Origin of the sequence: Streptomyces sp. NPDC051907, from assembly GCF_040681075.1 — a bacterium.
Taxonomy (GTDB): domain Bacteria; phylum Actinomycetota; class Actinomycetes; order Streptomycetales; family Streptomycetaceae; genus Streptomyces.
Genome location: NZ_JBFAYB010000072.1, coordinates 1 through 46740 on the forward strand (window position 1 = coordinate 1; position 46740 = coordinate 46740).

Genomic DNA, 46740 nt, shown 5'->3' on the forward strand with positions numbered 1-46740 from the left:
CCGCAAGGGCGGGAAACCAAGCCCGCCGGCGCTTGAGGACACGGCCGAAGGCCGTACGGGGGTCTGGGGGCGCAGCCCCCAGTTACGGGAAGGGGCGGGGTGGGGAAGGAACCCCCCACCCAAGCCACCGCTACCTCGCGTTGCGCGCCAACCCCAGCGCGTACTCCGGCCACCACTCCCCCGCCTTCGGCCCGCCCTTGCAGTCGCCGTCCGACTCGCCGGGGCGCTTCACCCAGAGGTAGGCGTCGACCAGGGGGTCGTTCGTCTTCGTCGTCGGGGCCTCGCCGAGCGCGCGGCCCGGCGGGTTGCACCAGTTCTCCTTCGGGTCGCCCTCGGTGTACGGGCCGTTGCCGTTGCGGCTGGTGTCGACCACGAAGTGCTTGCCGCCCACCTTCGCCGACAGCTTCTTGCCGAAGTCCTTGCTGGCCGCCGTCGGGTAGAAGTTGGAGACGTTCACCGCGAACCCGTCCGCCTTGTCGACTCCCGCCCGCTTCAGCGGGTCGTAGAGCGCGTCGGGGTTGGACCAGCCCGCGTTGCCCGCGTCCAGGTAGACCTTGGTGTTGGGCTGCTGCTTGAGCCGGTCGACCGCGCCCTTGAGCAGGTCGTACCGCTCCTCGTGGAACTCCTGCGGGGTGCACGAGTCCACCAGGTGCAGCACCGCGTCCGGCTCCAGGATCACCGTGGCCCGCCGGTCGCCTATGCCCTTGGCGACCTGGTCGACCCAGGCGCGGTAGGCGTTGCCGTCCGCCGCGCCGCCCTTGGAGAACTGGCCGCAGTCGCGGTGCGGGATGTTGTAGAGGACCAGCAGCGCGTCCCGGTCGGCCTTCGCGGCCGCCTCGGTGAAGCCCTTCGCCTCGTCCTCGGGCTTGTCCGGGCCTATCCACTCGCCGACCGGCTGCTCGGCGATCTTCTTGATCAGCGCGGCGTTCTCGTCCTCGCCGGACTTCTCGTACGTCGCGACCTGCTTGGCCGCGTTTCCGTCCGGGTTGACCCAGTACGGGTCTTTCGCCTTGGGCTGTTGAGCCACCGACGGCTTCTTGTCCCCGCCGTCGTCCGAGGAACATCCCGCCATCAACAGCACCGCACCTGCTGCGGCTCCCACCCCAGTCCGGGTACGCCGGGTCAGCCAACTGCCGTACATCCACTCCCCCTTGGGCGCACTTGTCCCGGAGTCCGCCCCCCAGGCTTCGCTCCGGACAAGACCGGTCGAATCCATCCTGGCATACCCGCGCCGCGAGTCACGAGCCCGAGCTGATCTCCGGCGGCGGGGAGGATGGAAACACAGGGCGACGACTTCGCGACACCCGGTCATTCTCGCCTCTAGGCCGGGCCCGCCCACGCCTCTAGAGTGGCCGCAACGGCCCGGACCCTGGCCGTGGTTCGATGTGCAACCGGACTGCCCCCGAAACCTCCCGTGCCGGCGCCGGGCTTCTCCCGCAGCCCGCGCACCGCGGTAGAGGACCGGCTCGACCGGCGGCTCTGGGGGGAGCGCGTCGTCGGTCGAGCCCGGTTGCGCTCCCCCTCGAACCCGCCCCCCCCAACCCGCTCCCCCGCCGTCTCACTTCGCCTGTACGACGCCCGACTTCGCGGTGACGCCGGTCAGATACGCCGAGACCACCACGTTCGCCGTGTACGCCTTCGTCTCCGCGTCGTAGACCCCGCCGCAGGTGATCAGCCGCAGCTCGGCACGGCCCTTCTCGCGCGGCCCGTAGACCTTCTCGGCGTCGAAGCGGCCGCGGTCGAAGACCTGGACGTCGTCGACGGTGAACTCGGCGACCGAGCCGTCGGCCCTGGTCACCCGGATCTTCTCGCCGGGGCGGGCGGCGCTCAGACCGTAGAAGACGGCCGGCTTGGTCTTGGTGTCGACATGGCCGACGAGCAGGGCCGCGCCCACCGAGCCCGGCTGGGCCCCGTCCTCGTACCAGCCGACGCTCTGCGCGGAGGCGTACGGGGGCGGGTCGACCGCGCCCGTCGCGTCCAGGCCGCGCGCGACGACCGGGGCGGTGACCCCGATCGAGGGGATGTCCACGCGGTGCGGGTCCGCGGCCCTGATCGGGTCGTGGGCGGGCGGCATCGCCACGCCCAGCGGACGGCCCACGGCCGCCACGTCGCCCGTGGTGGGCGCGGAGCTGCCGCCGGGGCCCTCGGTGATCTCGCGGCCCCAGAGCCAGAGGCCGATCAGCAGGAGCGCCCAGGTCACTCCCGTGAGCAGCCGGCCGACCCCGGCCGGGCGATCGCCGGAGGGACGATCGACGGAGGGCATGTCGCTCAGCGTCCGTCCGGCCGGCGCCGCCGGGCGCTGCGCAGGGCGACGGCGACCGCCGCCACGCCCGCCAGAACCAGGCCGATCACGGTGTGCGGGGTCCCGGGCCCGGCGTCCTCGGCCGCCGGCTGGGCGGCGAGCGGGGCCGCGCCCCCGCCGCCGGCCCGCACGGGCGCGACGGGGCTGGCGTGGTGCGACTGGCTGGGCTCGCTCGACCGGTCCGGGCGCGGCGAGCGGTCCGGCCGGTCCGACTGCTCGGGCCGGCTCGACGCGTCCGCCGCGGGCGAGTGGTCGGGCGTGCTCGACGGGCCGGGGGCCGGCGTCGCCGTCGACTGCGCGCCGACGACCTGGAGCTTCCCCGTTCCGGCGTGGGCGCGGCCCTGGCACTCGACGCTGAGGCTGTACGTGCCGTCGCTCGCGTTGGACTTGACCGTCGTGTCCCCGAGCAGCTGGTAGTCGCTCCCGTCCGCGCCGGAGAGCGCCGCGTCGGCGACGAAGGCCGGGGACGTGACCGCGCCGGTGGCGCCGGTGCAGCCCGAGACGTGGACCTGCACGTCGGAGCCGGGCGCGGCGGCCGCGGGCAGGACGGTGACCGTGACGCCGTCGTCGGCCCTCGCGCCGCCGCCGTCGGCCTCGGCGGCGACGTCGGCGTGCGCGGTCGTCGCGGCGGGGGCCATGACCAGCACGGCGGCCACCCCTGCGACACGGAGAGCAATCAAGCCTGAACGCATCGTGAACCTCCTGACAGACACAGATTCACGCGCGGCGGCCGATTCCGCATCCGCAGGAGGCCGTCTGTGCTCCGTATGGACCCCCTGACGTGCCCGAACGCGGGCCGATCAGCCGATGCCGGTCAGATCCGGTCGACGAGGTCCGCGATCGAGTCGACGACCTTGGAGGGACGGAAGGGGTAGCGGTCGACCTGGTCCGGGCCGGTGAGCCCGGTCAGCACCAGGAAGGTCTCCATACCAGCTTCGAGCCCGGCCAGCACGTCCGTGTCCATCCGGTCGCCGATCATGGCGCTGGTCTCGGAGTGCGCCCCGATGGCGTTCAGCCCGGTCCGCATCATCAGCGGGTTCGGCTTGCCCGCGAAGTACGGGTCCTTGCCGGTCGCCTTGGTGATCAGCGCGGCGACCGAGCCGGTGGCGGGCAGCGGGCCCTCGGCGGAGGGGCCGGTCTCGTCGGGGTTGGTGCAGATGAACCGGGCGCCGGCGTTGATCAGCCGGATCGCCTTGGTGAGGGACTCGAAGCTGTAGGTGCGCGTCTCGCCGAGGACCACGTAGTCCGGGTCGTGGTCGGTCAGCACATAGCCGATGTCGTGCAGGGCGGTGGTGAGCCCGGCCTCGCCGATGACGTACGCCGTGCCGCCGGGGCGCTGGTCGTCCAGGAACTGCGCGGTGGCCAGCGCCGACGTCCAGATGTTCTGCACGGGCACGTCCAGGCCCATCCGGGCCAGCCGGGCGTGCAGATCGCGCGCGGTGTAGATGGAGTTGTTGGTCAGCACCAGAAAGGGCTTCTCGCTCTCCCGGAGCTTCTTGATGAAGGAGTCGGCGCCCGGGATCGGCACGCCCTCGTGGATCAGGACACCGTCCATGTCGGTGAGCCAGGATTCGATCGGCTTGCGCTCTGCCATCAGACGGACTCCTGCCGTACGCAGTGTGCTGGGGACGCGGGGAGCACGGCGCTGTGTCGCCCCGGCGTCCCCAGCCTAATCAGGAAGCCGAGACCTTGACCCCGTCGATCACCCAGTACCAGTCGTTGGACCCGGTGTAGCGGAAGCGGAAGCTGACGCTGGACGCCCCGGCGGGCACGTTCACGGTCAGCGACTGGGGCTGGGAGATCACGTCGGAGGTGTAGCTCTTGACGAGCGCGGGGGCGCCGCCGTTGAAGGAGGCGAGCACCTGGGCGCTCTGGCTGCCCTCCTGGCGGTAGAAGGTCGTGAAGTCGAGCTTCACGGTCGCCTTGCCGCCGACGCTGTACGCGGGGGTGACCAGGGTCGTGTCGTACGCCCCCGAGAAGGCCTTGTCGGACCACTCGTCGGAGTCGGCGACGGCGAAGACGCCGCGGGAGCGGACGTTGAGCTCGCGGGACTGGTCGCGCTGGGTCCGGGACCAGAACTCGTCGGTGGCGAAGGACCAGCCGCGCCACTCGGTCACGCCGCCCGTGCCCATCGCGCTGTTGATCACGGACCAGCCGCTGGGCGGGGTGCGGGTGAAGCCGAGGACGCCGGCGGGGATGCCGGTCTCGTCGACGCGGGCGGACAGCGAGGACTGGAGGGTGTCGAAGGGGTCGGTCGAGCGCTCCTGGACGGGCTTGCCGTCCAGGCGCCACGCCGGGTCGGGGACGATGCCCAGCTGTCGGTAGACGGTGGCGGCCACGTCCACGAGCCGGGTGTCGGCGGGGCGCGCGCCGGCCGCGATGCCGGGGCCCTGGGCGAGGACGAAGGTGCGCCGCTCCTCGATGGAGTTGCCGCCGTGGCCGCCCGCGTTCGCGTGTCCGTGGTCGGTGGTGACGATGATCGTCCAGCGTTCGGCGGCGTAGGAGGGGCGGGCCTTGATCGCGGCGAGGAAGCGGCCGAGGTAGCCGTCCTGGACGGCGATGGCGTCGAGGTAGCGCTGTCCGGTGCCGGAGCTGTGCGCGACGGCGTCGGTGTTGCCGAGGTAGACGAAGAGCACGTCCGGGTTCTGGGCGCGCAGGACGGACTCGGTCTCGTTGGCGATGGTCGCGTCGTGGCCGGGGTATCCGTCCCGGTCGCCGTGGAGGACGAGCTTGGCGTCGGCGCCGGCGATGGTCCCCTGGTCGTCGAGGGGCTTCCAGTCGACGGCGGCGTAGGTGGAGAGCTCGGGGCGCACCTGGGCGAGGCGGGCGAGGAAGCCGGGGTACGCCGTGTAGTCCTTGCCGGCGAAGGAGTTGTCCTTGACGCCGTGCTTGTCGGGCCAGACGCCGGTGGCGACGGTCGACCAGCCGGGCCCGGACGAGGTGGCGGCCATCGGCTGCCCGTAGAGCAGGGAGAGGCCGTACGTCCCGTTCGCCATCAGGGACTTGAGGTGCGGGGCGTTCGCCGCGTCGATCCTGTCGTGGCGCAGGCCGTCCATGCCGACGACCAGGACCTTGTCCTGGCTGACGCCGTCGGGAAGGGCGGGGGCGGCCAGGGCCTTCTGGGCGGCCTGGGCGGCTGGAGCGGCGACGGCGGCGGTCGCGGTGACCGCGGCGGTCACGGCGCCGGCGGCGAGCACGGAGCGTCGGGATATGCCGTCGATCGGCATCGGGGTCCTCCGTCGGAAGTTTGCGGGCTGGGGGATGGTGACGGTGGGGCGGGCAGCCCAACGCCCCTGATCTCTCAGGGGCGCTGACCTGTGGTCCGTACCCGTTACCCTTCCGCGATGCATCCGCCGACGACAGTCCGCAGACGGTGAACTCTTGGCTGACAGTCAGCTGCCAGTCAGCTGCCGGTCGCGGACTTCCACGCGTCGATGTAGGACGGGAGGTTCTCCTCGATGTCCTTCCAGTCCGGCTCGAAGACGTCCACGCCGTCGATCAGCTTGGTCAGCTCGATGGCGTTCGCGTCGGTCGCCTTGACGTCGGTGCGGGCGGAGAAGCCGCCGCCGATCTCGCTGACCTGCTTCTGGGCCTTCTCGCTGAGCATGTAGTCGAGCAGCTTCCTGCCGTTCTCGCTGTGCGGGGCCTTGGCGAGCAGCCCGGCGGCGTACGGCAGGGCGAAGGTGGTGGGCTTGCCGCCGTCCTTGGCCGGGAACCAGATGCCGAGGTTGGGCATGGACTTGGACTGCGCGAAGTTCATCTGCACATCGCCGTTGGCGACGAGGATCTCGCCCTTGTCGACCTTGGGGGCGAGCTTGGAGGTGGAGGAGGACGGGCCGACGTTGTTGGCCTGGAGCTTCTTCAGGTACTCCATCGCCGGCTCCTTGCCGCCGAAGTCGTGCATGGCCTTGATGACGACGGCGGTGCCGTCGCCGGCGACGCCGGGCGTGGAGTACTGGAGCTTGTCCTTGTACGACGAGTCCAGCAGCTGCTCCCAGGTGGTGGGGGCCTGGGCCAGCTCCTTCTTGTTGTAGACGAAGCCGAAGTAATTGTTGACGACGGAGGTCCACTTGCCTTCGCCGGACTTGTCGGCGCCGTTGACCTTGTCGGCGTCCTTGGGCTCGTACTTCTGGAGCAGGCCCTTGGAGTCGGCCTGCTGGATGAACGGCGGGAGGGTGACGAGGACGTCGGCCTGGGTGTTCGACTTCTCGCGGACGGCCCGCTGGACCATCTCGCCGGAGCCGCCCTCGACGTACTTCACCTTGATGCCGGTCTCCTTCTCGAAGTCCTTGAAGACCTGGTCGTACCAGCCGTCGCCCTTCTCGCCCTTGAGGCCGTCGGCGCTGTAGACGGTGACGACCTTCTCGTCGGAGGCGGCGGAGGTCCCGCCGCAGGCGGTGAGGGAGGCGGCGAGGAGGAGTCCGCCGCAGACGGCGGCGATCGGGATAAGGGGCTTGCGCATGACGTTTCGTATCTCCTGTCGGATGTGGTGCGGGCTACCGGAACGACGCCTTGGTGCGGATCCGGGAGACGGCGAGAAGCACGAGCAGCGTCGTGCCCATCAGGACGACCGCGACGGCTGAGCCGGTGAAGAGGGATCCGCGGTCGGTGGCAGTGAAGATCCGTACCGGCAGCGGCGTCCAGTCCGGCGGGTAGAGCATCATCGTGGCGCTCAGCTCGCCCATGGACAGGGCGAAGCAGAGTCCGGCGGCCGCGTTCAGGGACGGCAGCAGGAGGGGGAGCCTCACCCGCCACAGGACGTACGAGGGCCGGGCGCCGAGGCTGGCGGCCGCCTGCTCGTACATCGGGTCGAGACGGACGATGGCGGACGCGACCGACTGGTAGGCGAACGCCGTGACAAGAACAGCGTGCGCGAGGATCACGATCCAGCGCGTGCCGTTGAGCAGCACCGGCGGCTGGGAGAACGCGACCAGGACCGCGAGGCCGACGACGACGGAGGGGACGGCGACGGGCAGCATGAACAGCGCGTCCAGCACCCGGCGTCCGCGCCGCCCCAACGCGGCGGCGGCCAGCGCCGCCCACGTCCCGACGGCCAGCGCCAGCAGGCTGGCGGTCACGGCCGTGACCAGGCTGGTGGTCAGGGCCTGGAGGGACTCGCCGCGCACGGCCGCGCTGTAGTGCTCGGCGGTCGGCCCGGAGGGGAAGGCCCCGGACCAGTTCGTGGCGAAGGACGCCGCGACGACGACGAGCAGCGGCAGCGCGAAGAGCGGCAGGAACAGGACGAGGAAGAGCGCCCAGGCGGCCCATCTCCCCTTGCGGCTATGCACCAACACGGCGGCTGACCATTCGGTAGAGGCTGTACAGGCCCACGGAGATCGCGATGTTGACGACGGCGACGACGCAGGCGGCCGGGTAGTCGGACTCGAGGATCGCCTTGCCGTAGACGAGCATCGGCAGGGTCGTGACGCCCTTGGCGCCGGTGAACAGGACGATGCCGAACTCGTTGAGGCACATGACCAGCACGAGGCTGCCGCCGGCGGCGAGGGCGGGCAGCGCCTCGGGCAGGATCACCTGCCGCACGATCCGCGCGGGCCGGGCGCCGAGCGAGGAGGCGACCTCCAGCTGCGCGGTGTCCAGCTGCGAGAAGGCGGCGAGCAGCGGGCGCATCACGAAGGGCGTGAAGTACGTGATCTCCGCGAGGAGCACGCCCCAGGGCGTGGCGAGGAAGTGGAAGGGGCCGCTCTCGGCGCCCGTGACGTCGGTCCACAGGCCGTTGGCCATGCCGACCGTGCCGTAGACGAACAGCAGGGCGAGGGTGATCAGGAACGACGGGAAGGAGAGGAAGACGTCGATGGACTTGGCGACCGCCCTGCTGCCGGGGAACGGCACGAAGGCGACGATCACGGCGAGCACGAACCCGAGGACCAGACACCCGGCGGTCGCGGCGAGCGCCAGCCACACGGTCGTGGTGAGCGCGTCCCGGAAGGCCGTGGAGGCGAAGACGTCGGCGTACGCGCCGGGGGCGAGGGACTCCTGCACCACGAGCCCGAGCGGATAGAGGAACACCAGCCCGAGCACGGCCACGGGCGCCGCAGCCCAGAGGGCAGGCCCCGTTGTGCGCATTCGTTTCGCTGGGGCGATGGGGGTCCCCCCGGACGAAGTCTGGGGGAGGGTGGGCACGACGGAACGGCGCCAGAGCGGGCGCCTCCGCCCCGTGCTCGAACCCGCACCGCGAGCGCGGTCCGCTTGCACGACCGCCGGCGACGAGTCACCCATCGGTCACTCCCGCCGCCAGCAACACCCCGTCCTCCGGCGCGAAGTGCACCGTGACCTCGTCCCCGAGCGCCGGCGTCTCCCGAAGCTCCCCCACGTCCGCCTTGAGGCGACGGCCGGCCGCGCCGACCTCCACGTGCAGCCGGTGCGTGGAGCCCCGCCACTGCACCTCGGCGATCCGCCCCCGCAGCGCGTTGGGCCCGTCGCCGAGCCCGACGAGGTGGGGCCGTACGCACAGGGTGGCGGCGGCGCCGGGAAGCACGCCGTCCGTGGCGAGGGTGAGCGCGACGCCGTCGAGGGTGACCCCGCCCTCCCCCACCGTCACCGGCAGCAGATTCGCGTTGCCGACGAACGACGCCGTGAACTCGGTGCGCGGCCGCCGGTACAGGTCCTGCGGGGTCCCGCAGTCCTGGAGCCGCGCCCTGTCCATGACCGCGATCCGGTCGGCCAGCGTCAGCGCCTCCACCTGGTCGTGGGTGACGTACAGGATCGAGACGTCCGGCAGCTCCCGGTGCAGCCGCGCCAGCTCCGCGAGCATGTCCGAGCGCAGCTGCGCGTCGAGCGCGGACAGCGGCTCGTCGAGGAGCAGGACGCCCGGGCGGATCGCGAGCGCCCGCGCGATGGCGACGCGCTGCTGCTGGCCGCCGGAGAGCTCGCGGGGATGGCGCCGGGCGTAGGCGGCCATGCCCGTCATCTCCAGGGCTTCGGCGACCCGCCCGGGTATCTCGGCCTTGGGCGCCTTCTGGGCCTTGAGACCGAAGGCGACGTTGTCCTCGACGCGCATATGCGGGAACAGGGCGTACTGCTGGACGACCATCCCGATCCCGCGCCGGTGCGGCGGCAGGCCGGTGACGTCGCGCTCGCCGATGAGCACCCGTCCCGAGACCGGCTGGACGAACCCGGCGACGGCGCGCAGCGCGGTGGTCTTGCCCGAGCCGGAGGGGCCGAGCAGCGCCATCACCTCGCCCGGCTCGACGCTCAGGTCGAGCGAGTCGAGGACGACGGTGGATCCGTAGGCGACCGAGACGTTCTCGAACCGGATGCCGCCGGCGCTCACCGGTCCGCCTCGGCGATCGGGTCCGGCTCGGCGAGCGAGTCCGCCTCGGCGAGCAGGTCCGGCAGCTCCGCTACCGAGCCCAGCACATGGGTCGCGCCGTGCGCCCGGAGCCGCTGCCCGTCGTGCGCGCCGGTGAGCACGCCGGCGACGACGCCGGCGCCGGAGCGGACCCCGCTGAGCATGTCGTACGAGGTGTCGCCGACGACGGCGACCTGCCGGACGCCGTCCGCCGCGCCGGTGCGCAGGAACGCGGCGAGCACCATGTCCGGGTAGGGCCGTCCGCGCCCGCCCGCGTCGGCGGGGCAGAGCGTGAGGTCGGCCAGGTCCTGCCAGCCGAGCGCGGCGAGGATCGCGTCCTGGGTGGGGCGCGCGAACCCGGTGGTCAGGGCGACGGCACGGCCCTGGGCCTTGAGCTCATCGACGGCCTCGCGGGCGCCGGGGAGCGGCTCGATCCGGCCGCCGTCGACCAGCTCGCCGTATGCCTGCTCGAACGCGGCGTTCGCGGCCTGCGCCCGTGCCTCGTCCTGGAAGAGGTGCCGGAAGACGGAGATCTTCGACTCGCCCATGGTGGCGCGCACGTAGTCGATCATCGACTCGGGCGCCTCGCCGAGGCGCTCGGCCGCCGCGGCGAAGGCCTGCTCGACCAGGCCCCCGTCGGCGACGGTCGTCCCGGCCATGTCCAGCACGACGAGTCGTACGGTGGATGCGGTCAATTTCCTCACCAGCCCAGTTCGTTCGCGGTCGTCTCGGCGATGGCGGGCGAGCAGGTCATGCCGCGCCCGCCCGGCCCGGTCACCAGCCACACCCCGTCGCGCACCCGCTGCCGGTGGACGACGCGGGAGGCGTCGGTGCACTGCGCGTACACCCCGGCCCAGCGGCGGCGGATGCGCGGCAGCGGCCGGCCGAGGAAGGACTCGACGACCTCGACGAGGTGCTCGTACGGGTCCTCGACGGTGTCGAAGGCGAAGGGGTGCTCGTACTCGTGGGTGTCGCCGATGGTCAGCCCGCCGTCGAGGCGCTGGACCATCAGCAGCTGCATCTTGTGCGCGGCGGCGGTCGGGGCCTGGGCCTGCGCCGCGTTCAGCGCGTCCAGGGCCTCGCCCGCGTACGCCGGGTAGTAGCGGAAGGAGTCCGCGTCGGCGACGGAGGTGGTCAGCGGCTCCCCGAGCGGGTCGGTCTGCATCATCTGGAGGCGGACGCGGCGCACGGGCAGGTCGGGGGCGAGCTCGCGCACAAGGCCGGAGAGCGCGGCGCCCGGGCACAGGACGACGGCGTCGCCCGTGTGGACGTCGCCGTGGTCGTCGCGGACCGCGCTCTCGCCGATCACCTCGCGGACCTCGCGCCCGCCGAGGTAGCTATAGCGGCCGGAGGCCAGCAGGGCCTCCTTGAGGGCGAGCTGGGCGGGCCGGGGCTCGACGGCCGCGTCCCGCTCGCACCACAGCGCGGCGACGGCGCCGCCCCGCTCGAACGCGCCGCGCAGGGCGGGGTTGATCTGGAGCGCCTCGGCGGGGGCGAGGAGCTTGTAGCCGCGGGCGGCGGCGTCGGGCCTGGCCACGGCCGCCTCGGCGACGGCGAGCTCCAGGTCGTCGCGTACGGGGGTGAGGGAGCCGTTGGCCCGGAAGCCGAGGCCCGGGACGCGCGCCCCGATGGACTCCCACAGCTCGCGGGCGCGCAGCGCGGTCTCCAGCTCCTCTCCGCCGGCGCGCCCGCTGACCCATATCTGACCGAAGTTGCGCAGGCTCGCGCCTCGGGCCTCGCTCTCTCGCTCGATCTGTACGACCTCGTGGCCGCGTTCCACTGCGTGCCAGGCGTGCATGGTTCCCACCACGCCGGCTCCTACGACGATGACTCTCACGACGGCAACGCTCGTGGCGGCGGGTGGCCCTGACCGGTCGGAGCGGCGACGGGAAGGTGAACGGGCGGTCAAACTTGGACCAGACCCGTTATGTTCTCGTGACCTTTCTCGGTGGGGTGTTGCTCGTGGGGTGTTCCGCGTGGGGTGGCGCGTCCCTGGTGGGCCTGGGTCCTCGGGCTCTCAGCCCTGGCGGCCGAGGTGGGCGGTGAAGCTGAAGCGGTCGCCGCGGTAGAGGGTGCGCACCCGCTCCAGCGGCCGGCCGTCGGTGTCCCGCGAGACCCGGTGGATCAGCAGCATGGGCAGGGCCGGCGGAGTGCCGATGAGCAGGGCCTCGCGCGGGGTGGCCAGCACGGTCTCGATCCGCTCGTCCGCGTCGCCGAAGGCGATGCCGAGCCGGTCGTTGAGGTAGGCGTAGAAGGAGGAGTCGGGGTCGAACTCCCCGTCGAGGCGGGGGACGCGGGCGACGGGGACGTACGTGCTCTCCAGCCCGACCCGCTCGTCGTCGGCGAGGAGCACGCGCTCCATGTGCCAGACGGGGTCGCCGCGTTCGGCGCCGATCTCCGCGGCGAGCGCTTCGGAGCAGGGGAGCCGGTCGAGCGAGATGAGGTTGCGGCCGGGCGTGCGGCCCTGGCGGCGCACGCCCTCGGTATAGCTGGCGAGCGAGAGCGGCTGCTCCAGCTTGGGGCCGGCGACGACGGTGCCGCGGCCCTGCCGGCGCAGCCTGCCTTCGAGGAGGAGCTCGCGCAGGGCCTGGCGCACGGTCTCGCGGGAGACTTCGTACCGCACCGCGAGATCGCGCTCGGTGGGCAGCAGCCCTCCCTCGCCCAGCTCCTCCACCAGGACGGAGATACGGGCCTTGACCGCGTAGTACTTGGGGATGCGTCCGTGCTCCGGGATGCCGGAGCGGACGGGGGCGCCGGGCGCCTGGTCGTTCGGGTAGTCCACCAGGGGATGCTCGCAGACCAAGGTGAACGCGATCACCGCCGCCCGGCGCGGTACCGCCGGGCCGCGACGACGAGCGCGCCGCTGCCGAGGAGGGAAGCGCAGGCGAAGAGGACGATACGGAGGAGGGAGTCGGGCCCGGTGGTGGCCAGTTCGTCGAGGGGACGGGCGCTCTCCACAGCGGCGCCGGGGTCCTTTCCGGGCTCGGTCGACGCATCCGTTCCGCCCCCTTCGGCCTCGTCGGCCTCTTCGGTCTCCGAGGCCGCTCCGGTCTCCTTGCGCTCTGCGGCCCCCTCGCTCTCCTTGTCCCGCCCGTCTCGCTCGTCTCTTCCGTCTCTCTCGTCCTTCTCGGCGACGGCGAAGACGTAGTCGTCGGACTCGCCCACCCAGTCGCTGTCGTCGCCCTGGCGCTGGACGATGGCCGCGTTGACGGTGACCTCGCCCGGCACGGCGTCGGCGGAGAGCGCGAGCCGGACCTCGGCGGTGACGACCTTGCGCGCGGGCACGGCGAACCCGGGGAAGCCCGGCGCGTCGAGCACGCCGACGATCTCGTCGTGCGACGTGGCGTCCAGCGCGACGGGCTGCCAGCGCTTGGCGGTCGGGTCGTAGAACTCCAGCTGGAGGTGGGCGGGGGCGAGTCGGGAGTCGCTCGGGACGAAGAGGACCACGGGGTGGATGTTGTGGCAGGTCTCGGCGGTGGTGTTGGCGAGGTCGACCGACCACCGCCGGGAGTCTCCGCCGGGGCTCAGAGCGGCCGGCCCGCCGTGGACGCGGGTCTCGATGGGGAAGCCCGGATCGGAGACCTCTCCGCACCGCGGCTGCCGGTCCTCGGGCTGCCCGGCCCCTCCGGCTTCGCCCGGGCGGGCGGGCGGGGGCGTCGGCTCGGCGTGCGCGGCGAAGGCGGCGGCGGTGGCCACGCCCACGGGAGCGGGGGCGTGGGCCGGGGGGTGGGCAGGGGCGTGGGCTTCCGCGGGGGCGCCGGACAGGTTGGCCGCGGCTGGGGAAGCGGACGCTGACGCTGACGCGAAGGCTCGTTGGGCGGCGGGCTGGTGAGGCGCGGACCCCGAGACGGGCTGCCGAGCGGCGAGCTGGGCGGCGACCGCCGCCGTCGCCGGCCGGTCGGTCACCGGGGCCGCCGAAGCCGACGCGCCCGCCAGTGCGGTCGCGGTGACGCCGATGGCGAGGGCATTGCGCAGTCGCATGCGTGGCCTTTGCTGCTCGCGTGGCGCCGGGGGTCGCCCGGCCGTCATGGGGCCAGACCCTGCCAGGCGCGCGCGGCCCGGCCCGCGCGCCACGAGTCCGTACCGACGAGCAGCTTCGTAATTCCGCCCTATCAGCCTATTTTCGGCCAAATACGGGCCGCGGGGAACGCCACCTCCGCCCGCCCGAACACCGGAGCGAGCACCAGTTGCGCCGCCCCCTCGGCCACGAGGTGCGCGTCGCCGTCCGCCAGGGTCACCGGGACCTCGGAGCGCGCGCCGAGGACGGCGCGCACTCCGCGTACGAAGGGCGCCCCCGCCGCCGTCACCACTCTGCCGCCCAGCAGCACACGGTCGATGTCGAGGAGTCCGACGAGGTTCGCCGCGCCCGCGCCCAGGACGCTCGCCGCGCGGTCGAGGTCCCCCTGGGCGACCGCCGCGAGGCAGAGCGCCTCGATGCAGCCGCGGTTGCCGCACTCGCACGCGGGGCCGTCCAGCTGGATCACCTGGTGCCCGAACTCCCCCGCCCCCGTCCGCGCCCCCCGGTACAGCGCCCCGCCCAGGACGAGCCCGGCGCCCAGGCCCGTGCCGAGATGCAGATACGCGAACGAGTCGCCCGGCCCGCGCAGGGCGAGGCCGAGCGCGGCGGCGTTGGTGTCCTTGTCGAGCACGACGGGCAGCTTGAGCCGCGCCGCGAAGGCGTCGCGCAGGGGGTATCCGTCCCACTGCGGGAACCCGGTGACCCGCTGCGGCACGCCCGCCGCGTGGTCGAGCGGCCCGGGCATCGCCACGCCCACCCCGAGCACCCGCGCCCCCGGCGTCTGGACGCTCTCCGCGAGAAGCGCCTCGACCTGGCTCGCACCTGCCTCGATCACCGTGTCCGCGGGCGCGCCCAGGTCCAGCGGGGCCGTGCGCACCGCGACCCGGGCGCCCGCCAGGTCCAGCAGGACGGCGGTCAGCTCGTCGCGGTCCAGATGCAGCCCGACGGCGTGACCGGCGCCCTGGTCCAGCCGGAGCACGGTACGCGGCTTGCCGCCCGTCGACGCCCGCCGCCCGGCCTCCACGGCGAGGCCCTCCTCCCGCAGCCGCGCGGTGATCTTGCTGACGGCCTGCGGGGTGAGCCCGGTGCGCTCGGCGAGCTCAAGCCGGCTGATGCCGCCCTCGCCCGCGGTGCGCAGAAGGTCGAGCACGAGGGCGGCGTTATGGCTGCGCAGAACGGGCAGATTCGCGCCCTTGCCGGGGGCTTGGGGGGAGGTGGGGGCCTGGCGCGTGGTGGGAGGCTGACCTGCGGCGGGCGTCTGGCGCGTGTGGGGGGTCGGGGCCTGGGCCGAGGCCTTGGGCGCGGCGCTGGGCTCGCCGACGGCGGGGCGCTGGCCCGCAGTTCCGGGCACACTCACGGCGGGACCCTCGCCTGCGGTCCCGCGCATGCTGGCGGCCGGCTGCACACCAGCAGCCCGGCCTTCGCCCGCGGTCCCGCGCACGCCGGCAGCCGGACCCTCGCCTACGGCCGGATCCCCACTCACCGCCCGCCCCTCGCCCGCCGCCCGGCGCTCCGCAGGGGTCCGCCGCGCGTCCGCGCCTTCGCTCGTCCCTCCATCGGTGGTCTTCACCCCGCCATTGTCACCCGCGCTTGCACTTTGGAAACGCCGTTGCTTAAGTGGTCTCCATGACTGGCACCGGGACCCCACTCCGCGTCGCGCTCGTCGGCTACGGCCTGGCGGGCTCCGTCTTCCACGCCCCGCTGATCGCCGCCGCCGAAGGCCTCGCCCTGGACACGGTCGTCACCTCCAACCCGGAGCGCCAGCAGCAGGCCCGCGACGCCTACCCCGGCGTGCGCGTCGCCGTCTCGCCGGACGAGCTGTGGAAGCGGGCCGGCGAACTCGACCTCGTCGTGATCGCCTCGCCGAACAAGACCCACGTGCCGATCGCCGCCGCCGCCCTCGAGGCCGGCCTCTCCGTCGTCGTGGACAAGCCGATCGCGGGCGCCGCGGCCGAGGCGCGCGAGCTGGCCGCCCTCGCCGAGGAGCGCGGACTGCTCCTGTCCGTCTTCCAGAACCGCCGCTGGGACAACGACTTCCTCACCCTCCAGAAGCTGATCGCGGACGGCGAGCTCGGCGACGTACTGCGCTTCGAGTCCCGCTTCGAGCGGTGGCGTCCGCAGCTGAAGGGCGGCTGGCGCGAGTCCGGCGACCCGCAGGAGATCGGCGGCCTGCTGTACGACCTGGGCAGCCATGTCGTCGACCAGGCGCTGACCCTCTTCGGCCCGGTCGCGCTCGTGTACGCGGAGGCCGACGTACGCCGCCCGGGCGCCGAGGCCGACGACGACACCTTCATCGCGCTCACGCATGTGAACGGCGTGCGCTCGCATCTGTACGTCAGCGCCGTCACCGCGCAGCTCGGCCCGCGCTTCAGAGTCCTCGGCTCGAAGGCCGGGTATGTGAAGCACGGCCTCGACCCTCAGGAATCGGCCCTGCGCGAGGGCGAGCTGCCCTCCGCGGACGGCGCGTGGGGCACGGAGCCCGAGTCGCTGTGGGGCCGCGTCGGCGCGGGCGAGTCCCCGCTGACCGGAGGCGGCCGACCTGTCCCCACCCTGCCGGGCGACTACCCTGCGTATTACACGGGCATCGCCGCCGCCCTGCGCGACGGCACGCCCCCGCCCGTCACCGCCCTCGAGGCCGCGGCCGCTCTGGACGTGCTGGAGGCCGCGCGCCGATCCGCCGACGAAGGCGTCGCCGTGGAGGTGTCCGCATGACCGCGCCCCAGCCCTCGCACCAGCCCATGAAGCCCGCGCCCGGCCCGCATCCCGCGCCGGCCGTCCGGCCCTCGCACGTCGCCCACGCCGCGCAGGCGTCGAAGCCCCCACAGTCCGCCGAGCTGGCGCAGCTCACGCCCGACCAGCTGGTCGACGAGCTGTCGGACCAGGAGCGCCGCCTCACTCTGCGCCGGTTCAACCACTCCGACGCGTGGGCGCTCGGCAGCATGCTCGCCGACATGGCGCATCTGCGCCACGCCCCCGTCGCGATCGACATCCGCCGCGGCACGCAGCAGCTCTTCCACTGCGCACTGCCGGGTTCGAGCGCCGACAACGACGCCTGGATCGACCGCAAGCGCCGGGTCGTCGAGCGGTACGGCGAGAGCTCGTTCCTCGTCGGGGCCCGGCACCGGGCCCGGGGCAAGACCTTCGAGGAGTCCTCGCGTCTGGACCCCGACCGGTACGCGGCCCACGGCGGCTCGTTCCCGATCAGGGTCGAGGGAGCCGGGGTCATCGGCTCGGTGACCGTATCGGGCCTGCCACAGGCCGAGGACCACGCGATGGTGGTGGAGGCGCTGGAACGCTTCATAGCCTCCTGATCCGCACCCGGCCAGGCCTGACCCATCAGGTCCTGACACTCGGCGCCGCGCAAACCGTCGGCGCCTCAAAGACCAGGGGCCGCGGGGATATCCCCCGTACTCCCGCGGCCCCTTCCCAAGCCGCATCCCGCAGGCCCCCCGTCTGCGGGATGCGGCGCCCCCTCTCGCGGCTACTTCGCGCTGCCTCGCGCTACTTCCGCGCTACGCGTCCTTGAGCTCCTGGCGCTGCCGCCCGAGCCCCTCGACCTCCACCTCCACCACGTCGCCCGCCCGCAGGAACGGCTTAGGCTCCGGCTGCCCGAGCGCGACGCCCGCCGGCGTCCCGGTGTTGATCACGTCGCCGGGGTGGAGCGTCATGAACTGGCTGACGTACCGCACGACCTCCGCCACCGGGAAGATCTGGTCCGCGGTCCTGCCGTCCTGCTTGAGCTCGCCGTTGACCCACAGCCTCAGGCTCAGCGCCTGCGGGTCCGGCACCTCGTCCGCCGTCACGAGCCAGGGCCCGAGCGGGTTGAAGGTCTCGCAGTTCTTGCCCTTGTCCCAGGTGCCGCCGCGCTCGATCTGGAACTCGCGCTCCGAGACGTCGTGGGAGACGGCGTACCCGGCGACGTACGACAGGGGGTCCTCGTCGTCCTCCACATAGCGGGCCGTACGTCCGACGACCACCGCGAGCTCGACCTCCCAGTCGGTCTTGCGGCTGCGGCGCGGCACCAGCACGGTGTCGTTCGGGCCGACGACCGTGTCCGCCGCCTTGAGGAAGACGACGGGCTCGGCGGGGGTCGGGGCGCCGGTCTCGGCGGCGTGGTCGTGGTAGTTCAGCCCGATGCACACGACTTTGCCGATCCGGGCAAGCGGCGGCCCGACCCGCAGTCCGTCGGCGTCCAGCACGGGCAGCTCGCCGGCGTCGGCGGCGGCCCGTATCCGGGCGAGGGCGGAGGCGTCGGCGAGCAGTTCGCCGTCGACGTCGGCGACGAGGCCGGACAGGTCGCGCAGGGTCGTCCCATCCCGGTCCAGCAGGGCCGGGCGCTCCGCGCCAGCGGCGCCGACTCGCAGCAGCTTCATGGTCTGTCTCCCCTGGTCAGGTGTTGAGCCCGGCGATGGGTAGCGGCCATCGAAGTACGTAGGCTTGGCTGATCCTCCAAGACCTCCGACCACTCCGCAAGACCCCGTTCACAACCTGGACCGTTACGCGGCGGTAGCAAGCGCTCCGGCGACCGGCATGTCCCGGTACAGGAACACGCGCTCCACCGCGCTCCAGGTCGTGGTGGTCACGACGTAGAGCGCGGCGGCGAGCGGCACCACGGCCACGGTGATGAGCGTGGCGAAGGAGAGCAGCGGCATGATCTTGGTCATCGCCCCCATGCCGGGGATGGCCTGCTCCGGCTGCGGAGAGGCGGCCAGCTGCCGCTTCGTCCGCACGTAGTTGAACGTGGCCACCGCGGTGACGATCACGAAGAGGACGACGTACACCGCTCCCGCCCCGCCGAAGACCCCGCCGTGCGCGAGGGCGTCGGTCCAGTTGTCGCCGAGGGGGGCGGCGAAGAGGGTGTGGCCGAGCAGGCTGTTCGGCTCGCCGCCGATCTCGGAGTTGGAGAAGAGGTGGTACATCAGGAAGAACGCGGGCAGCTGGAGCAGGCTGGGCAGGCAGCCGGCGAGCGGCGAGACCTTCTCCTTGGCGTGCAGCTCCAGAAGCGCCTTCTGCATGCGCTCCTGATCCTTGCCGTGCTTCTTGCGCAGCTCCGCGATCTGCGGCGCGAGCCGGACCCGGGCCTTCTGCCCACGGGCGGCGGCGCGGGACAGGGGGTGGACGGCGAGCCGTACGAGCGCGGTGAAGACGATGATCGCGGCGGCGGTCGCGGAGGCGTGGAAGAGGGGCTGGAGCAGGTCGGCGAGCTGCTCGACGAGCGTGGCGAAAACAGACATGGGTGAGCCCTCCGGGGGTCTCGTCGTGCCGGAATGAGAGATGTCGGCAGGACGACCCGCGAGGGGTGTACGAGGAGAAGCGTGCCCCTACGCGGCCGTCAGGAGGGCGCGGCCGGGGGCTCGGGGCCGGGTGCGGCCCTTGGCGTCGGGATCTCGCTGCGGGAGGAACGCGGTGCGCTTCTCGCGGTCGCGGATGGCGGTGCGGATCCGGGTGCGCGGCACGGCGGGCGCGCAGCGGGCGCTGATGACGGCGCAGACGACGAGCGCGGAGCCGGCGGCGGCGGTGGCCGTCGCAGCGAGGGCGACGGCGGCGGCGAGGCTGCCGCCGTCGACGAGGAGGACTTCGACGAGGAGGAGCAGCAGGGCGGCGGGCCGCAGCAGTCGCGTCGTACGACGGATCACGCTGCCCCCTCCTCGCTGTCTCGAACCGCTGTGTCGAAGTCTTCGAAGGTCTTCGAACGGTCAGCCTAGCGCGGCTTCACGGACTTCAGCTTCCCCCATACGACGAGACGGTGCTTGGAGCTGTACTCGGGGGTGCATGTGGTGAGGGTCACGTAGTACCCGGGCTCGTCGTATCCGGCGCCGGGCTTCACGAGGCTGCGCGGGACGCGCTCGATCACTCCGGTGTCGCGGGGCGAGGTCTGCGGCAGGCTCCTGTCGACGGCGTAGACGTAGACCCCCTCCCGCGTCTCGACCTTGATCTCGTCGCCTGCGCGGAGCCGGTCGATGCGGCGGAAGGGCTCGCCGTGGGTGTTGCGATGTCCGGCGAGGGCGAAGTTCCCGGCCTCGCCTGGTTGGGCGGTCTGCGGGTAATGCCCTATATACCCCTTATCAAGGACGCCCTTCTTGGCGATGCCCTGTGCGACGGGGGCGACGACTCCGAGGCGCGGGATGCGCAGGACGGCGTACGCCTGGTCCCAACGGGGGGCGCTCCGCTCCCGACTGGACCGGCCGGGCGGGGACTCGGGGGCGGCGCCGTCGCCGGCGGTCGGCGGCGAGGACGGCGCCGCACCGGCCTCGTCGACCCGCTCGCCGTCCGTCTCGCCGCTCTGCCCGCCCCCGGTCGGAGCGGCCTCCCACTGCCTCTCGAGCGCCTGGACCTTGTCCTGCGCGCCCTGCCTGGCCTGCCGGTTGGTCCACCACAGCTGATGCACGACGAGAAGCAGCACGACGACCCCAAGGGTGACGGCGACCTCGGCCGCGCTCCAGAGCGCGCGGGCGAGCGAGGGGCGCCGCCGCGGGCTCCGCCCTTGGACGACGACCGCGTCGTCCCGACACCGGGTCCGTCCGCTCTCCCGACCCCCGGTCCGTTCGCTCCGCCGGCCCCGGGTCCGGTCACTCCCCCGTTCACGCCTCCGCTCGCGCACGGGCGCACGATAGGGCCTGCCTCTTCAACCCACCAGAGCTCTCCCCTGCGAACCCCCGTACAGCAGTACGGTGTCCACCATGCGCCCCGACACTCCTGCCGATCACACCGCCGAAGCCGAGCGCCTGCTGCGCACCGCCGCGCAGTACCCCGAAGACCACGAGCCGCTGCTCCTGCAGGCCGCGGCCCACCTGGAACTGTCCGGCGACCGCGACCAGGCCTCGACCCTCTACGACCGCCTCCTCGCGTCCACCCCGGAACACCCCCTGCTGATCAAGGCCCTCCAGGCGGCGAACCTCTGGGAGTACGGCCACGAGGCGGAGGCCCGCGCCCTGATCGACGGCATCCGCACCGCGGCTCCGACGGACGCGGCACCGTGGGAGATCGTCGCCGAGACCCTGGAGTCGCACGACGAGCTCGAGGCGTCGCACGAGTGCTTCACGACGGCGGTGACGCTGCTGCTCCCGTCGCCGGACGAGGACGTCCCGTACGCCACGCAGTCCCTCCTCACGGGCCGCCACCGCGTCCGCCGCCTGCTGGCCCTGCCGCACGACGAGTGGGACACCCTGGCGGACGGCGTCCACGCCTCGGACATCCCCCTGGACGAGCTCCACGACCCCAAACGCCTCTGGGCGCTGGGCTCGGACAACCCGGCGGAACTCCAGGCCGAGATCGCCCGCCTCCGCTCGGAACTGGGCTCGTACCGCTCGGCGTTGTCCCGCCCGTTCCCGGTGGCGGTGCTCCACTGGCCGGAGTCCGAACTGGACGAACTGCTGGCCTCGTACCCCGAGCTCGAATCGGAGTACCCGACCCACGCGGCCCATCTGACGGACATCGAGGCCTCGTTGCGCGACCTGGCGTCGACGGGCACGGCCAACCTGGGCATCGTCCCGGCGACGGTCCCCTCGTACGAGGCCTTCGCCGCCTCGGAACAGTCCTCCCCGTCGAACGCGGACCTGCTCCCCCAGTACGCGACAACCCTGGCGGCCAGGGGCCGAGCATCAGCCTGGCCCCCGGCGAGGGGCGCGTCCTGCTGGTGCGGGTCGGGGACGGCGTACCGGGACTGCCACGGGGGGATGGAGGTGAGGTGAGCGCTCAGCGCCCCACGCCGACCAGCCCCGAGGCGACCGCTCCGGCGGACCCATCCCATCCCTGCCCGTCCTGCGCCTGCCAGACGGACGCGATGTCGTGGTCTTCGAGATAGGAGGCGTACACCCCTATGTCCTCGGTGAAGAGACCCAGCAGGCGAGGGAGCGGCATGTCACGCTCGCGATAGAGGAAGTGCCGGTATTCGAGTAGCTGCCCTACCGCCCCACGGACAGCCGAGGTCGGATTCCCCTTGGCCACCACCTTGGCTTCGACGAGCCACTCCTCCCGCCCGGCCCCGGCCGTCGCCCGATGCAGGACGAGGTCCTTGGGGTGGACGCCCACGGTGGTGGGCACGTACCCCCTGTCCGCGACGTACTGACCGAACGCGGCGATCAGGGCCTCGTGCGAGCGCTTCTTGATCTGCTGCCTCGCGGCGATGTTGGCGATGTAGTCGCTGCTGTCCTTGGGGCGGAAGCCGTCCAGGGAGACCGACCCGACGTGACGGTCGCTCGGATACTCCAACTCCATCTCGCGCCCTCGTCCTTCGAGCCACCAAAGCCGCTCGGCAGTCGCGGCGCGCTGGAGGAGGCTCGCCGCCTGGCTCAGGTCGTCGCGGAGCTCCTCCTCCCGGGGCATGTCGGCGATCTCGTAGCGTCGGGCGACGACGCTGCCGGCTTCGTACGTGACGGGCCGCCAACCTGACGCGCCCAGGGCGAGAGGCTGGCGCCAGCCCGTCGCCAGCCTCTCGGGAAGCGCGCCGCGAAGAACTCTCGCCCGATCTCTCAGGTGCGCGCAGAGATCCCTCTTCGCTTGAAATCGCTCCTCCAGAAGCGTCATCCCCTGCTGCAACGTCAGTGTCACAGCCGACAGTTCAGCGCTGAAGAGGTAGGCAAGATACAGCCCCTGCTTCGGATCCTCGGAGACGTCCGGGTCGAACACCCCCACCCAGGGAGTGCTGGTGGCGTTCCCTTGCCCGCCGTACCCGCGCGCGACGAAGCCGGAGGGCAGGGGCAGCTCGTGGTCCCGCCCCACTGCTCGCAGGAGATCCTGCGCGGGGACTCCCCGCGCTGTTCCGGCCGCCTTGTTATACGTCTTGGCCACTTCGCCGAGCAGATCACGTATATCCATGAGGGGACAGTAGTCACTCCCCGTACACCGGTGATCAGACTTCGATCAGAGCGCGCCGCAGGAGGCCACAATCACCACCCACAACAGGACGAACGCTCGTACGATATCCGTCATGCGTAGCCCTGATTGGAACCAGGATGAGCTGTTGCTGATCGGCGCTCGCCTCGTCGAGAACGACTGGCGTCAGCTCCGGGTCTATCAACAGGCCACGCACGAACTGGCCGAGCTGCTCCGCGCGCTCCCCCTCCACGACCCAGCCGCCCGGGATCTCGCGGAGTTCCGGTCGGCGGGCAGCATCAGCCGCAAGAGCGCAGACCTGATCACCAGCCGTCGCGACTACAACGGCGGGGCCACCAAAGGCGGCCAGCTCACCAAACTGGTCACCGAGGCTTTCGTCACTCGGGAAGCCGAGATGCTCCAAGCCGCACGCGCCATCGAGGCGGGCATCGGCTCTGGCCAACTCGTTCAGATCCCGGAACAACCGGACGAGATCGGCGAAGACGGCACGACGGCCCCCGAGGGCCGGCTCCTGGCGCGCTGGGCGATTTCCCGCGAGAGGAACCCGAAGCTACGGAAGCGCAAGATCGACCAAACGCGTAAGCGGGGCCTGCCCCTCCAGTGCGAGGTGTGCGCGTTCCACTTCGAGCGCACCTATGGCGAGCTCGGGCGGGACTACATCGAAGTCCACCACGTGCTCCCCCTCCACATCTCCGGCCCTCGCGAGACCAAGCTCGACGACCTGGCCCTGGTGTGCGCCAACTGCCATCGCATGTGCCACAGAGGCCGTAAAGTCCATGACGGCGCATCGTGGCGCACCCCGGCCGCCGTGCGGGCGCAGATCGAGGAAGCCAAGCGGGCAGGTCCGCCGAGTTAGTCGCCCCGCGGTACACGGCATGGGCGTCAAGCCGCCTCGGCCTCGAAGCGCATCTGTGCCCGCTCCAGGACGGCGTCCGGGTCGCCGCCTTGCGCAGTCAGCCAGTGAAGAAGGTCTGCGATCAGCTCAGTCGCCGAAGTCTCCAGGACGGGGAGGCGACTGAGACTGGGCCCACCCGGGCTGCGGCCGGCCAGCTGATATCCGTCCAGCGCGGCTGTCGCGCGCTGGACGCGGAGGCACTGCCCGGCGCCGTCCAGGGCGAATTCGCACCACACCGCCTTGCCCGTCGCGGTCACGATCGTGCCCCAGTCCGCCGACATGCCTGCCAGCAGATGAAGCCCCCGCCCACACTCGGCTCCGCACTCCTGGTCCACCGCCGTGGGCACAGCGGGGCTCCGATCATGAACCTCCACGCGAAGAGCCCCCTCACTCGGCTCCATGACGAGAGTCGCCACCGCCCCGTCGCCTACGTGCTTGATCACATTCGTCGCGAGCTCAGTGACAGCCAGCTCAACCTCGTCGGCCAGAGCAGGAACGCCCCATTGAGTGAGCTGCTCCCTCACGTAGCGGCGAAGCGCGCACATCCTGGCCGGCTCCGCCTCGAAGGGCAGGACACAACGGATGCGGGACGGGTTGGTGGTCAGTTCCTTGCCGCACATAGCCGCACTCCCTTCTGCGCCGCAGCAGCCTGCGCCCGCCGTATCCGTACGACTGCGCTGCGTAGCGATCCGATGGCGAGTATGGCATTGAGAACTCTCACGATGAAACTTCTCACGTATCTCGATCGGGTGATTCCGTTGGTCGCCTAACTCGCCGTCTGCCTAGCCTTGTTGGCGGCCAGAGGGCTGGCCCACACGCAACGGAAGGTCTCTGCCATGTCAGCGAGGGCCACCACTCGACGCCGCCAACTGGGCGTGACGATGCGCAAGATGCGCGCACGGAAGGGCATGACGCTCGAGGAGGCCGGCCAGCTCGTCGGAATCTCGAAAGCCACGGTCAGTCGCTACGAGACGCAGGAAGGACCTGTGAAGTGGCCGATCGTCGAGGCGCTGTGCCGTGAGTACGGCGCGAGCGAGGCTGAGCGAAAGGCTGTGGTCGCACTCGCCAAGGACGCGAAGCAGCAGGGCTGGTGGAGCTCCTTCGCCGATTCCATCCCCGAGACGATGAACCTGCTTCTCACGCTTGAGGATGAGGCTGTTCGCGAGGACCACTTCAACTGCCTCTACGTGCCCGGCCTCTTGCAGACCCGCAGCTACACGGAGGCCGTGCAGCATGCCTCCGAGATGAGGCTGCCGCCCAAAGAGACCGAGCGCCTCGTAGACATCCGGATGAAGCGCCAAGAGATCCTCACCCGGGCCAAGCCGCTGCACCTCTGGGCGATCCTCGACGAGTCGGTGATCCGTCGGGTCGTCGGCTCGCGCGACGTGATGAGAGAGCAGCTCAGCCATCTGCTCCAAGCCAACGAGTCTCCCGGCGTCACTCTCCAAGTGCTGCCCTTCTCGAAAGGCGCCCACTCGGCGGCCATGGGCAGCTTCGTCATCCTCGGCGGTCCGGAGCCCAGCCTGGATGTCGTCTACGTGGACATCCACCTCGGCTCGCTCTTCATGGAGAAGGAGGCGGAACTGGACCGATACCGGCTTGCGTTCGACTACCTCCGCGCACAAGCGTTGGACATGGCCGCATCCTCAGCCCTGATCGAACGCGTCCGCGAGGAGATGTGATGCAGAGCAGCACCCCTGAGATACCAGCCCGCGCCTGGTTCAAGTCGTCCTACAGTGGGGCAAACACTAGCGAATGTGTCGAGGTCGCCCCCACCGCGCGGATCGTCGCCGTGCGGGATTCCAAGAACCCCCACGGGCCCCGGCTCGCCCTCCCCGCCTCCGCTTGGGGGGACTTCGTCGGGGCCCTTCGGGAGGGGCGGCTGGGCTGAGGGCGATCAACGGGCCCGGCTCCCGCAGTCCCAGCAGGCCGGCGCCCCCGCCCAGGGCCCGGCCGCGCGCCCGAGGGGTGCCGTGGGTCTTGATCAGAGCCTCCGTCACTGTGCGCATACAGGAGACGCGCCCTCTGTCCTGCTCTTCCCCGGCCACAGGGGTGTGAACTCGCTCTTCCGTGCCATCCGACCCACCACGAACGTGATCACTTACCGTCAGCATCTACTCACGATCATCACAACTCGGCCACGAATAGTCCCACTTCTATCAACATCAGCAAACCGGAATGCCATGCTCAGGCCTCTCAGCTCGGACCCGTCGGCTTTGGGGGACACTCATGACCCGGACTTGTACGCATAGACGCACCCTGGTGGCAGCAGCCGGTGTGGCGATGGCCGTACTCGGGGTCGGCGCCTGTGGGTCCGAGACCGCCAAGAGCTCCGAGTCCGCCGCCGGGAAGGCTGGCGCCGGTGCGGCCGGCACGGCCGCGCCGACCGGGCGAGGCGTGCTGGAGCTCGGCAGCGACGAGGAGAGCGCCGGCGCCGGGGAGGCGCTCGTCGTGAAGGTGCTGACCAACGACAACGTCACCCTCGCGGACGGGACCGGCGGGAATGTGCAGATGGTGCTCGACGACGCGGCCTTCAGCGTCGCCGTCGAGACCCAGCCCGCGCACGGGACCGCGACCGTCGACGGGAACACGATCGTCTACAAGTCGACCGCCGGGTACGTCGGCGAGGACAAGTTCACCTACCGCGTGAAGGTGACCACGGGGGAAGCCCTGTCCGAGACCGCCGTCGCGCGCATCACCGTGGCCGCGCCCACGTCGTCGCCGAAGACCGCCACGGAGCCCGACGCCTCGTAGGCGAACTGCGAGCGCCCGGATCCGCTCAGGGCGCGCTGAACACCGCCCTCGAGCCTGCACGACCACAGGCTCGAGGGCTTCTGGCTGATCGCCCAGGGCGACGCCAGCAGGCCAGCGGTCGGCTCGCCCAAGCGCTGGCCCCCTAACAGCGCTCCGCCGCCCCCGGAGACCGCAGCCGCGAGGCGCCGGCCTGGCGCGGCGCGGGCGAGACGTACCGCCGGCTGGACCGGCACGGCGAGGCGGCGGACTTCCACTGCCGGGCAGCCCCGTCCACCGTCGGCTCGCCGACGCCCGCCACGAGTCGCCGGCCCTGGAGGGCCTGGGCGCGGCCGCGCTCGCCGAGGGCGTCGAGGCGGCCGGACGGCACTGGCGGGACGCGCTCAGGCTCCTCGACGGGTACGACGGCCCGCGGCCGCCCCGCCGCCCCGCCGGCCCGCTCGCGGCGGAGGCCCGGTAAGCCTCGCCGCACAATCCGCCGCGCGAGCCGAACGGGAAATCACCGCCGCACACCCCCGACGCATCGGCATGTGCATGATCTGCTCACGCCCGTGATATTCGAGACTTCACCCCTCGGTGAATTCCTCCGCCGATTATGAAGGATTCATTAATTCCACTTGCCGGTGTTCTTACGCGGCTCTCACATCACGCCTTACACCGTCGTCACACCGTCTTCTTGACGAGCTTTCCGTCCGCCGCCACCACGAACCACTCGCCGTCCAGGCCCTGTCCGTTCACGTCCCCCGGCGTCGCGTCGCCGACGTAGTAGTACAGCGGCCAGTCCCCGTACGTCGCCTGCTCCGCGCCCTCGCCCAGCTTCGTCTCCTTCAGGAGGGAGGCCTTCGAGCCCGGGCCCGCCTTCACGTCCTTCGAGGAGGTGAGCGCCGGCCAGACCGCGATGCAGTCGGCGTCGCAGTTGCTCGCGCCGGGCTTGTCCTTGGTGAATCCGTAGAGCGTACGGCCGGAGTCGTCGACCAGGATCGTGCCGAGCTCCGAGTCCGCCGTCTTGATCGAGACCGTCTTCGCGGGCTTCGCCGGCTTCGCCGCCCCGCCCTCGGAGGCGGCGCCGTGGTCGGCCGCGCCGCCTCCGCAGGCCGCCAGGGTCAGCAGGGCCAGGGACGTCAGCGGTGCGGCGAGAAGAGCTTTCCTGCGGGTGCTGTTCATGGTCGTTCCCCCGGTTCGTTGTGAGTGAGTGGGTACGCAGAGTGGTACGACGTCAACTGACCGACAGTTCAACTGAATTCGCGATTATTTTCTTTGAACCGGGCGACTGGCGAATGCGTACTCCATCGCGACCGGCCCCGAACGGAGTCGGCCTCAACGGGAGGACAGAAACAGTGCAGAAGCGTTATCTCGCCGTTACCGGCAGCGTAATTGTTCTCAGTGTTGCGGGTGTTTCCGGAGTTAATCCGGCTGTGGCGCACGAGGGGCACGGTGGACACGAGGCGCATGGGGCGAGCACCTCCAGCCGCGACACCTCCGCCACGTTCACCAAGCCCTCCTCCGGGCGCGCCCTCACCTTCGCCGCGGAGCTGTCCGGCGCCAACGAGGTGCCCGTCGACGGCGGGCCCGCGGTCAACGACCCGGACGGCAAGGCCGTCGCCCTCGTCAAGGTCAAGGGCGACCGTGTGACCTTCGCCCTCCGGTGGCACGGGTTCACGCCCAGCCTCGGGCACATCCACCAGGGCGCCGCCGGGCAGAACGGGGCGGTCAAGGTGCCCCTCTTCGGGACCGCCATGCCCGACACCGTGCACTCCGCCGCCGGGCAGGTCGCCGTCACCGACGCCGCCCTCGCCAAGAGCATCCGCACGGACCCGGCCGGCTTCTACGTCAACCTCCACAGCGCCGAGTTCCCCGGCGGCGCCGTGCGCGGACAGCTCAAGCCCCTCCACAAGCCCGTGAACCCGCTCGACGTCATCAAGGGCGGCAAGCTGCGGGCCCTGTCCAACGGGGACCAGGAAGTGCCCAAGGACGACGCCTCGAAGGTCGGCGACCCCGACGGGCACGCCGTGACCTTCCTGCACCCCAAGGGCAGCGCCGTCGACTACTCCCTCGCCTGGATCGACATCAAGAGCCCGTCGAAGGGCCACATCCACAAGGGCCGGTTCGGCAAGAACGGCGACGTCGTCTTCGACTTCTTCAACCGGCCGGTGCCGGAGGGGATCTTCGCCGTCTCGGGGCGGCTGGAGGGCCAGAACCCGGACGTCGTCAAGCGCGTCCGCGACAACCCCCGCAACTACTACTCCAACATCCACACCGCCGAGTTCCCCGACGGCGCGGTCCGAGGGCAGCTCTTCCACTGACCCCGGACCCGGGCGACCGGAGCCGAGCGGGCCCATTGCGGGAGGCGCCGGCAGGGCACGGACAGATATTCGACTGAACAGCGCCGAAGTCCAGTACGTACCTCACTGCACCTCCCCAAGGTGGCTGGGCGCGTGACCGTCAGGCAGGGACCGGTCGCGCGCCCGGCGTATGTCACCCGCCCAGCGCGTGCACCACCCGCCCGGCGTATGTCACCCGCCCAGCGCGTGCGCCACCGTGTAGATCAGCAGACCCGCCAGCGCTCCGACCACCGTGCCGTTGATCCGGATGAACTGCAGGTCCCTGCCGATGTGCGCCTCGATCTTGCGCGAGGTGTGCTCCGCGTCCCAGCTCGCCACCGTGTCGGAGATCAGCGAGGTGATCTCGGCGCGGTACGTCGTCACCACGTACACCGCCGCGTCCTCCACCCAGCCCTCGACCTTCGCCTGGAGCCGGCCGTCCGTCGCCAGGCGCCCGCCCAGCGAGAGCAGCGAGGAGCGCGCCCGCAGACGCAGTTCGCTGCGGTCGTCCTCCGCCGCGGAGATGATCATGGTGCGTACGGAGGACCAGACCGACGCGATCACGTCCTGCACCTCGGAGCGCGACAGCAGCTCGGACTTCATCCGCTCCACCCGCGCCCGGGTGTCCGTGTCCGACTGGAGGTCGGAGGCGAAGTCCGTCAGGAAGCGGTCGATCGCGCCGCGCGCCGGGTGGCCCGGCATGTCCCGCATCTCGGTGACGAAGCGCAGCAGCTCCTTGTAGACGCGCTCGCCGACCTTGCGGTCCACGAAGCGCGGGGTCCAGCCGGGGGCGCCGCCCTCGACCGCGACCATCACGGAGTCGGCGTGCAGGACCAGCCAGTCGTACGCGCGGGCGCAGATCAGGTCGACGGCCCGGTGGTGCGCGCCGTCGGCGACGACCTTCTCCAGGGTCTTGCCTATGCCCGGGGCGATCTCGGCGCTGTTCGCGCGGCGCGTGATCGCCTCGCCGACGACGGCCTGGACGTCGGAGTCGCGCAGCACGGTCAGCGCGCCGCGCAGGGCCGTGGAGAGCTCGGCCGTCACCCGATCGGCGTGCGCGGGCTCCGCGAGCCAGGCGCCGAGGCGGCCGCCGATGCCGAGGGCGTGCAGCCGGGTGCGTACGACGTCGCCGGAGAGGAAGTTCTCGCCGACGAAGTGGCCGAGCGAGGCTCCGAGCTGGTCTTTCTTGTTCGGGATGATCGCCGTGTGCGGGATGGGCAGGCCCAGCGGGTGGCGGAAGAGGGCCGTGACCGCGAACCAGTCGGCCAGCGCGCCCACCATGCCCGCCTCCGCCGCGGCGGCCACATAGCCCGCCCAGGGCCCGGCCCCGGAGTTCTTCGCCCAGGTGGCGAGTACGAAGATCAGCGCGACGAGCAGCAGCAGCCCGGTCGCCGTCGCCTTCATCCGGCGTACGCCGCGCTGCTTCTCCGCGTCCGCCTCGGTGTACGCGAACGACGGCAGCGGCAGGCCCGTGCGCCCCGCGGGCGCGACGGCCTGCGCCTCGCCCCCGCCGATCTGGTCGGCTTCTGTACGTTTCATCCGCTCCACCCGTCCGCGCGGCCCTCGTACGCACCCGTACGCATTGTCTGCTCTTCTCCGCCTATCTGATGCGCCTACCTGATGTGCCTACCTGAGGTACTCCTGGGCCGCACATCGAGTTCCCGCGGCATGCCGGATGATGTGTGCATGAACAAGCGCCACGGGTACGCGACCCTCGCGGCCCTCACGGCTGTAGTGGTCCTCATCTGCTGCGCCATATATCTCGGAGTCGGGGCCGCTCAGGGCCGTACCGCCGTCCGCACGCCCGAAGCCGCCGCCCCCGCATGGGTGGGGACCTGGGCCGCTTCCCCCGCGACAGCCGTCGCCGACAGCCGGCGGGGGCGGACGTATCCCGCCGGGCAGTCCGTACGGAATGTCGTGCACACCAGCATCGGCGGCACGGCCGCCCGCATCACCGTCACCAACCTCCTCGGCGCCGAGCAGCTCAAGATCGCCCAGGTCTCGCTCGCCCTCCGCGCGGACCACGGCTCCGCCGCCGTGCCGGGCACGCTGCGCCGGGTCACGTTCGGCGGGGCAGGCTCGGTCGTCGTCGCCCCCGGCGCGCAGCGGCTCAGCGACCCGGTCGCGCTCCAGGTCCCGCACGACGGCGACCTGCTGGTCACGATCCACACCCCGGGCCCCGGCGGCCCGGTCACCAGCCACCCGCAGGCGCGCCAGACCTCCTACCTCGCCGTCGGCGACCGTACGCAGGACGTGCGCGGGGACGCCTACACCCGGCAGACCCCCTCCTGGCACCACCTGGCCTCCGTCGACGTGCTGACCCCGGACGCGCGCGGCGCGGTCGTCGCCATCGGCGACTCGATCACCGACGGGGTCACCTCGACCTCCGACGCCAACGTCCGCTGGCCCGACGTGCTCGCCGACCGGCTGGGAGGCCGCTACGGAGTCCTCAACCAGGGCATCAGCGGCAACCGTCTGCTGACGTACGGCCGCGGCCCCAGCACCCTCGCCCGCTTCGAGCGCGATGTGCTCGACCAGTCGGGCGTCAGCACCGTCATCGTCGCCATCGGCATAAACGACCTGCTGCGCTCGCCGTACGGCCCCACCGCCGACCGGATCACCGCCGGGCTCGCCGACCTCTCCCGCCGGGCGCACGCGCGCGGCCTGCGCGTCGTGGGCACGACGCTGCTGCCGTGCGGCGGCCATTACCTGTGCACCCCGGCCGTCGACGCCGCCCGGATCCAGGTCAACTCCGCCGTCCGCAAGGGCCGGATCTTCGACGCGGTCGTCGACTTCGACCGGGCGCTGCGCGATCCGTACTCGCCGTACCGGATGCGCCCGGCGTACGACTCCGGGGACCATCTGCACCCCAGCGACGCCGGCTATCTGCGGATGGGCCGGGCTGTGGACCTGGCTCAGCTCTGAGCGAGGGCGCTCGCTACTCTCCTCGGATGCGCATGCGCGAATGGTTCAGGCAGGCTTCCCCCCGGCGGCGGATCGCGGCCGTGGCGCTGCCGACGGCGGTCGTGGTCGCCGCGGCCGGCACGGCGGTCGCGCTGAGCGGCGGCGAGGCGGAGAAGCCCTGCTGGAAGGTCCCTTCGACGACGGCGGCCCTCGCCGACGACCCCGCGGCGGCGACCAAGGCCCTCGACCCGGGCGACGACCTGTCCCGGTACGACGTCATGGACGAGCTGCTGAGCGAGGAGCATCTGCGCGCCTGCGACGGGCAGGGAGCGATCCTCGGCAAGGTCGTCCTGGGCGCCTCCGTCGGCGGACCGGGCGGGCCGCACACCTTGGCGCAGGCGCGGACCGCGTACGCGGCCGCCGCCGCGCTGTCGGAGGGCAGCGAGCCGCTGCCCGACGGGATGAGCCCGTACATCGCGCGGTTGACGGCCGAGTACATCGTCGACGTGCAGCGCAGCTGGTTCGCCAACCCGAGCCGGCGGGACTTCGTCAGGCCCGCCGGGACGTACGAGGAGAGCAAGGAGTGGGCGGGCGAGTTCCCCGACCGCCGCGACGCCACGGCCGCGTTCAGCGTCGACAGCTACGAGGCCGACACCGATGTGTCGTTCAAGCGGATCGTCGAGCGGGCGGCGGGCGACCCGGAGGCGTTCGCCGTGCTGTACGACGCCTACCGCGCCTACTTCGCGTACTACCTGGAGCGGCTGGACGGCAAGGGCGAGGTGCCCTCCCTGCGCGACGCGAAGTACGACACGTCGGGCACGGCCGACCTCGACCTGGGCGGCGCGGCAAGGAGCATCGGCACGCTGATGCAGCTGCGCGCGAACGGCGTGCAGGACGGCACGATCCACGACGCGGCCGCCTTCGACCAGTCGGTGTGGAAGCACAGCAGGGGCTCGTTCCCGACGGCGGCCCGGCAGGTCGCCGACGCGCCGCCGATGGGCGAGATCGCCGCGCGGGCGGCGGGAGTCGGCGCGAAGGCGCCGGCCGCGACCCTGCTGGACGGCAGGCGCCAGCTGTACGCCGCGCTGGAGAAGTGGGGCGAGGAGCGCGGGATCACGGCGGGCCGGGTGGCCGAACTGCGCCTCAGGATCGACGAGTCGTTCGTCAACGGGATGCGGGAAGCGATCTGAGGCGGCGTGGCGCCCGGGGCGCCGCGCTGGGCGGGCCTCGGGCGCGCGGAGCGGGCTCGCCGACCGCTTCTACCGCTTCGGCTCGGCTGCCGCTTCTACCGCTTCCGCTCGACTACGGCTTCCACAGCTTCGGCTCGACGACGGCTTCTACCGCTTCGGCAGGGGAAGTTCCCGGCCGGGCAGGGCGAGGTCCGTGCAGCCGCGCCGCTCCGTCTGGTCCTTCGCGAAGGCGGTGAGCAGGGCCCGCAGCTGCGGTCCCTTGATCCCGGGCGCCTCACGCGAGGACGCCTCGAAGTTGACGGCCTCTCCGTCGCAACGGGCCTTCGCGCGGCCCCACTCGGCGGTGAGCAGCGGCCGCGTGTACCAGCCGTCCTCCTCGCTGTGCGCCCGGTCGCGGGCGGCCTCGCCGAAGGCGACCTCGCTCCAGTCGCCGTGCCAGGCGTTGAGGACCAGCGTCGGCTGCCGGCGGCCGGGGCCGGTGGACTCCTCGCCGGACGCGCGGAAGAGCTCGCAGCGGCTGAGGGGCGCCGCGTCGCCGCCGACGACGCCCAGCGTCCACTGCGCGTCCTTCGGCAGCTTCGCGGAGGCCAGCCAGGCGCAGGGGGTGTTTGCCGCGGCCGAGAGCGGTACCGGCTTGGGCTCCGCGGGCAGCACGTGGGCCGGGGCCTTCAGCGGCTCCGCCCCGCAGCCCAGCTCGTCGGAGGAGCGGTTGGTCAGGGCGACGGCGGTCCGCAGGAGGGCGTCGGGCGACTTCTCCGGGGCCGCGCCGGAGGCGGTCGTCCGCACGAGCATGCGCCGCGGCCGGCCCTCCGCGTCCTCGCCGAGGTCCGGACAGGTCCGCAGCAGCAGAAGCGCGCCGTTGTCGCTGGTGAACCCGGGCAGGCCCGTCGGCAGCCCGCCGACGGACAGGCCGGTCCCCCGGGAGACGGCCCTGCGCATCATGAGGTCCTGGCTGTCCCGGTTGGTGTAGGCGACCGCGGTGACGCCCTTGCGGGAGCGGCTGTCGCCGTAGAACAGCTGGCAGGTGTACTGGCCGATCTCCTTGCTGAGGTACTCGTAGTCGGAGGACAGCCGCTCGTCGTCCGGCGCCAGCTCGTCGACGGCCTCCGCGGGTACGGCGCCGCCGCAGGCTTCGCGCGCCAGCCACCACTCCTCGGCGTACGGCTTCGCGAAGTAGCCGACCGCGGCCAGCACCACGGCGGCTATCAGGCCCACCTTGACCCACCGGCGCGACATCCCGCCCCCAGACGCTCGGAATCAACGACCGGGGGGACACTACCGGCCTCAGTCGAGCTCCTTGCGGTCGCCCTTCTGGTCGCCCTTGTCCAGCCTGATCCGCGCCTCGTTCTCCAGCCGGATCCGCTCGCGCTCCGCCTTGAGGCGCTGCTTCTCCGCCTTGGTGCGCTTGCGCTCCACGCCCACGCCGCCCATCAGCGCGAAGCCGCTGACGATCACGCGCGGGGCGGCCGGGTCCGGGCCCTCGTCGTCCCCGTCGCCCGACTCGCCGAAGCCGCCCATGAAGCCGATGCCCCTGACCTCGACGTTCAGATCGGGCGGTACGACGATGTGGACCCCGCCCATGATCGAGAAGCAGCGGATCACGGTCTCGCGGTCCTCGAAGCGGGCCTCGCGCAGATCCAGCTCGCCGCCGCCCATCAGCGTGAACGTGGTGAACCTGCGGCCGACGGTCCACACGCCCTTGCGCCCGAAACCGCCCCAGACGGCGAACGCGCCCTTGGAGGTCGCCGGTCCGCCCACGCGCCGCGCCCAGTTCCCGCGCTCCGGGGCGGCGGACGGGGCCGGCGTCAGCACGGCGCCGGTCGGGGGCAGGTCACGCACCAGCGGCTCGAGGTCGCCGTGCGTGCGCGCCTTGTAGGCGGCGTCCAGACGCTGCTCGAACTCGTCCATGTCGAGCCGCCCCTCCGCCACGGCCTCACGCAGCCGCTCGGCCACCCGTTCCCGCTCGGCGTCGGAAGCCCGCATCTCAGGGAGTTCGCTCGTCATATCAGCAGACTAGTCAGGTCGGGCGCTCCCGACAGCGTGAGAGGGCGAGTCGAATAGATCTTTCCGGAGATCTTCCCGGAGATCTCGCCGAGGCCCGGGAAGCGGTCCGGGACGAGGCTCGGAGGCGGTCCGGAGGCGGTCCGGAGGCGGTCCGGAGGCGGTCCGGCGGGCTGCCGCTCTCGCCGGGATCAACGGCGATACCAGCGGCGAACTGCTCGAACGAATGGACGCCGACGCCATGGCGCGCGACCCCGTCGCGGCCGGCGGTCCTGTACGGAGCCGACGACCTCAGGGACGCCCCTTCCCTGCGCGGGCGCCGCAAGAGCCTAGGCGCGATCGTCGACCGCCTCAAGTCCCGTACGGATGCCCGCATCACCCCCGCCGTCCCTCCCGCCCCTTCCCTCCCCACCACCGCTCGGCGAGCACCCGACCGCGGAGAACAACCGGGCGCCGCCGCCTTGCCGTACGCGGACGGCCGGTCGCCCGCAGCAACGGGCTCGCCGCGTCCAGTTGCCCGGCTGCCGGATCCGGAGTATGACGCCCCGAAAAGTGCAGTATGGGTGCCATGAGCGATGATCCGCAGCAGCCGGGCTGGACGCCCAGGGACGCGACCGACGTCGGCCCCGAGCCCGCGCCCGGCACGGAGGGGAACGGCCGCAAGGCCCGCCCCAGGCGCACCGGCTGGCGTCGCGCCTTCCCCACCTGGCGCATGGTGCTCGGCGGCCTCCTGCTCATCGCTCTGCTGCTGATCGGCGGCTTCGTCGCCGGATACACCATCGTCGACATTCCGCCCGCCAACGCCGCCGCGACCGCCCAGTCCAACGTCTACCTCTACGAGGACGGCACCCAGATCGCCCGCGACGGCGAGGTCAACCGGGAGAACATCTCGCTGGCGCAGGTGCCCCTGACGGTTCAGCGAGCCGTACTCGCCGCCGAGGACCGGGACTTCTACTCCGAGAGCGCCGTCGACCCCAAGGCGATGGTCCGCGCCGCCTGGAACACCCTGACCGGCAAGGGCAAGCAGTCCGGCTCCACGATCACCCAGCAGTACGTCAAGAACTACTACCTGGGCCAGGAACAGACCGTCTCGCGGAAGGTGAAGGAGTTCTTCATCGCCGTGAAGCTCGGCCGCGAGGAGAGCAAGAGCGAGATCCTCCAGGGCTACCTCAACACCAGCTACTTCGGGCGCAACGCGTACGGCGTCCAGGCCGCCGCGCAGGGGTACTACGGCAAGGACGTCGAGGAGCTCGACACCGCCGAGGGCGCGTACCTCGCCTCGCTCCTCAACGCGCCGAGCGCGTACGACGTCGCCACCCACCCGGAGAACCGGGCCGCCGCGCTGGCCCGCTGGAACTACGTCCTGGACGGCATGGTCAAGGAACAGTGGCTCAGCCCGTCCGAGCGCGCCAGGACGACCTTCCCCATGCCGCACCGGGCGAAGCCCGCGACCGGCCTGTCGGGGCAGCGCGGCTATATCGTGCAGGCCGTCGAGGACTATCTCACCGGCCACGACGTCCTCGACGAGAACACCCTGGCCGCGGGCGGCTACCGGATCACCACCACCCTGCAGAAGCCGAAGCAGGACGCCTTCGCCGAGGCCGTCGACGACCAGGTGATGTCACAGCTGGACGCCGACAATCCCGCCGACCGCAATGTGCGCGTCGGCGGCGCGTCCATCGAGACGGCCACCGGCGAGGTCGTGGCGATGTACGGCGGGGTCGACTACACCAAGCAGTACGTCAACAACGCGACCCGCCGCGACTACCAAGTCGGCTCCACCTTCAAGCCGTTCGTCTTCACCTCCGCCGTCGAGAACGGCTCGACCACCCAGGAGGGCGAGCCGATCACGCCCAACACGTACTACGACGGGAACGACCAGCGCCCGGTCCAGGGCTGGCCGGGCAGGCCGTACGCCCCCGAGAACGAGGACCGCGTCTCGTACGGGCACATCACCGTCCGCACCGCCACCGACAAGTCGGTCAACTCGGTGTACGCGCAGATGGCCGTCGACGTGGGTCCCGCCAAGGTCGAGCAGACGGCGATCGACCTCGGCCTGCCGCCGGGCACCCCGGACCTGAGCCCGACCCCGTCCATCGCGCTGGGCCCGGCCACCGCCAGCGTCCTGGACATGGCCGAGGCGTACGCGACCCTCGCCAACCACGGCCGGCACGGGACGTACACGCTGGTCAAGAAGGTCAGCAAGGACGGCGTGGACGTCACGCTGCCCAGCGCGGACGCCCAGCAGGTCGTCAGCCGGGAGGCCGCCGACACGACGACGTCGATCCTGCGGAGCGTGGTCGAGGGCGGCACGGGCGCCGAGGCGCAGTCGGCGGGCCGCCCGGCGGCGGGGAAGACCGGCACGGCGGAGGAGGACAAGGCGGCCTGGTTCGCCGGGTACACGCCCGAGCTGGCGACGGTGGTCGCGGTGATGGGCCAGGACCCGGCCACGGGGGCGCAGAAGCCGCTGTACGGGGCGCTGGGCCTGCCGCGGATCAACGGCGGGGGCGCGCCGGCGAAGATCTGGGGGCAGTTCACGGCCGCCGCGCTGGAGGGCACGGAGGTCAACGACTTCGATCTGGAGCTTCAGGAGGGGGCGGAGGAGGAACTGCCCCCGTTCGAGCCGACGGAGCCCACGGAGCCGACCGAGCCGGACACCCCGGGGCGCACACAGGGGCAGACGGAGGGCCAGACCCCAGGCCAGACCGAGGGCCAGAGCCAAGGGCAGAGCCAGGGCCAGACCGAGGGCCAGACGCAGGGGCAGAACCAAGGCCAGAGCCAAGGTCAGAACCAGGGGCAGAGTCAGGGCCAGAACCAGGGGCAGACCAACGGCGGCGCCACCGGAGGCCAGGCCGACGGCGGCACGACGACCGGCGGCGGCCCGACCAGCCAAGGCGCGGACTCCACAGGGGCGACGACGGGCGGACCCGGCCCGGCGGGCGGCCTGCTCACGGGCGGCATGACGGGCGAGAGGCCCCCGCGGGCCGAGTGAGGCGCGGGCCCAGTGAGGCGGCGATCGGCGGGCCGGCCCGCGAGCCGGCCCGCCCCGCCGGCTCAGTGGCCGGACGTCGCCTTCAGGCCCACCACCGCGACCAGCAGCAGGGCGACGAAGAAGATCCGGGCGGCGGTCGCCGGCTCGTTCAGCACGAGCATGCCCACCACCGCCGCGCCGGCCGCGCCGATGCCGACCCAGACGCCGTAGGCGGTGCCGATCGGCAGGGTCTTCGCGGCGTGCGAGAGCAGCAGCATGCTGGCGACGATCCCGAGACCGGTGAACACGCTGGGCCACAGGCGGGTGAATCCCTCGGTGAACTTCATCCCGATCGACCAGCCGACTTCGAGCAGACCGGCGACGACGAGCAGAACCCAGGCCATGACAGGCACCTCCGAGACGCGGAACTACAGCGGGGTGCGTCGTCTTTGCATAACCCGGTACGACGCGTCTCGTCGGGGATGGCTCCACGATAGCAAGCGTGCCGGCCCAGGGCGTGCGAAGAGGGCTGGCGACCTCCGTCACCAGCCCTCTCACCTGCGCTTTTCTTACGCTGACCGGTACTGCGGATCTCGGTGCTACAGATACAGCCCGGTGGAGTCCTCGGAGCCCTGGAAGCGGTCCGCGGCGACCGCGTGCAGATCGCGCTCGCGCATCAGGACGTACGCCACGCCCCGCACCTCGACCTCGGCGCGGTCCTCGGGGTCGTACAGCACCCGGTCCCCCGGCTCCACGGTCCGCACGTTCTGCCCGACCGCGACCACCTCGGCCCAGGCGAGCCGCCGGCCCACGGCCGCGGTCGCCGGGATGACGATGCCGCCGGTGGAGCGCCGCTCGCCCTCCGGGATGTCGGTGCGCACGAGCACACGGTCGTGCAGCATCCGGATGGGGAGCTTGTCGTGCTGGGTGCTTTGGTCATGGCTGTTGGCGCTCACGCGTCGAACCTACCTGCCCGAGGGCGATCTGTACGCCGCCGGGTCACCCCCGGCGCCTGCGCGCCGACATGGCGAGCAGGCCCACCAGGCCCGCGACCATCAGCGCCACCGGCACCACCCGCTCCAAGCGCGGTGCGCCGTCCTCGCGCACGAACTGCGCCTTGACGTCGGACACCGCCCGGTTCACCGCGACGACCGCGCGGCCGGCCGTGTGGTCCACGGTCGAGGCGATCTTGGCCTTCGCGTCGCCGATGACGGTCTTGGGGTGTACCCGCACGCCGATCTCGTCGAGCGTCTCGGCAAGCTGCTCGCGCCTGCGGACGATGTCCGCCTCGATCTGCGCAGGGGTCCTGGCATCCGACACCGCGCTGCCTCCGTGGTCGTGTCCGGTAGTCCTTCCTCGACAGTCTGTCAGCTCGACGCCCGGCGCACCCCACGGCACCCCTATTACGCTCGGTGCCGTACGTCCGTACCCCCTGAGGAGAACCGAGAATGAGCGAGCGACTCCAGCCCGGCGACACGGCACCCGCCTTCACCCTGCCCGACGCGGACGGCAACGACGTCTCGCTCGCGGACCACAAGGGCCGGAAGGTGATCGTGTACTTCTACCCGGCCGCCCTCACGCCCGGCTGCACCAAGCAGGCCTGCGACTTCACCGACAACCTGGAGCTGCTGGCCGGCGCGGGCTACGACGTGATCGGCGTGTCCCCGGACAAGCCGGAGAAGCTGGCGAAGTTCCGCGAGAAGGAGAGCCTGAAGGTCACACTGGTCGGCGACCCTTCGAAGGCCGTCCTCGAGGCGTACGGCGCGTTCGGCGAGAAGAAGCTGTACGGCAAGACGGTGACGGGCGTGATCCGCTCGACGGTGGTCGTGGACGAGGAGGGCAAGGTCGAGCGCGCCCTCTACAACGTGAAGGCGACCGGCCATGTCGCCAAGATCATCAAGGACCTCGGCATCTGAGGTCCGTCGCCCGGCCAGTACGATGGCCGGGCGACTCGCGGTCGTGGTGGAACTGGCAGTCACGCTGGGTTTAGGTCCCAGTGGGGTAACTCCCGTGAGGGTTCGAGTCCCTCCGACCGCACTCATCGACTCCGGGCGTCAGCCCAGGAGTTCGCGTACGACCGGGACGAGGGCGCGGAACGCCTTGCCCCGATGGCTGATCGCGTTCTTCTCCTGCGGGGTCAGCTCCGCGCAGGTGCGGAGCTCGCCCTCCGGCTGGAGGATCGGGTCGTAGCCGAAGCCGCCCGTGCCCGTGGGCGCGTGGCGCAGCGTGCCGGGCAGCCGGCCCTCCACCACCCGCTCCGTGCCGTCGGGCAGGGCGAGGGCCGCCGCGCACCTGAAGTGGGCGCCGCGGTGGGCTTCGTCGATGTCGCCCAACTGGGCGAGCAGCAGGTTCAGATTGGCGGTGTCGTCGCCGTGCCGGCCGGCCCAGCGGGCGGAGAAGATGCCGGGCGCGCCGCCGAGGACGTCGACGCAGAGGCCGGAGTCGTCGGCGACGGCGGGCAGCCCGGTGGCCTGGGCCAGGGCGTGGGCCTTGAGGAGCGCGTTCTCGGCGAAGGTGACGCCGGTCTCCTTGACGTCGGGGACGTCGGGATAGGCGTCCGCGCCGACGAGGTCGTGGGGCAGGCCCGCGTCGGCGAGGATGGCCCTGAGTTCGGTGACTTTCCCGGCGTTGCGGGTGGCGAGGATCAGACGGGTCATGCCATCGATTATCCGGGCGCGGGGAGTGCGGCGTGTGCGGCCGTGTGCAGCCGTCCAGGCGTGCGGACGCCGGCTGGCCGGAGGACGGCGGCCAGCCGGTCGTGCGGACCGTGACGGGCGACTGGCGACCAGTCCGGCGTACGGGCTGTGGCTAGCCCGGCGTGTGGACCGTGGCCGGCAACTAGCCCGGCGTGCAGACCTTGCCGATCTCGGTGGCGGCGTCGGTGACGGGCTTGATGTCCGGGGTGCTGTCGCCGCTCTCGATCGACTTGCGGACGTTGTCGACGCCGGCGTTGAGGTCGTCGACGGCCTTGTCCAGGTCGGCGTTGTCGGTCTTGTCGCCGAGGCTCTTGAGTTCCCTGTCGATGTCGTCGAGGGCCTCGCGGGCCTTCGTCGGGTCGTCGGCGGCGCTGGAGACGGCCTGCTGGAGCTTGTCGACGCTGGTGGCGATCGCGTCGGCGGTCTCGACGCAGTCGAGGGCCTTGTCTACGGCGTCGTCGATGGCGCTGCAGCCCACCGTGATCGGTATGACCAGGGCGGCGGCGGCGAACGTGGTAGCGATGCGGCGGCGCGCAAGCATGGAACGGTCCTCCTGGATACGGACGGGCGCACGGTTCGGCCCGTGCGCCCGTGCCTCTAACGACGCCCGCGGGGCGTTCTTGGTTGCTCTTCTACCCTTCGAGTGTCCGCTCCAGAGCGGACGCCTGGAGCGCGGCGAGGTCGGCGCAGCCGCCGGTGGCGAGGTCGAGGAGCGCGTTGAGCTCCTTGCGGTCGAAGGGCTCGGCCTCGGCGGTGCCCTGGACCTCGACGAAGCGGCCGTCGCCGGTGCAGACGACGTTCATGTCGGTCTCGGCGCGGACGTCCTCCTCGTAGCAGAGGTCGAGCAGCGGGGTGCCGTCGACGATGCCGACGGACACGGCGGCGACGGTGCCGGTGAGCGGCTTGCGGCCAGCCTTGATCAGCTTCTTGCCCTGGCCCCAGGCGACGGCGTCGGCGAGGGCGACGTACGCGCCGGTGATGGCGGCGGTGCGGGTGCCGCCGTCGGCCTGGAGGACGTCGCAGTCCAGGACGATCGTGTTCTCGCCGAGGGCCTTGTAGTCGATGACGGCGCGCAGGGAGCGGCCGATGAGGCGGCTGATCTCGTGGGTGCGGCCGCCGATCTTGCCGCGTACGGACTCGCGGTCGCCGCGGGTGTTGGTGGAGCGAGGAAGCATCGAGTACTCGGCGGTGACCCAGCCCTCGCCGCTGCCCTTGCGCCAGCGCGGGACGCCTTCGGTGAAGGAGGCGGTGCAGAAGACCTTGGTGTCACCGAAGGAGACGAGGACGGAGCCCTCGGCGTGCTTGCTCCATCCGCGTTCGATGGTGACGGGGCGGAGTTGTTCGGGGGTGCGGCCGTCGATACGAGACATGGGGTCGAGCCTACTCACTGCGGACTCCGCCCCCATCCCCCACGTCTGCCCGCTGGGCGGCCACCCTCGCCCCGGGGGGCTGCGCCCCGTACGGCCTTCGGCCGTGTCCTCAATCTCCCCCAGACTTCGTCCGGGGGGACCCCCAACGGGCTGGGTTTCCCGGACTTGGGCGCGCACATTCAGCCCCGCCGGCGTTTGAGGCGCGGGGTCCGGGGCAGCGCCCCGCGGGTCGCCCGCACAGGGCATGTCACCGTTGCCCCAGGGGGCTGCGCCCCCGTACGGCCTTCGGCCGTGTCCTCAAACGCCGGACGGGCTGAAGAATCAGCCCCGTCGGCGTTTGAGGCGCGGGGTCCGGGGCAGCGCCCCGCGGGCCGCCCGCACAGGACAAGTCACCCCCGCCGCTCACATCATGTCTTCGATGTCCGCCGCAATCGGATCCGCGTCCGTGCCGATCACGACCTGGATCGCCGTGCCCATCTTCACCACGCCATGCGCCCCCGCCGCCTTCAGCGCCGTCTCGTCGACCTTGCTCGGGTCCTCGACCTCGGTGCGGAGGCGGGTGATGCAGCCCTCGATCTCCACGATGTTCTCGATTCCGCCGAGGCCGGCGACGATCTTCTCAGCCTTGCTGGCCATGTCTTTCTCCCTGTCCATCACAAGCGCAGTCTCGAGCGCGGTCTCGGCACACCGAAGGTTTTCGCTTTGTCACGTTAACCCACGGTTGGCCCATCTTCGCGAGCGGTATGCCGGGTCGTCACCAATGATGACGATCACCGGAGTTCCCCCCGCAGGCCGGACTCCGGGAGCCTATCGCAGCTGGTCTACACCAGTTGCACGAGCACCGGACGCGGCCCGTCCCGGGAGGACGCCCATGACTTCCGACAGCGCCGCCGCCGCGCCACGGCAGCAATGGTGGAGCGGTCTCTTCCAAGGGCTTCAGAAGATGGGCCGCAGCCTGCAGCTGCCCATCGCCGTGCTCCCCGCGGCCGGCATCCTCAACCGACTCGGCCAGCCCGACGTCTTCGGCGCCGACGGCCTGGGCTGGGACAACGTCGCCAAGGTGATGGCGGGCGCCGGCGGCGCGCTGCTCGACGGCAATCTCGGCCTCCCGCTGCTGTTCTGCATCGGCGTCGCGATCGGCATGGCGAAGAAGGCGGACGGCTCGACCGCGCTCGCGGCCACGGTCGGCTTCCTCGTCTACTACAACGTGATGCGCCAGTTCCCCGAGGACTGCCCGCCGGGCACGGCGGACGTCGACGGCGGCTGCCTGGCGCCCGAGGAGCTCTTCACCGGGTACACGTACCAGAATCCCGGCGTCTTCGGCGGCATCGTCATCGGCCTGCTCACTGCCTGGTTCTGGCAGCGCTACCACCGGGTGAGGCTGGTGGACTGGCTGGGCTTCTTCAACGGGCGCCGGCTCGTGCCGATCATTATGACCTTCGTGGCGATCGGCTTCGCCGCGCTGTGCCTGTGGGTCTGGCCGCCGATCGGCGCCGCCCTGGAGAGCTTCAGCGACTGGCTGGTGGGCCTCGACTCCTGGGGCTCGGGCATCTTCGGCGTCGCGAACCGCGCGCTGCTCGTCATCGGCCTGCACCAGTTCCTGAACGTGCCCATCTGGTTCCAGTTCGGCTCGTACACCCGGCCGGACGGCACGACGGTCCACGGCGACATCCCGATGTTCCTCGCGGGCGACCCGGAGGCCGGCCAGTTCCTGACCGGCTTCTTCCCGATCATGATGTTTGCCCTCCCGGCGGCGGCGCTGGCGATCGCCCACTGCGCCCGGCCGCACCGCCGCAAGGAGATCGGGGGCATGATGCTCTCGGTCGGCCTGACCTCGCTCATCACGGGCATCACCGAGCCGATCGAGTACTCGTTCCTCTTCGTCGCGCCGGCGCTGTACGTCATCCACACGCTGCTGACCGGCGTCTCGATGGCATTGACATGGGCGCTGGGCGTCAAGGACGGATTCAGCTTCTCGGCCGGACTGATCGACTACGCGATCAACTGGAGCCTGGCCACCAAGCCCTGGCTGATCATTCCGATCGGCCTCGGCTTCGCCGTCGTCTATTACGCGGTCTTCCGCTTCGCGATCACCAAGTTCAATCTGCCGACGCCGGGACGAGAGCCGGAAGACGTCGGAGAGCAGATCGAGCAGGACAACATCAAGGCGTAGCACCGGACACGGCCAGGCCGGGCACCCCTGCCATTCAGGCCCCAAAAGCCCCTTGGACCTTACGGTCCAGGGGTTTTTGCCGTGGATCGACAGCTATGTCTCAGGCCACAGAATTCGCAGGTTCCTTATCTAAGTCTCACGTGCTACAACTGGTCTACACCTCTCATTGGTGTAGACCACGCGGCCTTCCGGTACCGCGTTTTACCCCCGAAAAGGCCGCCGCCTCCTTCCACTTTTTCGCGCGGCGCCTTGCCCACTGGAGGAAGTTGATGTCCACGGCTAGCGCCGCCCCCGAGGCGGACAAGAAGAAGACGGGCGCCGGCGCGATGGCTGTCATGCAGCGCATCGGCCGCAGCCTCATGCTGCCGGTCGCCGTGCTGCCCGCCGCCGCGCTTCTGGTGCGCTTCGGTCAGCCCGACATGCTCGGCAAGGAGTCCTTCCCGGAGTTCATCACCAAGATCGCAGGCTACATGGCGGCGGGTGGCGGCGCCCTCATCGACAATATGCCGCTGCTGTTCGCCGTCGGCATCGCGATCGGCTTCGCGAAGAAGTCGGACGGCTCCACGGCGCTCGCCGCGGTGGCCGGCTACCTGGTCTTCAAGAACGTGCTCGCCGAGTTCACGGACAGCAACCTGCCGAAGGTGGGCACGGTTGTCGAGGGCAAGATCGTCATGAACGAGGCGCCCGTCAACGCCGGCGTCCTCGGCGGTGTCGTCATGGGCATAGTCGTCGCGCTGCTCTACCAGCGCTTCTACCGCACCAAGCTGCCCGACTGGGCGGGCTTCTTCGGCGGCCGCCGCCTCGTACCGATCCTGTCCTCGTTCGCGGGTCTGCTCGTCGGCATCGTCTTCGGTCTGATCTGGCCGTGGCTCGGCAGCGGTCTGCACAACCTCAGCGAGTGGCTCGTCGGCTCCGGCGCCGTCGGCGCGGGCATCTTCGGTGTCGCCAACCGTGCGCTGATCCCCGTCGGCATGCACCACCTGCTCAACTCGTTCCCGTGGTTCCAGGCCGGCTCCTACGAGGGCAAGAGCGGCGACATCGCCCGCTTCCTCGCCGGCGACCCGTCCGCCGGACAGTTCATGACCGGCTTCTTCCCGATCATGATGTTCGCCCTGCCCGCCGCCTGTCTCGCGATCGTGCACTGCGCCCGTCCCGAGCGCCGCAAGGTCGTCGGCGGCATGATGTTCTCGCTCGCGCTGACCTCGTTCGTCACCGGCGTGACCGAGCCGATCGAGTTCACCTTCATGTTCATCGCCCCGGTGCTGTACGCGATCCACGCGGTGCTCACCGGTGTCTCCATGGCGCTGACCTGGGCACTCGGCATGAAGGACGGCTTCGGCTTCTCGGCCGGCGCGGTGGACTTCCTCCTCAACCTGGGCATCGCGTCCAACCCGTGGGGCCTGGCCCTGGTCGGCCTCTGCTTCGCGGCGGTCTACTACGCGGTCTTCCGCTTCGCGATCACCAAGTTCAACCTTCCGACGCCGGGCCGCGAGTCCGACGAGGAGCTCGCCGAGCTGCAGAAGGCCGAGGCGAAGTAGGCGGCGGCCCAGCCAGCCGGGCGAGCGAGCCCCCGGCCGCTCGCGAACACGACGGAGCCCCCGTCCCTGTCTCCAGGGGCGGGGGCTTCGGTGCGTTTCAGGTGCGGCTCTGCCGGGCGGGCTCGCTCGCTCCCGGGAGCCGGACCGCCCCGTCAGATCTCGTAGACCGCGCCCGGGGCCGCGATCTCCGCGGGGCCCGTGTAGACGGCGACCGCGTCGGCCAGGTTCTGCGCGGCGTCCGTCCACGGCGGGATGTGGGTCAGCACCAGCCGGCCCACGTTCGCCCGCTGCGCCGAGGCGCCGGCCTCGCGGCCGTTGAGGTGGAGGTCCGGGATGTCCTCCTTGCCGTGCACGAAGGACGCCTCGCACAGATACAGGTCCGCGTCGTGCGCGAGCTCGTCCAGCGCCTCGCTGACCCCAGTGTCCCCCGAGTACGTCAGCGTCTTCCCGCCGTGCTCGACGCGGATGCCGTACGTCTCGACGGGATGCGCCACCCGCTCCGTGCGCACGGAGAACGGACCGATCTCGAAGCTGCCGGATTTCAGCGTGTGGAAGTCGAAGACCTCGCTCATCGACGACGCCGAGGGCGTGTCCGCATAAGCCGTGGTCAGACGCTGTTCGGTGCCCTCGGGGCCGTAGACCGGGATGGGGGCGCAGCGGCCGCCCTCGTGGCGGTAGTACCGGGCGACGAAGTATCCGCACATGTCGATGCAGTGGTCCGCGTGGAGGTGGCTGAGGAAGATGGCGTCGAGGTCGTAGAGACCGCAGTGGCGCTGCAGCTCGCCGAGGGCTCCGTTGCCCATGTCGAGGAGCAGCCGGAAGCCGTCGGCCTCTACGAGGTAGCTCGAACAGGCCGATTCCGCGGACGGGAACGACCCCGAGCAGCCGACGACGGTGAGCTTCATGGAGCTAGAACCTCCGTTGACGGGGAGGGCTGGGGGAAGGTCGTGCGGTGTGTTGAGCGTAAGGCGCGAAACGCCTGGTCGCTCCTCCAGGGCGGGCCGTTGTGGGGGAACTCACCTGCGGTGTCACCGGTTCGGGGGGTGTGGGGGGCGGGCGGGGGTCAGCTGTACGGGCGCGAGCGGGGCGCTGCCCCGAACCCCGCGCCTCAATCGCCGGGAAACCCAGCCCGTCCGGCGTTTGAGGACACGCCCGAAGGCCGTACGGGGGCGCAGCCCCCCGGGGCTACGGTGACACGCCCTGCGCGGGCAGCCCGCGGGGCTCCGCCCCGCACCCCGCGCCTCAATCGCCGGCGGGGCTGAATGTGCGCGCCCACGCCCGGGAAACCCAGCCCGTCCTGCGACGGCTGATTGTGCGGGTCGAGCCCGGGAAACCCAGCCCGTCCTGCGAGGCTGATTGTGCGGGTCGAGCCCGGCAAACCCAGCCCGTCCGGCGATTGAGGACACGGCCGAAGGCCGTACGGGGGCGTAGCCCCCTGGGGCAACGGTGACACGCCCTGCGCGGGC

Annotated in this window: 47 protein-coding genes, 1 tRNA gene and 1 riboswitch; of the genes, 15 read left to right on the plus strand and 33 right to left on the minus strand. The window is 71.5% G+C overall.

Annotated elements, in window-relative coordinates; genetic code table 11:
• Positions 1 to 130: 130 nt before the first annotated feature.
• From AB0M39_RS29580 to AB0M39_RS29645, 14 genes are all read right to left on the minus strand, one after another.
• Entirely contained in the window at positions 131 to 1141 is a 1011-nt protein-coding gene (locus tag AB0M39_RS29580; RefSeq protein ID WP_365369018.1) for a glycoside hydrolase family 6 protein, read from the minus strand.
• Between the two features lie 417 nt (positions 1142 to 1558).
• Complete coding sequence (locus AB0M39_RS29585; RefSeq protein WP_365369019.1) at positions 1559 to 2263, minus strand: class F sortase; 705 nt, start codon at positions 2261 to 2263, stop codon at positions 1559 to 1561.
• A 5-nt stretch (positions 2264 to 2268) separates the two neighbouring features.
• The gene (locus AB0M39_RS29590; protein WP_365369020.1) at positions 2269 to 2982 is read right to left on the minus strand and encodes a hypothetical protein; all 714 of its coding nucleotides are present in this window, start codon (positions 2980 to 2982) and stop codon (positions 2269 to 2271) included.
• Between the two features lie 134 nt (positions 2983 to 3116).
• A complete protein-coding gene (locus AB0M39_RS29595) occupies positions 3117 to 3896 on the minus strand; it encodes an HAD-IIA family hydrolase (RefSeq protein ID WP_365369021.1) in 780 nt (259 codons plus the stop codon).
• Between the two features lie 79 nt (positions 3897 to 3975).
• On the minus strand, positions 3976 to 5529 hold the full coding sequence (locus tag AB0M39_RS29600) for an alkaline phosphatase family protein (RefSeq protein WP_365369022.1): 1554 nt from the start codon (positions 5527 to 5529) through the stop codon (positions 3976 to 3978).
• 176 nt (positions 5530 to 5705) lie between these two features.
• Positions 5706 to 6764 (minus strand): 2-aminoethylphosphonate ABC transporter substrate-binding protein, encoded by a 1059-nt coding sequence (locus AB0M39_RS29605; RefSeq protein ID WP_365369023.1) that lies wholly within the window; start codon positions 6762 to 6764, stop codon positions 5706 to 5708.
• A 34-nt stretch (positions 6765 to 6798) separates the two neighbouring features.
• Positions 6799 to 7596, minus strand: coding sequence for an ABC transporter permease subunit (locus AB0M39_RS29610; protein WP_365369024.1), 798 nt, complete (start codon positions 7594 to 7596; stop codon positions 6799 to 6801).
• Positions 7583 to 8386, minus strand: coding sequence for a 2-aminoethylphosphonate ABC transporter permease subunit (locus tag AB0M39_RS29615; protein ID WP_365369025.1), 804 nt, complete (start codon positions 8384 to 8386; stop codon positions 7583 to 7585). The genes AB0M39_RS29610 and AB0M39_RS29615 overlap by 14 nt, the downstream gene beginning before the upstream one ends.
• Positions 8387 to 8531: 145 nt before the next feature.
• Entirely contained in the window at positions 8532 to 9593 is a 1062-nt protein-coding gene (locus AB0M39_RS29620; RefSeq protein WP_365369026.1) for an ABC transporter ATP-binding protein, read from the minus strand.
• Positions 9590 to 10306 carry a phosphonatase-like hydrolase gene (locus tag AB0M39_RS29625; RefSeq protein ID WP_365369027.1) on the minus strand — a complete coding sequence of 239 codons (717 nt, stop codon included), beginning with the start codon at positions 10304 to 10306 and terminating at the stop codon, positions 9590 to 9592. Before AB0M39_RS29625 ends, AB0M39_RS29620 begins: the two co-directional genes overlap by 4 nt.
• Positions 10307 to 10311: 5 nt before the next feature.
• Entirely contained in the window at positions 10312 to 11448 is a 1137-nt protein-coding gene (locus AB0M39_RS29630) for a TIGR03364 family FAD-dependent oxidoreductase (RefSeq protein ID WP_365369028.1), read from the minus strand.
• Between the two features lie 180 nt (positions 11449 to 11628).
• Entirely contained in the window at positions 11629 to 12393 is a 765-nt protein-coding gene (locus AB0M39_RS29635) for a GntR family transcriptional regulator (protein WP_365369029.1), read from the minus strand.
• 32 nt (positions 12394 to 12425) lie between these two features.
• Positions 12426 to 13592, minus strand: a complete 1167-nt coding sequence (locus tag AB0M39_RS29640) for a hypothetical protein (protein ID WP_365369030.1) — start codon at positions 13590 to 13592, stop codon at positions 12426 to 12428.
• Between the two features lie 131 nt (positions 13593 to 13723).
• On the minus strand, positions 13724 to 14812 hold the full coding sequence (locus AB0M39_RS29645; protein WP_365369063.1) for an ROK family transcriptional regulator: 1089 nt from the start codon (positions 14810 to 14812) through the stop codon (positions 13724 to 13726).
• Between the two features lie 443 nt (positions 14813 to 15255).
• On the opposite strand from AB0M39_RS29645, the gene AB0M39_RS29650 reads away from it, so the two are divergent.
• Both AB0M39_RS29650 and AB0M39_RS29655 read left to right on the plus strand, forming a co-directional pair.
• On the plus strand, positions 15256 to 16341 hold the full coding sequence (locus tag AB0M39_RS29650; RefSeq protein ID WP_365369031.1) for a Gfo/Idh/MocA family oxidoreductase: 1086 nt from the start codon (positions 15256 to 15258) through the stop codon (positions 16339 to 16341).
• Between the two features lie 122 nt (positions 16342 to 16463).
• Positions 16464 to 16940, plus strand: a complete 477-nt coding sequence (locus tag AB0M39_RS29655; protein WP_365369064.1) for a heme-degrading domain-containing protein — start codon at positions 16464 to 16466, stop codon at positions 16938 to 16940.
• A 201-nt stretch (positions 16941 to 17141) separates the two neighbouring features.
• On the opposite strand, the gene AB0M39_RS29660 is transcribed toward AB0M39_RS29655, so the two are convergent.
• From AB0M39_RS29660 to AB0M39_RS29675, 4 genes are all read right to left on the minus strand, one after another.
• A complete protein-coding gene (locus AB0M39_RS29660) occupies positions 17142 to 18002 on the minus strand; it encodes a fumarylacetoacetate hydrolase family protein (protein ID WP_365369032.1) in 861 nt (286 codons plus the stop codon).
• A gap of 123 nt (positions 18003 to 18125) precedes the next feature.
• Positions 18126 to 18863: a YidC/Oxa1 family membrane protein insertase gene (locus tag AB0M39_RS29665; protein WP_365369033.1), complete on the minus strand. Its 738-nt coding sequence runs from the start codon at positions 18861 to 18863 to the stop codon at positions 18126 to 18128.
• A gap of 87 nt (positions 18864 to 18950) precedes the next feature.
• Entirely contained in the window at positions 18951 to 19265 is a 315-nt protein-coding gene (locus tag AB0M39_RS29670) for a DUF6412 domain-containing protein (RefSeq protein ID WP_365369034.1), read from the minus strand.
• Between the two features lie 65 nt (positions 19266 to 19330).
• Positions 19331 to 20032, minus strand: a complete 702-nt coding sequence (locus tag AB0M39_RS29675) for a class E sortase (RefSeq protein ID WP_365369035.1) — start codon at positions 20030 to 20032, stop codon at positions 19331 to 19333.
• 277 nt (positions 20033 to 20309) lie between these two features.
• Here AB0M39_RS29675 and AB0M39_RS29680 point away from each other — a divergent pair, with 277 nt between their 5' ends.
• The gene (locus tag AB0M39_RS29680; RefSeq protein WP_365369036.1) at positions 20310 to 21320 is read left to right on the plus strand and encodes an SEC-C domain-containing protein; all 1011 of its coding nucleotides are present in this window, start codon (positions 20310 to 20312) and stop codon (positions 21318 to 21320) included.
• Positions 21321 to 21324: 4 nt separating this feature from the next.
• On the opposite strand, the gene AB0M39_RS29685 is transcribed toward AB0M39_RS29680, so the two are convergent.
• The gene (locus AB0M39_RS29685; protein WP_365369037.1) at positions 21325 to 22446 is read right to left on the minus strand and encodes a DUF3578 domain-containing protein; all 1122 of its coding nucleotides are present in this window, start codon (positions 22444 to 22446) and stop codon (positions 21325 to 21327) included.
• Between the two features lie 112 nt (positions 22447 to 22558).
• Between AB0M39_RS29685 and AB0M39_RS29690 the strand changes: the two genes are divergently transcribed.
• The gene (locus tag AB0M39_RS29690; RefSeq protein ID WP_365369038.1) at positions 22559 to 23320 is read left to right on the plus strand and encodes an HNH endonuclease; all 762 of its coding nucleotides are present in this window, start codon (positions 22559 to 22561) and stop codon (positions 23318 to 23320) included.
• Positions 23321 to 23346: 26 nt separating this feature from the next.
• Here AB0M39_RS29690 and AB0M39_RS29695 read toward each other — a convergent pair whose 3' ends face one another.
• Positions 23347 to 23979, minus strand: coding sequence for an ATP-binding protein (locus AB0M39_RS29695; protein ID WP_365369039.1), 633 nt, complete (start codon positions 23977 to 23979; stop codon positions 23347 to 23349).
• 216 nt (positions 23980 to 24195) lie between these two features.
• Between AB0M39_RS29695 and AB0M39_RS29700 the strand changes: the two genes are divergently transcribed.
• From AB0M39_RS29700 to AB0M39_RS29710, 3 genes are all read left to right on the plus strand, one after another.
• Positions 24196 to 25041, plus strand: coding sequence for a helix-turn-helix transcriptional regulator (locus AB0M39_RS29700; protein ID WP_365369040.1), 846 nt, complete (start codon positions 24196 to 24198; stop codon positions 25039 to 25041).
• The gene (locus tag AB0M39_RS29705) at positions 25041 to 25250 is read left to right on the plus strand and encodes a DUF397 domain-containing protein (RefSeq protein WP_365369041.1); all 210 of its coding nucleotides are present in this window, start codon (positions 25041 to 25043) and stop codon (positions 25248 to 25250) included. The genes AB0M39_RS29700 and AB0M39_RS29705 overlap by 1 nt, the downstream gene beginning before the upstream one ends.
• A 371-nt stretch (positions 25251 to 25621) precedes the next feature.
• Positions 25622 to 26113 (plus strand): Ig-like domain-containing protein, encoded by a 492-nt coding sequence (locus AB0M39_RS29710; protein WP_365369042.1) that lies wholly within the window; start codon positions 25622 to 25624, stop codon positions 26111 to 26113.
• A 142-nt stretch (positions 26114 to 26255) separates the two neighbouring features.
• On the opposite strand, the gene AB0M39_RS29715 is transcribed toward AB0M39_RS29710, so the two are convergent.
• Positions 26256 to 26480, minus strand: coding sequence for a hypothetical protein (locus tag AB0M39_RS29715; RefSeq protein WP_365369043.1), 225 nt, complete (start codon positions 26478 to 26480; stop codon positions 26256 to 26258).
• A 293-nt stretch (positions 26481 to 26773) separates the two neighbouring features.
• Positions 26774 to 27274: a hypothetical protein gene (locus AB0M39_RS29720; RefSeq protein WP_365369044.1), complete on the minus strand. Its 501-nt coding sequence runs from the start codon at positions 27272 to 27274 to the stop codon at positions 26774 to 26776.
• Positions 27275 to 27525: 251 nt separating this feature from the next.
• Here AB0M39_RS29720 and AB0M39_RS29725 point away from each other — a divergent pair, with 251 nt between their 5' ends.
• Entirely contained in the window at positions 27526 to 28413 is an 888-nt protein-coding gene (locus AB0M39_RS29725) for a CHRD domain-containing protein (protein WP_365369045.1), read from the plus strand.
• A 210-nt stretch (positions 28414 to 28623) separates the two neighbouring features.
• Here AB0M39_RS29725 and AB0M39_RS29730 read toward each other — a convergent pair whose 3' ends face one another.
• Complete coding sequence (locus AB0M39_RS29730; RefSeq protein WP_365369046.1) at positions 28624 to 29970, minus strand: DUF445 domain-containing protein; 1347 nt, start codon at positions 29968 to 29970, stop codon at positions 28624 to 28626.
• 147 nt (positions 29971 to 30117) lie between these two features.
• Here AB0M39_RS29730 and AB0M39_RS29735 point away from each other — a divergent pair, with 147 nt between their 5' ends.
• Positions 30118 to 31356, plus strand: coding sequence for an SGNH/GDSL hydrolase family protein (locus AB0M39_RS29735; RefSeq protein ID WP_365369047.1), 1239 nt, complete (start codon positions 30118 to 30120; stop codon positions 31354 to 31356).
• A gap of 26 nt (positions 31357 to 31382) precedes the next feature.
• Entirely contained in the window at positions 31383 to 32525 is a 1143-nt protein-coding gene (locus tag AB0M39_RS29740) for a hypothetical protein (protein WP_365369048.1), read from the plus strand.
• Positions 32526 to 32672: 147 nt separating this feature from the next.
• On the opposite strand, the gene AB0M39_RS29745 is transcribed toward AB0M39_RS29740, so the two are convergent.
• The gene (locus tag AB0M39_RS29745; protein WP_365369049.1) at positions 32673 to 33761 is read right to left on the minus strand and encodes a hypothetical protein; all 1089 of its coding nucleotides are present in this window, start codon (positions 33759 to 33761) and stop codon (positions 32673 to 32675) included.
• Positions 33762 to 33809: 48 nt separating this feature from the next.
• A complete protein-coding gene (locus AB0M39_RS29750; protein ID WP_365369050.1) occupies positions 33810 to 34529 on the minus strand; it encodes a DUF1707 domain-containing protein in 720 nt (239 codons plus the stop codon).
• A 565-nt stretch (positions 34530 to 35094) separates the two neighbouring features.
• Between AB0M39_RS29750 and AB0M39_RS29755 the strand changes: the two genes are divergently transcribed.
• Positions 35095 to 37518 carry a transglycosylase domain-containing protein gene (locus tag AB0M39_RS29755; protein WP_365369051.1) on the plus strand — a complete coding sequence of 808 codons (2424 nt, stop codon included), beginning with the start codon at positions 35095 to 35097 and terminating at the stop codon, positions 37516 to 37518.
• Between the two features lie 62 nt (positions 37519 to 37580).
• On the opposite strand, the gene AB0M39_RS29760 is transcribed toward AB0M39_RS29755, so the two are convergent.
• From AB0M39_RS29760 to AB0M39_RS29770, 3 genes are all read right to left on the minus strand, one after another.
• Positions 37581 to 37901, minus strand: a complete 321-nt coding sequence (locus tag AB0M39_RS29760) for a multidrug efflux SMR transporter (protein WP_365369052.1) — start codon at positions 37899 to 37901, stop codon at positions 37581 to 37583.
• A gap of 33 nt (positions 37902 to 37934) precedes the next feature.
• Positions 37935 to 38004: riboswitch (guanidine-III (ykkC-III) riboswitch) on the minus strand.
• 92 nt (positions 38005 to 38096) lie between these two features.
• Positions 38097 to 38453, minus strand: a complete 357-nt coding sequence (locus AB0M39_RS29765) for a co-chaperone GroES (RefSeq protein WP_365369053.1) — start codon at positions 38451 to 38453, stop codon at positions 38097 to 38099.
• 43 nt (positions 38454 to 38496) lie between these two features.
• On the minus strand, positions 38497 to 38817 hold the full coding sequence (locus AB0M39_RS29770; protein ID WP_365369054.1) for a DUF3618 domain-containing protein: 321 nt from the start codon (positions 38815 to 38817) through the stop codon (positions 38497 to 38499).
• Between the two features lie 128 nt (positions 38818 to 38945).
• Between AB0M39_RS29770 and bcp the strand changes: the two genes are divergently transcribed.
• Positions 38946 to 39413 (plus strand): thioredoxin-dependent thiol peroxidase, encoded by a 468-nt coding sequence (gene bcp / locus AB0M39_RS29775; protein WP_365369055.1) that lies wholly within the window; start codon positions 38946 to 38948, stop codon positions 39411 to 39413.
• Between the two features lie 37 nt (positions 39414 to 39450).
• A tRNA-Leu gene (locus AB0M39_RS29780) sits at positions 39451 to 39534 on the plus strand.
• 17 nt (positions 39535 to 39551) lie between these two features.
• Here AB0M39_RS29780 and rdgB read toward each other — a convergent pair.
• The 4 genes from rdgB to AB0M39_RS29800 all read right to left on the minus strand — a co-directional run bounded on the left by rdgB (position 39552) and on the right by AB0M39_RS29800 (position 42199).
• Positions 39552 to 40154 carry an RdgB/HAM1 family non-canonical purine NTP pyrophosphatase gene (rdgB, locus tag AB0M39_RS29785; protein ID WP_365369056.1) on the minus strand — a complete coding sequence of 201 codons (603 nt, stop codon included), beginning with the start codon at positions 40152 to 40154 and terminating at the stop codon, positions 39552 to 39554.
• Between the two features lie 181 nt (positions 40155 to 40335).
• Positions 40336 to 40734, minus strand: a complete 399-nt coding sequence (locus AB0M39_RS29790; RefSeq protein WP_365369057.1) for a hypothetical protein — start codon at positions 40732 to 40734, stop codon at positions 40336 to 40338.
• 91 nt (positions 40735 to 40825) lie between these two features.
• The gene (rph, locus tag AB0M39_RS29795) at positions 40826 to 41563 is read right to left on the minus strand and encodes a ribonuclease PH (RefSeq protein WP_365369058.1); all 738 of its coding nucleotides are present in this window, start codon (positions 41561 to 41563) and stop codon (positions 40826 to 40828) included.
• A gap of 402 nt (positions 41564 to 41965) precedes the next feature.
• Positions 41966 to 42199 carry a PTS glucose/sucrose transporter subunit IIB gene (locus AB0M39_RS29800; RefSeq protein WP_365369059.1) on the minus strand — a complete coding sequence of 78 codons (234 nt, stop codon included), beginning with the start codon at positions 42197 to 42199 and terminating at the stop codon, positions 41966 to 41968.
• 235 nt (positions 42200 to 42434) lie between these two features.
• Between AB0M39_RS29800 and AB0M39_RS29805 the strand changes: the two genes are divergently transcribed.
• Both AB0M39_RS29805 and AB0M39_RS29810 read left to right on the plus strand, forming a co-directional pair.
• Positions 42435 to 43736 carry a PTS transporter subunit EIIC gene (locus AB0M39_RS29805; protein WP_365369060.1) on the plus strand — a complete coding sequence of 434 codons (1302 nt, stop codon included), beginning with the start codon at positions 42435 to 42437 and terminating at the stop codon, positions 43734 to 43736.
• A 269-nt stretch (positions 43737 to 44005) separates the two neighbouring features.
• Complete coding sequence (locus tag AB0M39_RS29810; RefSeq protein WP_365369061.1) at positions 44006 to 45274, plus strand: PTS transporter subunit EIIC; 1269 nt, start codon at positions 44006 to 44008, stop codon at positions 45272 to 45274.
• 152 nt (positions 45275 to 45426) lie between these two features.
• Here AB0M39_RS29810 and AB0M39_RS29815 read toward each other — a convergent pair whose 3' ends face one another.
• Entirely contained in the window at positions 45427 to 46179 is a 753-nt protein-coding gene (locus tag AB0M39_RS29815; RefSeq protein WP_365369062.1) for an MBL fold metallo-hydrolase, read from the minus strand.
• Positions 46180 to 46740 lie beyond the last annotated feature (561 nt).

What these genes read in the sequence shown, in the direction of transcription:
- AB0M39_RS29580 (WP_365369018.1), bottom strand. Translation starts at nt 1,141, where the DNA reads ATGTACGGCAGTTGGCTGACCCGGCGTACCCGGACTGGGGTGGGAGCC.
- AB0M39_RS29585 (WP_365369019.1), bottom strand. Translation starts at nt 2,263, where the DNA reads ATGCCCTCCGTCGATCGTCCCTCCGGCGATCGCCCGGCCGGGGTCGGC.
- AB0M39_RS29595 (WP_365369021.1), bottom strand. Translation starts at nt 3,896, where the DNA reads ATGGCAGAGCGCAAGCCGATCGAATCCTGGCTCACCGACATGGACGGT.
- AB0M39_RS29600 (WP_365369022.1), bottom strand. Translation starts at nt 5,529, where the DNA reads ATGCCGATCGACGGCATATCCCGACGCTCCGTGCTCGCCGCCGGCGCC.
- AB0M39_RS29605 (WP_365369023.1), bottom strand. Translation starts at nt 6,764, where the DNA reads ATGCGCAAGCCCCTTATCCCGATCGCCGCCGTCTGCGGCGGACTCCTC.
- AB0M39_RS29615 (WP_365369025.1), bottom strand. Translation starts at nt 8,386, where the DNA reads ATGCGCACAACGGGGCCTGCCCTCTGGGCTGCGGCGCCCGTGGCCGTG.
- AB0M39_RS29640 (WP_365369030.1), bottom strand. Translation starts at nt 13,592, where the DNA reads ATGCGACTGCGCAATGCCCTCGCCATCGGCGTCACCGCGACCGCACTG.
- AB0M39_RS29650 (WP_365369031.1), top strand. Translation starts at nt 15,256, where the DNA reads ATGACTGGCACCGGGACCCCACTCCGCGTCGCGCTCGTCGGCTACGGC.
- AB0M39_RS29660 (WP_365369032.1), bottom strand. Translation starts at nt 18,002, where the DNA reads ATGAAGCTGCTGCGAGTCGGCGCCGCTGGCGCGGAGCGCCCGGCCCTG.
- AB0M39_RS29665 (WP_365369033.1), bottom strand. Translation starts at nt 18,863, where the DNA reads ATGTCTGTTTTCGCCACGCTCGTCGAGCAGCTCGCCGACCTGCTCCAG.
- AB0M39_RS29680 (WP_365369036.1), top strand. Translation starts at nt 20,310, where the DNA reads ATGCGCCCCGACACTCCTGCCGATCACACCGCCGAAGCCGAGCGCCTG.
- AB0M39_RS29685 (WP_365369037.1), bottom strand. Translation starts at nt 22,446, where the DNA reads ATGGATATACGTGATCTGCTCGGCGAAGTGGCCAAGACGTATAACAAG.
- AB0M39_RS29690 (WP_365369038.1), top strand. Translation starts at nt 22,559, where the DNA reads ATGCGTAGCCCTGATTGGAACCAGGATGAGCTGTTGCTGATCGGCGCT.
- AB0M39_RS29695 (WP_365369039.1), bottom strand. Translation starts at nt 23,979, where the DNA reads ATGTGCGGCAAGGAACTGACCACCAACCCGTCCCGCATCCGTTGTGTC.
- AB0M39_RS29700 (WP_365369040.1), top strand. Translation starts at nt 24,196, where the DNA reads ATGTCAGCGAGGGCCACCACTCGACGCCGCCAACTGGGCGTGACGATG.
- AB0M39_RS29705 (WP_365369041.1), top strand. Translation starts at nt 25,041, where the DNA reads ATGCAGAGCAGCACCCCTGAGATACCAGCCCGCGCCTGGTTCAAGTCG.
- AB0M39_RS29720 (WP_365369044.1), bottom strand. Translation starts at nt 27,274, where the DNA reads ATGAACAGCACCCGCAGGAAAGCTCTTCTCGCCGCACCGCTGACGTCC.
- AB0M39_RS29730 (WP_365369046.1), bottom strand. Translation starts at nt 29,970, where the DNA reads ATGAAACGTACAGAAGCCGACCAGATCGGCGGGGGCGAGGCGCAGGCC.
- AB0M39_RS29735 (WP_365369047.1), top strand. Translation starts at nt 30,118, where the DNA reads ATGAACAAGCGCCACGGGTACGCGACCCTCGCGGCCCTCACGGCTGTA.
- AB0M39_RS29740 (WP_365369048.1), top strand. Translation starts at nt 31,383, where the DNA reads ATGCGCATGCGCGAATGGTTCAGGCAGGCTTCCCCCCGGCGGCGGATC.
- AB0M39_RS29745 (WP_365369049.1), bottom strand. Translation starts at nt 33,761, where the DNA reads ATGTCGCGCCGGTGGGTCAAGGTGGGCCTGATAGCCGCCGTGGTGCTG.
- AB0M39_RS29750 (WP_365369050.1), bottom strand. Translation starts at nt 34,529, where the DNA reads ATGACGAGCGAACTCCCTGAGATGCGGGCTTCCGACGCCGAGCGGGAA.
- AB0M39_RS29755 (WP_365369051.1), top strand. Translation starts at nt 35,095, where the DNA reads ATGAGCGATGATCCGCAGCAGCCGGGCTGGACGCCCAGGGACGCGACC.
- AB0M39_RS29760 (WP_365369052.1), bottom strand. Translation starts at nt 37,901, where the DNA reads ATGGCCTGGGTTCTGCTCGTCGTCGCCGGTCTGCTCGAAGTCGGCTGG.
- bcp (WP_365369055.1), top strand. Translation starts at nt 38,946, where the DNA reads ATGAGCGAGCGACTCCAGCCCGGCGACACGGCACCCGCCTTCACCCTG.
- rdgB (WP_365369056.1), bottom strand. Translation starts at nt 40,154, where the DNA reads ATGACCCGTCTGATCCTCGCCACCCGCAACGCCGGGAAAGTCACCGAA.
- AB0M39_RS29790 (WP_365369057.1), bottom strand. Translation starts at nt 40,734, where the DNA reads ATGCTTGCGCGCCGCCGCATCGCTACCACGTTCGCCGCCGCCGCCCTG.
- rph (WP_365369058.1), bottom strand. Translation starts at nt 41,563, where the DNA reads ATGTCTCGTATCGACGGCCGCACCCCCGAACAACTCCGCCCCGTCACC.
- AB0M39_RS29800 (WP_365369059.1), bottom strand. Translation starts at nt 42,199, where the DNA reads ATGGCCAGCAAGGCTGAGAAGATCGTCGCCGGCCTCGGCGGAATCGAG.
- AB0M39_RS29805 (WP_365369060.1), top strand. Translation starts at nt 42,435, where the DNA reads ATGACTTCCGACAGCGCCGCCGCCGCGCCACGGCAGCAATGGTGGAGC.
- AB0M39_RS29810 (WP_365369061.1), top strand. Translation starts at nt 44,006, where the DNA reads ATGTCCACGGCTAGCGCCGCCCCCGAGGCGGACAAGAAGAAGACGGGC.
- AB0M39_RS29815 (WP_365369062.1), bottom strand. Translation starts at nt 46,179, where the DNA reads ATGAAGCTCACCGTCGTCGGCTGCTCGGGGTCGTTCCCGTCCGCGGAA.